We start from the raw sequence: 57671 nt of genomic DNA on the forward strand, positions 1-57671 counted from the left end.
CTGGCAAAGCAAAAAACCACGCTGGTGGCCAAACAGGGCCAACAGAAATCGCTGCTAGGCGAACAACAAACGCAGCAGCAGAAGCTGGAGCAGGCACGCGGCGCACGTAAGAAAACGCTGACCGCGCTGGAAGCCTCGCTGGAAAAAGATCAGCAGCGCCTGGTGGAACTGCGCCAGAACGAAACCCGGATGCGCGACAAGATTGCCCGGGCCGAAAGAGAAGCCCGTGCCCGAGCGGAACGCGAAGCGCGTGAGGCCGCCAAAGTACGCGAGCAGGTTCGCGTCAAAGAACAACAGGCGAAGAAAACCGGCACCAGCTATAAGCCAAGCGAAGCCGACCGCTCACTGATGGCCCGTACCGGCGGCCTTGGCAGACCAGGTGGGCAGGCAATATGGCCGGTACGCGGTCGTACTTTGCATGGCTTTGGTGAACAGCTGCAAGGTGAACTACGCTGGAAAGGCATGGTGATCTCCGCCGCCGAAGGCAGTGAAGTAAAAGCTATCGCCGACGGTCGCGTGCTGCTGGCCGACTGGCTGCAAGGCTATGGCCTGGTTGTCGTCATCGAACACGGTAAGGGTGACATGAGCCTGTATGGCTACAACCAAAGCGCGTTGGTCAACGTAGGGGCGCAGGTACGCGCCGGCCAGCCGATAGCCTTGGTAGGCACCAGCGGAGGCCAGGGAACGCCGTCGCTCTATTTCGAAATTCGTCGCCAGGGTCAGGCCGTTAACCCACTACCGTGGTTGGGAAGATAGATTTGCGCTATAACAAAATCCGTACTGCCGTCTTGATTGGCTGTCTGCTGCAGGTCTGCGCCGCACAGGCAGGGAAACTCTCCATCGTTATCGATGACGTGGGTTATCGCCCGCACGAAGAGGGTGCGGTGCTGCAAATGCCGACGGCCATCTCCGTTGCAGTGCTGCCCAATGCCCCCCATGCCCGTTTAATGGCTACCCGCGCCCACAGTCAGGGCCGGGAAGTGCTGATCCACATGCCGATGGCGCCGCTCAGCAAGCAACCGCTGGAACGCGACACGCTACAGCCTTCCATGAGCAGCGAAGAGATCCAGCGCATTATCCGCAATGCGGTCAATAATGTGCCCTATGCGGTGGGTATGAATAATCACATGGGCAGCGCCATGACCTCCAGCCTGCCGGGTATGCAGAAAGTCATGCAGGCGCTCGACAGCTACCAACTCTATTTCCTCGACAGCATGACCATCGGCAACAGCCAGGCCACCCGAGCCGCGGCCGGTACCCATGTGAAGGTGATCAAGCGTAAGGTGTTCCTGGACGACACGGCCAACGAAGCCGATATCCGTCGCCAGTTCAACCGGGCCGTCGAATTAGCGCGGCGCAACGGTTCCGCTATCGCCATTGGTCATCCGCGCCCGGCGACGGTGAAAGTGCTGCAGCAAATGCTGCCCACGCTGCCGAGCGACATCGTACTGGTGAAACCCAGCTCGCTGCTGAACGAACCACAGGGCGGCGGCAGTGGCGGCAGCTATGTCCCACCACCGATCAAGCCGCAGAAACCGCAGCCGAAGAACCCGTTCAATGGCGGGATCAAACAGTGTAAGGTCAAGTTGCCGAAGGAAAAAGTCAACGCGGGCAAGGTCATGAACGTGATCGGCGAAAGCGTGACCCAGTCGCCAGCCGTGACCTTTATTAAACGTCAGTGGCAGCGCTGGACGGACTCAACGCCAGATAAACCCAAAGCGTAAAATCAGGGCCGGCATTCCGGCCCTTTTTACGGTTAATCCCAGCTCAGAATCACTTTGCCGGACTGGCCGGAGCGCATGGCGTCAAAGCCCTGCTGGAATTGGTCGATCGAGAAACGGTGAGTAATGATAGGCGTCAGATCCAAACCAGACTGGATCAGCGCCGCCATCTTATACCAGGTTTCAAACATCTCGCGACCGTAAATCCCTTTGATAAACAGCCCTTTGAAGATCACCTGATTCCAGTCGATCGACATATCCGACGGTGGAATACCCAGCATGGCAATACGCCCACCGTGGTTCATCGCGTTAAGCAACGAACGAAACGCCGGTGGCGCGCCTGACATTTCCAGCCCTACGTCAAACCCTTCGGTCATGCCCAACTCGGCCATCACGTCGTTCAGGTTTTCTTTGCTGACGTTCACCGCGCGGGTCACGCCCATTTTGCGCGCCAGATCCAGACGGTATTCGTTGACGTCGGTAATCACCACGTGGCGGGCGCCAACGTGCTTGCATACCGCAGCGGCCATGATGCCAATCGGGCCGGCGCCGGAAACCAGCACGTCTTCGCCTACCAAATCAAACGACAGCGCGGTGTGCACCGCATTGCCGAACGGGTCGAAGATTGACGCCAGCTCATCGGAGATATTGTCCGGGATCTTGAAGGCATTGAACGCCGGGATCACCAGATATTCGGCAAAAGAACCAGGACGGTTCACACCCACACCGGTGGTATTGCGGCACAGGTGAGTGCGGCCACCCCGGCAGTTGCGGCAATGGCCGCAGGTGATATGGCCTTCACCGGAAACGCGGTCGCCGACGTTGAACCCTTTGACTTCCTGGCCGATGGCAACCACTTCACCCACGTACTCGTGGCCGACGACCATAGGCACCGGGATGGTTTTCTGTGACCATTCATCCCAGTTATAGATATGAACATCGGTACCGCAGATCGCGGTTTTCCGGATTTTAATCATGATGTCGTTATGGCCCAGCTCCGGCTGAGGCACATCGGTCATCCAAATCCCTTCTTCCGCTTTCAGTTTTGACAATGCTTTCATGGTTTTACCTTATGCAATAACGCCAAGATCTTTACCGATACGAATGAACGCCGCAACGGCACGCTCAATTTGCTCCGGGGTGTGATCGGCGGACATCTGGGTGCGGATGCGCGCCTGGCCTTTCGGCACCACCGGATAGAAGAAACCTGTCACATAGATGCCTTCCTTGAGCAACGCATTGGCGAATTCCTGCGCCAGTTTTGCTTCACCCAACATCACCGGGATGATGGCGTGATCGGCCCCGGCCAGCTCAAAGCCTGCCGCGGTCATTTTTTCGCGGAACAGGCTCGCATTGGCCCACAGACGATCGCGCAATGCATCGCCCTGCTCCAGCAATTCCAATACTTTGATCGACGCAGCGACAATCGCCGGCGCCAACGAGTTGGAGAACAGATAAGGACGCGAACGCTGACGCAGCCACTCCACGACCTCTTTTTTCGCTGCGGTATAACCGCCGGAAGCACCGCCCAGCGCCTTGCCCAGGGTTCCGGTAATGATGTCTACGCGTCCCATCACCTCGCAATACTCGTGGGTACCGCGCCCATTGGCACCAACGAAACCGACCGCGTGGGAATCATCCACCATTACCAACGCCTGGTACTGGTCTGCCAGGTCACACACCCCTTTCAGGTTGGCGATAACGCCGTCCATCGAGAACACGCCATCGGTGGCGATCATGATATGGCGTGCGCCATCAGCCTTGGCCTGCTTCAGCTGTGCGGCCAGTTCAGTCATATCATTGTTGGCGTAACGGTAGCGCTTCGCCTTGCACAAACGCACGCCGTCGATGATCGAAGCATGGTTCAAGGCATCAGAGATAATGGCGTCTTCCGGCCCCAACAGGGTTTCGAACAACCCGCCGTTGGCGTCAAAGCAAGAGGAATACAAGATGGCGTCTTCCATCCCGAGGAAGTCGGCCAGCTTTTTTTCCAGCTGTTTATGGCTGTCCTGGGTGCCGCAAATAAAGCGCACCGACGCCATGCCGAAACCGTGGCTGTCCATACCGGCCTTGGCCGCCGCGATCATCGCCGGGTGGTTAGCCAGGCCCAGGTAGTTGTTGGCGCAGAAATTGATCACATGGCTGCCGTCGGCTACGGCGATATCAGCCTGCTGAGCGGTAGTAATAATGCGCTCTTCTTTGAACAATCCCTCGCTACGGGTGGTCTCAAGCTGTTGTTCCAACTGCTGATAAAAAGACGCGGACATTCGGTTATCTCCAGGATTGGGCTGTTTTCAACATATTTTACTGATTTGTAACCAAACTGACGAGAATCAGCGGGAGAGAATATGAAAATTGCAGCAGATATCACGGCAAAGTACTGCAGTGCTCGACATCACGGGATAATCAGAGCCCGTCCGATGTTTGCAGCGGCATGAAATGCTATTATAAGCGGCATTGAGCGTGGGACACCGTGTCCCACCGGGCAGAATAACAGGGGTAACCCAATGATTATCGTCACTGGTGGCGCCGGCATGATCGGCAGCAATATCATTAAAGCGCTGAATGACACAGGGTATCGCGATATCCTGGTGGTAGATAACCTGAAAGACGGCACCAAATTCGCCAACCTGGTCGATCTCGACATCGCCGACTATATCGACAAGGAAGATTTCATCGCCAATATCGTGGCCGGTGACGATCTGGGTGAAATAGACGCGGTTTTCCACGAAGGCGCCTGCTCGTCCACCACCGAGTGGGACGGCAAGTACATGATGGACAACAACTATCAGTACTCCAAAGATCTGCTTCACTACTGCCTGGATCGCGAAATTCCATTCCTGTACGCCTCTTCTGCAGCCACCTACGGCGGTCGTGAAGAGTTTATCGAAGAGCGCCAGTTTGAAGAGCCGCTGAACGTCTACGGCTACTCGAAATTCCTGTTCGACCAGTACGTGCGTGAAATTCTGCCTGAGGCAGACTCGCAGATCTGCGGCTTCCGTTACTTCAACGTCTACGGCCCGCGCGAAGGCCACAAAGGCAGCATGGCCAGCGTGGCATTCCACCTGAACAGCCAGATCAACCGCGGCGAGAACCCGAAACTGTTCGACGGCAGCCAGGATTTCAAGCGTGACTTCATCTACGTCGGCGACGTGGCGGCAGTCAACCTGTGGTTCTTGAAAAGCGGCGTCTCCGGCATCTTCAACTGCGGCACCGGCCGTGCAGAAACCTTCCAGGCAGTGGCCGACGCAGTGGTCGACTTCCATCAGAAAGGCGCGGTGGAAAACATCCCGTTCCCGGAAAAGCTCAAAGGCCGCTATCAGGCGTTTACCCAGGCCGACCTGACCAAGCTGCGCGCCGCCGGCTATGACGCACCGTTCAAAACGGTCGCCGAAGGCGTGAAAGAGTACATGGCCTGGTTAAACCGCACCGCCTAAGCTGAAGGAACAAACGTAGGGTATGAAAATACTGGTTATCGGCCCTTCATGGGTTGGCGATATGATGATGTCGCAAAGTCTCTACCGCACCCTGAAGGCCGAGCACCCGACGGCAGAAATTGATGTGATGGCACCGGCCTGGTGCCGTCCATTGCTGGCGCGTATGCCGGAGGTCAACCAGGCCCTGTCGATGCCGTTAGGTCACGGCGCGCTGGCGCTCGGTGAGCGCCGTCGTCTGGGGCATGCTCTGCGCGCCAACGGATACGATCGCGCCTACGTGTTGCCGAACTCCTTCAAATCGGCGCTGGTGCCTTTTTTTGCCCAGGTGCCACGGCGCGTCGGTTGGCGCGGGGAAATGCGCTATGGCCTGCTGAATGATATTCGCGTACTGGACAAGGCCGCCTTCCCGCTGATGGTGCAGCGCTATGTCGCGTTAGCCTATGACAAGCAACGTATTCAACGCGCAGAAGATCTGCCGCAGCCGCTACTGTGGCCGCAACTGCAGGTCAGCGACGAAGAAATTGCCGAAACAACTGCCGCCTTCAACCTGACCGATCATCGGCCGATTATCGGCTTTTGCCCCGGCGCCGAGTTCGGTCCGGCCAAACGCTGGCCGCATTATCACTATGCCGCTCTGGCGCAAAAGCTGATCGATCAGGGTTATCAAATCGCCCTGTTCGGTTCCGCCAAGGATAATGAGGCGGGTGAACAGATCCGCGCCGCGCTGGATGACGACGCCCGCGGCTTTTGCATGAATCTGGCTGGGGAAACGCAGCTGGAGCAAGCGGTGATCCTGTTGGCCTCCTGTTCGGCCGTGGTCAGTAACGACTCAGGTTTGATGCACGTTGCGGCGGCGTTGAATAAACCGCTGATAGCCTTGTACGGCCCAAGCAGCCCGGACTTCACGCCGCCGCTGTCCGACAAGGCCAAAGTGATCCGTTTAATTAGCGGTTACCATAAGATACGCAAAGGCGATGCCGATCAGGGTTACCATCAGAGCCTGATCGATATTCAGCCACAGCAGGTGTTGGACGCGCTGACGCCGTTACTTGCCGCCAGCGAGGAATAAGCATGCAGGTGTTGATTGTAAAAACCTCGTCCATGGGGGATGTACTCCACACGCTACCGGCACTCACCGACGCCATGCAGGCCATTCCCGGCATCCGTTTTGATTGGGTGGTTGAGGAAGGCTTCAGCCAAATCCCTACCTGGCATCCGGCAGTAGATCGCGTGATCCCGGTGGCGATACGCCGCTGGCGCAAAAACTGGTTTGGCAGCGAAACCCGTCAGCAACGCTGCGATTTTAAACGCGTGGTGCAGGAGCGAAATTACGACGCGGTGATCGACGCCCAGGGGCTAATCAAAAGCGCCGCGCTGATCACCCGCATCGCCAAAGGCAGCAAACACGGTCAGGACAGCAAAAGCGCCCGTGAGCCCTTCGCCAGCTGGTTCTACAATCACCGCTACGATATCGACAAACAGCAACACGCCGTCGAACGTACGCGCGAGCTGTTCGCCAAAAGCCTGGGCTACGAAAAGCCCGACAGCGTCGGTGATTACGCCATTGCAGCCCGCTTTCTCAGCCATCTGCCGGCCGATGCCGGGCGGTATCTGGTGTTTTTGCATGCCACCACCCGCGATGATAAACACTGGCCGGAAACACACTGGCGCGAGCTGATTGCGTTAACTGAGCCAAGCGGATTGAAGATCAAATTGCCGTGGGGCGCAGAACACGAACGCCAACGCGCACTGCGTTTGGCGGAAGGTTTCCCGCACGTCGAGGTTTTACCCAAGCTCAGTCTGCAGCAGGTGGCCGAAGTGCTGGCCGGTGCGAAATGCGTGGTCTCGGTTGATACCGGCCTTAGCCACCTGACCGCCGCGCTCGACAGGCCGAATATCACGTTGTTTGGTCCCACCGATCCAGGATTGATCGGTGGTTACGGTCAGAATCAACACTCTATGATTTCTCCAGAAAAAAGCATGGCAACGCTCTTCGCCGGCTCAGTCTGGACCGAGTTGCAAAAGGTTATTGGATGAAAAAGCTGCACGTTATCAATTTAGGGAAGATGGGTGGCGTCGAACGCCTGTTCCTGCAGTACATCAACGACACCACCGACGGCAGTAACGAGGTGATTTGCATCAGCAGCGAGGTCGGTGAAGAGATCCGCCGGCAAATGCCTAACCAGAAAGTCACCTTTGCCAACCGGCTGGTAAACGCTTTGCCATTGCGCTGCCCGCAGTTTTTGCGCAAATACCTGCTGAAAAGCAAAATCGAAAAGGCCAATGCCGACGTGGTCATCGTTTGGGACCTGGTGCCCGGTCTGGTCGCCAAACCGAAACGCGGTAAGCTGGTTTACTACGATCATGGCTGTTCATGGCGCTACCCAAAGAATCAAAAGACCTTACGTTTTCTCACCATGCTGGACGGGGTGATCTCGGCCTCATTTGCCTCAAAGCGGGTGATGGAACTGCGCTTTAATTTACCCTGCCCAAATCACGTGGTGATCAATCGACTAAAAACGCCCTCCGGTATCAGCGATAGCCTGAAACCTCTCGGCAAGCCGATCAGAATAGGCACCGCCTCGCGCCTGGTCAGCCTGAAAGGCATCAGCGTGTCGTTGCTGATGATGCAGGAACTGCTGCGCCGCGGGCACGATGTCACCCTGGAAATTGCAGGCAAGGGACCCGACAGGGCAGAATTTGAAGCCTTGGCGGAAAAGCTCGAGCTGGGCGATCGGGTCATCTTCAGCGGTTTTCAGGATAACGTCGCGGACTTTTTCAACCGCACACATATCTATATGAGTACGCCGATCACCGAACCCTTCGGCTTATCCTGTATGGAAGCTTTGTATTTCGGCGTGCCGGTCATATTCCCGCAGGTCGATGGCCAGCCAGAGGTGATTAAAGATCGGCACTGCGGTATTGGCTTAACCCCCTCGGTAACGATTGAAGAACATCAACGGCTAACGGGCATCAAGGTGGATTTCCCTCACGAAGTCTATGATCCGGTCAGCGATACGCTGGTCATGCCTAAACTGTTGTCGCACCTGGAGTGCGCAGATGCAGTGGAAAAGCTGATAGTTCCGGAAACGTATCAAAGCATGAGTCAAAATGCGCAGCGTTACCCGGTCGAACATTTCAGCTACGCTATGTTCAAAACAGAATTCGACGACGCGCTGAAATCATTTATTGCTCAATCTTAATGCGAGCCGGAACCCAGTCCCATGCTACTACTCAAAGAAACCACACCGCATCCTGTCTTCAGTTATCTGATCTATTTGGGATGCGCTATCGCATTTTGTACTATCCCCTTCGCTTCCGACACCGGGCGCAATCTTTTTTATGTCGCCAGCTATATCTCATTTATCGCCGTTTGCTTAAACCTGAAGTATTACTTTAAAAACAAAAGAAACCTTATCGTGCCCGTTCTGTTTTTCTGCGTAGGTATGGGGAGCATTTTCTGGTTGCAGCACTTCAAACAACCGGGCGAGTACATCAATATTTACCGTTCATACATGTCGACGGGCAAGTTACAGATCGCCACCGCCTTTATTCTGCTCATTGCGTTAAATGAACGCCTTTGCATGCAGCGCGCATTTATTGTTATTGCGTTGATGGCAGGTATTGCGGTTAACGGTTATTCCCTCTATCAGGGATTGTGGCTGAATATTGGCCGCGTAGAGATTAACTTCGATCGCGCTACCGTTGCCGCCTATTTGATTACCGCCATCAATCTGGTCATGCTGCAGGCGATTCTGATGCTGCGAACAAAATATCGCATTCCGCTGTATATCATCGGCTTTCTGGTCACCTTCTCCACGCTGGTGCTGACGGGCACTCGGGCGGCGATGCTGGTCTATCCGGTTGCGGTAGGCCTGTCGATACTGGCAACGAAAAACCTGATTTCCCATAAACACAAAATTCTGCTGATAACCTCGGTTCCACTGTTGCTGCTCGCCAGTGGTTTGGTCTTCAAATCACAGATTGAACAGCGGATTGCCGCATTTCAAACCGACCTGCGATTGATCGATCAGCCTCAAACCGAGAACTCAATTATTTCCCGCATTTCGATGCAGATTGCCGCGATTCACACAGGTTCAGAGGCACCGCTGGGTCAATCTGCCGAACAGCGTGGAGAAGAAATTCGCGCCATGGTCTTACACGAGCCGCATTTGGCCGGCGTAATGCCTTATATCAATGTGCATATGCATAACGAGCTGCTGGAAACCTACTCGCTCAAAGGCGTCTGGGGGGCCCTGTTTTTACTGGCGCTCTACATCGGCTTATTTGTTTCCTCATTAAAACCTCATCGCAATGCACTGTTGCTGGGTGTGACCTTCAGCCTGTTTGTGTATGGGCTCAGCGACGTCATATTCTTTAGTACTGAAGGTACGGCAATTTTTTGCCTGGCGATTATTGCCAGCGTGCTTTCAGTGAAAAAAACGTCGGTCGCTCAGGATTAACCTCATGAACTCATCGCCGCCTCTGCTCAGCGTTATCGTGCCATTTTACAACAACGAAAATTTCGTCGTTGCCAGCCTGAGCTCTCTGTTCAACCAGATCGGCGATGATATCGAGGTGGTCATCATTGATGACGGATCGACCGACAATTCCGCCTCGCTGGTACGCCAACTGTTAGCAGAACGCCGACATCCCCATGTGATCTTTATTGCGCAGGAAAATAGCGGTATCGCCCGTACCCGCAACGTTGGCTTGCAGCAGGCTACCGGGCGCTATGTCACCTTCCTCGACGGCGACGACTTGCTGAGCAGCGACTATCTGGCCATTCTGCGGCCGCTGCTGCAGGCAAACGAAGATGACCTGATCGATTTTAATTATCAGAAATTTGCTGACAGTCCGCCGGCACAGCCTGTCGGCGCCACGATCCGCCGCCGCACTTATGACTTTGCTGGCCAGGGCCTGGCCTGTCTCACTCCGTTATTTGCCCACTCAATGTGGCACCTGTGGAGCCGTGTCTATCGGCGCTCATTGTTGGAAGGTGACCGCTTCGAAGACGGTCGCCGCTATGAAGATGTCATTTTTACGCCTTTTCAATATTTCAAAACGCGCAAAATTGCTCATCTCGACCATGTGCTCTATTTCTATCGAGATAACAGTCAGGGGATCACCCGCAATATCAAACCCAAGGATATTGAGGACATGCTTTTTGCGACGGGGAAAATGTTGAGTTTTGTCGAACAGCACCGCGGTGACGAGCCACTGCGCCAACTGGCGGCTCTGATGCTCGGGAACTGTTTTTCAGAAATCAGAGGGATGTCGAAAGCGCTGTACGGTTACTATCACTTTGAGCCGGAGACACGGTGTACCTTCAAACGCCTGGCTGAAGTTTGTAGCAACAGCGGCGTACCGCGAAAAAAAATCCGCCAAATGCGGTACGCACGCGTGGATACCTGGCTGTCAAAAATGCGCTGGCAACTGAAAAAGCGCTAACTCACTCTTTATTCAGCGATAAATGGTCCACCACTTCAGCGTAAATACGCTGCGGCTGGATCACGCCCATCGGGCTTTCAGCCTCCAGCGGCAGGGTATAGCCGGTACGGGAAACCTGAATGATCCGATGCAGCTCCGGATCCTGAATCGGTCCGGTAGAGCGCGAATCCGCGGTGACAAACAGGCTGATGGTTTTTACCTTCAGCGCTACGGCTAAATGCAGTGGGCCGGTATCGCCGGTGACCAGCACATGGAAGCTGTCGATCAAGGTTAGCAACGCCTGCAATCCCGTTTTACCGATGCGGTTATCTACACACTCCCGGGTTTGAGAGCTAACCTGGCTCAGAAACTGCTGCGCTTTCCCTTCGTCGGAAGGCCCGCCAATCAGCACGATGCGCACATTGGCATGCTTGGCCACCAGCTCATCGGCCAACCGGGCAAAATGCGATACCGGCCAACAACGCGATTCGGTAGAAGCGCCCAACTGAAAACCTATCGTACAGTGCTCGCTGCTTTTGACGCCCGGTTGATATGGCGCGGGAATTTCCATGGTGGGATCGTCGCTGCGGCAACCCAAAATGGAAATCAGCTCCAACTTGCGGCGAATAAAATGGCCGTAGTAATGGAAGATATAGTTGGTCAACCAAGGTTCCAGCCCACAAATTCCGGAGCTGTAGTTATCCCGGATAATGTATTTGGCCCCGGATAAAACGGCGCTGATAATGTCGTACGGCAGATGTGAATGCAGGATCAGCGCCAAATCCGGCTGGTGTTCACGCAGCGACTTCAACAGCGGACGCAGGCTTTTGATTTTGCTGTCCCAATACACCACGCGATCGTAGTAGCGACCGTTTTCCACCAGCTCCTGATTCTTCTTGTGAACCACCAGAGTAATATGCGCGTTCGGATAGCGTTCCCGCATCGCCCGCAGCGCAGGCGTGTTAAACATAAAGTCGCCCAGCGCCGTCGTGGAATAGATGACGATATTGTCAAACTGCAGCCGACTGTCGAAAGTCGCCTTATCCTGGAAACGGCCGGACTTTGCGGTGTAACGTCGCAAAAACCAATCCGCGACCTTAATTTTCCATTTTTTCGACATGTCAGTTCACTTTAAGTTGATAATACTCGGCCAGCGTCATGCCAACCGTACGCTGCTGCAACCAGGCGAACAGCTGCTCTAAATCACGGTACAACACTTCAATATCCTGCTCGGTCTTAAAGGTTGGGCTGCCACCAGGCATAAACTCGGAAGAATGGAGCATAAATTCCACGTAGTCATGCCCCTGCGCCAAACAGCGCTCAGCCACTCCCTTCATTTTTTCCAGGTTACCGCCGCTTGGGCGCAGCCAGTTAACCGACGGCGAACGCTGTTTGCCCCGCAGCCGATCGTAACCCTGCTTCAGCGTATTCATCAGCGCAGAATGCTTATACTGAATGCTCATCGGCACTTCCAGCAGCGACGACGCGCCCGGTTTGGCGATATTTTCCGGATCGATAAAATAGGCCTGCGACGGGAAATGGCGATAGTCCGTGCCGCCGTTACCCTGAGGGTTGCCCGGTGAATATTGCCAGTTAACGCGCGGCGTAACCGAGCAATCCACCTGATAACCGTATTCCAGCAGCAAGGCAGCATAGTATTCGTTAAACGCCCAACGTCCGGCGCGATGGCTGAGCATTTTTGTCTGGAAGCTGTCTTCCAGCAGTTTGGTCATGTGATCGACCTTGGCGCGGATTTGTTCGGCCGGGTATTCGATCAGATAGGGTTTGTGCCGCCAGTCATCTTCGGTCAACGGCGTCAGCGGCGGACTGTTCCAGGCATGCAGATGCATCCCCACTTCGCCGGTGCCGCGGGCAATCACATCGCGAGCGAACTCGACATATTCTGCATCCATCGCCATTTCATAGTTGGTGAGGTACACCGGCTTAAAGCCATATTTCTCACACAGCGCCTGAAAGCGCGGTAAAAAGCGCGTGTTATCGGTCGAAATGCGATCGTGGTTTTGCCACAGATTGTCGCCTTCGGTATCAATGGTGATGAGAAATGCCGGTTTGGTCATAAATATCGGGCCTGATATCAACAGAATGCATTATGTTACGCAGGGCGTTTCGCCAGGGCAAACGACTTTAGTGCCTGGTTTTGACAACGTTGAAGGCATTTTGTCACTTCCCAAGGCGATTTTTTCTCTTCACGGCAAGAAAACCGTGCAACAGTAGCCACATGCGATCGGGTCATTTAGAATCAAAGATTGGTTTCCCTGAAAGCGACTCATGATGAACGACGCGCCAGCCCTTGCTCCTGATACCTCGATACAGCGTATTTTGATCGTTAAACTTCGCCACCACGGCGACATGTTGCTGATCACGCCGGTCATCAATACCCTGCAGCAAAACTACCCGCAGGCACAGATCGACGTACTGCTGTATAAAGAAACCCAGGAGATGCTGGCCAGTCATCAGGCCTTGTCGAACGTCTTCGTTATCGATCGCCAATGGAAAAAACAGGGTACGAAAGCGCACCTGAGCCATGAACTGAATCTGATCCGACAGCTCAAGGCCCGGCGTTACGATCTGGTGGTCAACCTGGCCGATCAGTGGCGCAGCGCTATTCTCGCCCGGCTGACCGGTGCTCGTATCCGGCTGGGGTTCGATTTCCCCAAACGCCAGGGCTTCTTATGGCGACACTGCCACACACATTTGGTACCGGTCAACGATCATGCCCGGTTGCATACCGTTGAACAAAACCTGTCGCTGTTACAGCCACTTGGTTTGCCAAGCGTCAGTCAGCAGGTCACCATGAGCTATCCACCGCAGGACTGGCAAGCCTGCGAGCAGTTGTTGCAGCAACAGGGTATCACCGGTGATTATATTGTGGTGCAACCCACTTCCCGCTGGTTCTTCAAATGCTGGAGTGAACAAAAAATGGCTGCCACCATCAGCGCGTTGCAGGCCGACGGTCACTCATTGGTGATCACCTCTGGCCCGGATCCGAAAGAACGCGAAATGGTGGCACGCATTCTGGCGCTCTGTCCGCCACAGGGCGTAGTGTCCCTGGCCGGGCAACTGACGCTGCGGCAACTGGCTGCCTTGATCGACCACGCTAAACTGTTTATCGGCGTAGATTCGGTGCCTATGCACATGGCCGCCGCGCTACAGACCCCTTGCGTCGCGCTATTTGGCCCTTCCAAACTGGTGTTCTGGCGTCCATGGCAGGTCATTGGCCGCGTGATATGGGCCGGTGATTATGGCTCCTTGCCCGATCCGGATGCCATTGATACCGGCACCGATGAACGTTATCTGGACCTTATTCCTACAGACGCGGTGATTGCAGCCGCGCGGAGCACGCTGGCATGAAAGCATTTCGTTTGGCGATCGTTCGCCAAAAATACCGTCCGGACGGTGGAGCTGAGCGTTTTGTCTCACGCGCCCTGGAGGCGCTGGAACAGCAGGACCTCGATCTTAACGTCATCACCCGCGAATGGCAGGGTGATGCCAATCCGAACTGGCACATCCACTTGTGCAATCCGCTGAAATTTGGCCGCATCAGCCGTGAACGCGGCTTTGCCGACGCGGCCAGAAACCTGTGGCAAAAAGAACATTTCGATCTGGTGCAAAGCCATGAGCGCATTCCGGGTTGCGATATTTATCGCGCCGGCGATGGCGTACATCGTCGCTGGCTATTGCAGCGGGCGCGCCTGCTGCCGGAATGGCGCCGCAAGTGGCTGTTCTCCAACCGCTACCATCGCTACGTTATGTGTGCGGAAAGAGCGATGTACGCCGCACCGGAGCTGAAAGCGGTCATCTGCAACGCAGAAATGATCAAACAGGAAATCATCGATGATTTCGGTGTTCCCGCCGATAAAATCACGGTGATCTACAACGCCATTGATAATCAAAAATTTCTGCCCGCCAATGCCGAACAGCGACAGCAGCTACGTCAGCAATATCAGATCCCACAGCAGGCGCACTGCCTGATTTTTGTCGGCTCAGGTTTTGAACGTAAAGGATTGGCCGCCGCCATCCGCGCCGTCGCGGCCACCGACAGCTATCTGCTGGTGGTGGGCAAAGATAAGGCCGAAAAACGCTATCAGGCGTTGGCGCAGTCGCTCGGTTGCAGCGATCGGGTCCGGTTTATGGGAGTGCAGAAACAAACGCTGCCCTTCTACCAGGCCGCCGATGCGCTGTTATTACCGACGTTGTACGACCCGTTCCCCAATGTGATTCTGGAAGCCATGTCCTGTGGCCTGCCGGTGATCACCAGTACCACCTGTGGCGGTGCCGAATTTATCACTCAGGGGCAAAATGGGTTTGTGACCGATGCCCTCGACGTACCGGCGTTAATCGAGGCGATCACCGCGTTGCCACGTCAGGCTCAGGGCTCCACCATGGGTGAAGCCGCAAGATTACGTATCATGTCGGCTACCCCGGCACACCTGTCGGAACAGCTGATTTCCCTTTATAACCGGCTGCTGGATTAACTATGCGTATTCTGATGATTATCGACGGTCTGCCTGGCGGAGGCGCAGAAAAAGTGGTGCTGACGCTGTGCCAGGGCATGCAGCAAATGGGCAATGACGTCAGCCTGATTTCATTGCGCGATGTCTGTAACTACCCGATCCCTAACGGTATTCACTACCAGGTGGTGGCGGACAGCAGCCGTTCGCCATGGCGCAAACTGACCGAACTGTCGCGCCGCGCCGCCGCGTTGGACAAAGCCATCGCCGACAATGAACGGCAAAATGGCGCCTATGATTTGGTGTTCTCCAACCTGCATAAAACCGATCGCATCGTCAGCCGCAGCAAACTGCTCTCGTCAGATCGCCTGTGGTTCTGCATTCACGGCATCCTTTCAACCTCTTATCTGGGCCACCGCAAGGGACTGGATCGCTGGTTGAAACAGCGAAAAATCGCGACGGTTTACCAAGGTAGAAATATCGTTGCGGTATCAAAGGCCGTTGGGGACGATTTACAGCTGAACCTGCCGATCCAGCCAAACAGACTGGAAGTGATCAACAATCCGTTCGATATTGCCAGCATCGAGCAGCAGGCGGCAGAACCCTGCGAGTTGGCGGGCAAAGATTACCTGGTGCACGTTGGGCGTTTTCATGCTCACAAGCGGCACGATCGCCTGCTGAAAGCCTACGCCCAATCGGGTATACAGGCACCTCTGGCGCTGATCGGCACCGGCAGCGAACCCCATATCGCGCAGGTGAAGCAATTGGCTAGCCAACTGGGCATTGCCGAGCGCGTGCTGTTTCTCGGCTTCCAGGCCAATCCCTATCCGTTTATTCGCCACGCATCCCTACTGGTGCTGAGCTCCGACAGCGAGGGCTTTGGCAACGTATTGGTTGAAGCGCTGCTGTGCGGTACGCCGGTGGTCAGCACCCGTTGCCCGGGCGGTCCTGCGGAAATTCTGGAAAAAGCGGGAATGGAGAACGCGCTGGCGGATCTCAATGAAAAATCGCTGGCGGAAAAAATGGCGGAAATGTATGCCACTCCCCCGGAGATTAATCACCAACAGCTGCTGAGCTATGGGCTACAGCCTATTTGTCAGCAATATTTAGCGCTCAAAAAATAATTAAGGCAGGGGAAACCCTGCCTTATTTTTAATTAATTAAACGCCTGTATTTTTTCCCAAACGTCATCAACGGGCACATCAATACAGTCACCCGATTCGGTCTGCAAAATGTGATAGCGGCCGGACCATGGGTGCCAGGATTCTTTATCCGTATCGCCAAAGAACACCACCATATTTTTATTCAATGCGGCGGCCAGATGCATCTGCCCACCATCGCTGCACAACACTCTGTCGCATAAATCAAAGCCGGCCAGCAATTCACGCACCGACGCCGTTGGGTACAGCGCCACACGCTCGTTCTGGCACAGCGCCAACAGCTGCTCTGCACGTTTCTGATCGCCAATATCATCCGGCGTCAGCGTGCCCTGAGGCGACCAAAAAATCAGGACTGCCGTGTTGGGTTCAGCAAGTAAGCGATTGATAATTTCGGCATAGCGCTCGATCGGCCAACGCCGCTTAGGACTGCGGCTACTGATATGAACGGCACAGATCCGTTCAACCGGCGGTAAGCAGGCCTGCAACCGCTGCGCTGCCTGCTGACGTTCTTCCGGTGTCAGAAACACCCGCACCGGCGGGATAGGGATAGGTTGTTCGGTAATGGCCGAGAGGTAGCTGAAGGTATGTTCTACCTGGTGTTTTCCGCTGAAATTCGCCTTGCGGAAAGGGTGATGAATATCAGGCGTGCCTAAATCTGCGCCAATGATATTGCTGACCCCGGCCATTTTTGCCAATCGCAGGCTGTACTTGCAGGGTACCGGATTGGCCAGGATGGCCGCGTCGAATTTTATTTTACGCAGCTGAAGGAAAATCATCAGCCGTTCGAAATAAACCCCCAGCGTGGTTTCATTTTTCGCCTTGTGCTTTGCTTTTTTATAGACAAAGACTTTTTCCAGATGTGGGTTGTTTTTAACGACATCCTGGCTAACTTTATTGATTAACAGATAAAGTTTGGCGTCCGGATAGGCAATTTTCACCCCCTCGATCAACGGAGTGGTACAAACAAGATCGCCAATATTGTCACGGCGAATAATTAAAATATTCTTCATTCCAAGCCTATCAGCGAAATCTCTCGCCTGTTGTCTGAAACTGACACCCAAGGTTACCAAATTAGCGCCTTTCCCTTCCAGTTATGGTACTATTCTGAATAACCCATATAAATGAAATTGATAGAATGTTGCTGCGTTTATATCAGGTACTACTCTACCTTATCCAACCCCTGATCTGGCTCCGCTTACTGTTGCGCAGCCGCAAAGCTCCAGCCTACCGTAAACGCTGGGCAGAACGCTATGGCTTCTGCGCCGGCAAAGTCGTGCCGGGCGGGATCATGCTGCATTCCGTCTCTGTGGGTGAAACGCTGGCCGCCATCCCCTTGGTCCGCGCACTACGCCACCGCTACCCCTATTTACCGATTACTGTGACCACGATGACACCGACAGGTTCAGAACGCGTGCAGTCCGCCTTTGGTAAAGACGTTCATCATGTTTATCTGCCTTACGATCTGCCTGGCTCGATGCGCCGCTTCCTGGATCAGGTGAATCCCAAGCTGGTCATCATCATGGAAACCGAGCTGTGGCCCAACCTGATTAACGCTCTGCACCAGCGCCAAATCCCGCTGGTGATCGCCAACGCCCGCCTCTCTGCCCGCTCAGCCGCCGGCTATAAAAAAATCGGCGGTTTTGTCCGTGATATGCTGCGCCGCATTACGCTGATCGCCGCGCAAAATCAGGAAGATGGCGAGCGCTTTATCGAACTGGGCCTGAAGCGCTCGCAGCTTACCGTCACTGGCAGTCTGAAATTCGATATTTCCGTCACCCCGGAGCTGGCCGCACGCGCGGTCACATTGCGCCGCCAATGGGCGCCGCGTCGCCCGGTGTGGATCGCCACCAGCACCCATGAAGGCGAAGAAAGCATTCTGCTGGCGGCGCACCGCAAACTGCTGGAAAAACATCCTGACCTGCTGCTGATCCTGGTGCCTCGTCATCCGGAGCGGTTTGCGACGGCCAAAGATCTGGTGCAGAAAGCCGGTTTCAGCTACACCCTGCGCAGCAGCGGTGAAATTCCTTCCGGCGGCACTCAGGTGGTGATCGGCGATACTATGGGCGAGCTGATGCTGCTGTACGGCATTGCCGATCTGGCCTTCGTTGGCGGCAGCCTGGTTGAACGCGGCGGGCATAATCCGCTGGAAGCCGCTGCACACGCCATTCCGGTGCTGATGGGGCCCCATACCTTCAACTTCAAGGACATTTGCGCCAAACTGTCGCAAGCCGAGGGGTTGATCACCGTGACCGACGAAGAATCACTGGTCAAAGAAGTGGCCACGCTGCTCACCGATGAAGATTATCGCCGCTATTACGGCCGCCACGCGGTCGAAGTGCTGTATCAAAATCAGGGAGCGCTGCAGCGCCTGCTGCAACTGTTGGAACCGCACCTGCCGCCACGGAGCCATTAAATGAGCGACCGTAAAAGCCTGTCGGTGGTGATTATCGCCAAGAACGAGGCCGGGCTGCTGCCGGATTGCCTGCACTCCGTTGCCTGGGCAGACGAAATCATCATGCTCGATTCTGGCAGCCAGGATGACAGCGTCGCCGTTGCCGAAAGTCTGGGTGCCAAAGTATTCACCCATACCGACTGGCAGGGCTTCGGCAAACAGCGGCAACTGGCTCAAAGTTACGCCAGCCACGACTATATTCTGATGATTGACGCCGACGAACGCGTTACGCCGGAATTGCGCCAGTCGATTGAACAAGCGCTGGTCACGCCGGATGAGAATAAGGTCTACAGCTGCGCACGCCGCAACCTGTTCCTGGGGCGTTTTATGCGCCACAGCGGCTGGTATCCCGATCGCGTCAACCGCCTGTATGCCAATCGGCGTTATCGCTATAACGACAATCTGGTGCACGAGTCGCTCAATACTGACGGGGCGAAAGTGGAGCCCCTTAGCGGCGATCTGCTGCACCTGACCTGCCGTGACTTTTTTGCCTTTCAACGCAAACAACTGCGTTATGCCGAAGAGTGGGCCATTCAACGCCACCAGGCAGGCAAGCGCTGCGGCTATCTGTCGATACTGACCCACACCCTTGGCGCCTTCTGCAAAACCTGGTTGTTGCGTGCCGGTTTTCTGGACGGTAAACAGGGGTTGCTGTTAGCCGTGGTCAACGCGCAATATACCTTCAATAAATATGCCGCACTCTGGGCATTGGGCCGCAACTTTTCAGAGAAGTGAATCATGACCCGTAAAGCCATTTATCCCGGTACTTTCGATCCCATGACTAACGGTCACCTGGACTTGGTGACTCGTGCATCTTTGATGTTCGATCACGTCATCCTGGCCATTGCCGCCAGCCCGAGCAAAAAGCCGCTGTTCACGCTGGATGAGCGCGTAGCCTTGGCCAGCCAGGTGACGTCGCACCTGGATAACGTGGAAGTGCTGGGGTTCAGTGAACTGATGGCGCACTTTGCCGCCCATCAGAATGCCAATATTCTGGTACGCGGCTTGCGTGCGGTATCTGATTTTGAATATGAATTGCAGTTGGCGAACATGAACCGCCATTTAATGCCGACATTAGAAAGCGTGTTCCTGATGCCTTCCGAAGAGTGGTCCTTCATCTCCTCCACCCTGGTGAAGGAAGTTGCACGGCACGGCGGCGATATCTCACCTTTCCTACCGGCCGTAGTCACTCAGGCATTGTTCGAAAAGCTCGCCGAACACTAATCAGCGCTGGCAGCGACGGCAGAAAAATGTGCTGCGCTGCCCGTGTTTGGCAGACTCAATCGGCGTGCCGCATGCGCGACAAGGCTCCCCCGCACGGCCGTACACCTGCAACTCCTGCGCGAAATAACCCGGTTTACCGTCTGACTGCAGGAAATCGCGCAGCGTGGTGCCCCCCTGTTCGATTGAACGCAGCAACACCGCCTTGATGGTCTCCGCCAATAACTCCGCCTCCGCTTTGCTCAGCGAGTCTGCTGGACGGTCTGGCAAGATCCCGGCGGTAAACAGCGATTCACTGGCGTAGATGTTGCCTACCCCGACCACCAGCTTGTTATCCATCAACCAGGGTTTGATCAGCGTGCGCTTGTTGCGTGACTTTTCGTACAGGTAAGCGCCGTTAAAGGCTTCGCTTAGCGGTTCCGGCCCCAGGTGCGCCAGCACGTTGCTGGCAGCCAGATCCTCGCACCATAGCCAGGCTCCAAAACGGCGGGGATCGGTATAGCGCAGGATCATGCCATTGCTGATCACCAAATCGACGTGGTCATGCTTGCCGGCCTCGGTTTCCTCAGCCAACATGCGCAGGCTGCCGGACATACCCAGATGAACGATAATCCAACCGTGGTCCAGCTCAATCAGCAGATACTTGGCACGGCGTTGCACGCTGCGCACCGGTTGGTCGCTCAGCGCCAGAATTTGCTCGGAAACCGGCCAGCGCAGACGGGCATTACGCACCACCGCATATTGAATGCTGTGGCCGACAAGATAAGGCTCAATCCCGCGTCGGCTGGTTTCAACTTCTGGTAATTCAGGCATCTGGCGCTCTCCCGTTGATTTCCTACCTTTATAAAACAAAAAACCCGGCCGAGGCCGGGTTTTTATTAATCCACTAAAATTATTTAATTTTAGCTTCTTTGTACAGTACGTGTTGACGGACAACTGGATCGAATTTCTTCAGTTCCAATTTTTCCGGCTTAGTACGCTTGTTCTTCGTGGTGGTATAGAAGTGACCAGTACCAGCAGAAGAAACCAGCTTGATCTTCTCGCGAACACCTTTAGCCATGATTCAGTTCCTTAATACTTCTCACCACGGGCACGCAGATCGGCCAAGACCGTCTCAATACCCTTCTTATCGATAACACGCATACCTTTAGCAGATACACGCAGAGTTACAAAGCGCTTCTCAGCCTCAACCCAAAAACGGTGTGAGTGCAGGTTCGGCAGAAAACGGCGTTTGGTCGCGTTCATTGCGTGGGAACGGTTGTTACCGCTCACCGGGCGCTTGCCAGTAACTTGGCAGACTCGGGACATGTCTATTCTCCAAAAATCAAATCAGCTCGAGCTTCGTATAGGGTATGGCCGCCTCGTCAGGCTTTTAGAGCCCATCTCAGCAAACTTCACACTGAGGAGACTCTCGTCATCAGGTCAGAAACCACACATCAGGTTAGAAACCTGCTGAGATAGGCTCTTGCGCCAAACCCAAGATTCTCAAAGGTGGCGTAGTATACGCTCTGAAGCGTAAGTGCTCAAGTCCCGAACAGCTAAAGATCCCATAAGGATCGCGAAAAAATCGCTTAAAGCCATCCGCGCTCGGCAAAAGAGACGCATTCACCCCGACCTATAACCAAATGATCGAGCACTCGGATCTCCAATAACAGGCAGGCATTAACCACTTGCTCAGTTATCAAACGGTCGGCGTGGCTGGGTTCAGCCTTACCCGAAGGATGATTATGCGCCAGAATAATGGCGGCCGCATTAGCCTTCAACGCTTCGCGCACAATTTCTCTCGGGTGTACGACGACGCTGCTGATGGTACCAGCAAACATCTCCTGATGGCGAATAACACGGTGCTGATTGTCTAAAAACAATACCAAAAACACTTCCCGCTCATGGTGCGCCAGCAAACTTTGCAGATAATGCTGGGTCATCCTGGGGTTGAGCATGGCATTTTCCTGTGCCAGATGGCTGGAAAAGAAGCGGAACGCCAGCTCCGAAATCGCCTGCAGTTGGGCATAACTGGAATTCCCCAGCCCTTTATGGCTGCAAAAAACCGAATGGTCTGCCGACATCAGGTGATACAGCGAGCCAAACTGCGCCAATAATTGCTCTGCCAGTTGCATAACGTGCACGCCGGGAAAGCCCGTGCGCAGAAAAATGGCCAGCAGTTCCGCGTCGGACAATGCCGCAGCCCCGTAATGCAACAATTTTTCCCGTGGCGCCAATGTGTCCTGCCACAGGGTGATTACCTGACTGCTCATCATCGCCCCCCAAAAACGCCACAGCATGCCACGCAGCGAAGCAGCCCACGACAGGTGTTTGATAACATTGCGAAGTGCTGCGCAAAGCACAATGTAACGCGTTGCAGGCGCAGCGGAATCACTCACCTGTCGGACGGTTATGCTAAAATGGCACATCTTTCGGATTCAATCGGACAATCATGATGACGGGACTTTCCGGCAAACATATTGTGCTTGGCATCAGTGGCGGTATCGCCGCATACAAATGCCCAGAACTGGTACGCCGCCTGCGTGACAGAGGCGCGGAAGTGCGTGTGATAATGACCGGCGCGGCGAAAGCCTTTATCACGCCGCTGACGCTGCAGGCCGTTTCCGGCTACCCGGTCTCGGACGATCTGCTGGATCCCGCCGCCGAAGCGGCCATGGGTCATATTGAGCTCGGTAAATGGGCGGACCTGGTGATTCTGGCCCCGGCCACCGCCGATTTGCTGGCGCGCGTCGCTGCCGGAATGGCCAACGACCTGCTGACCACCGTCTGCCTGGCCACGGCGGCACCGATCGCTGCCGCACCCGCCATGAATCAACAGATGTACCGCGCCGTCGCCACCCAGGCCAATCTGCAGACGCTGCAGGCGCGTGGCATGCTGCTATGGGGGCCTGACAGCGGCAGCCAAGCTTGTGGCGATGTCGGCCCAGGCCGCATGCTCGATCCGCTGGAAATCGTCGAACTGGCGAACAGCCATTTCTCCGCACCGCAAGATCTGAAACATTTAAAGATTATGCTCACCGCCGGCCCCACGCGCGAAGCGCTGGATCCGGTTCGTTTCATCAGCAACCACAGCTCCGGTAAAATGGGCTTTGCCATCGCCGCCGCCGCCGCCGCACGCGGTGCGCAGGTCACGCTGATCGCCGGGCCGGTCACCCTGCCAACGCCGCCGTCGGTCGACCGTGTAGATGTGATCAGCGCATTGGAAATGGAGCAGGCGGTCCAGCAAGGCGCCGGCCAACAGGATATTTTTATTTCCTGTGCCGCCGTGGCCGATTACCGTGCCGAGCAGATTTCTGATGAAAAAATAAAAAAACAGGGTGATGAAATCATCCTCAAAATGGTAAAAAACCCCGATATCGTTGCCAGTGTTGCCGCGATGACCAAAAATCGGCCTTTTGTCGTGGGGTTTGCTGCCGAAACCCAGAATGTGGAAGAATATGCGCGACAAAAACTGGCGCGTAAGAAACTGGATTTAATTTGCGCTAACGATGTATCGCTTGCAGAGCATGGGTTTAACAGTGACACCAATGCCTTGCACCTTTTTTGGCAGAATGGAGAAAAGCGCCTGCCGCTGAGCGACAAGGCACTCCTTGGCCAACGTTTAATAGACGAGATAGTCAGCCGTTATGATGAAAAAAATCGACGTTAAAATCCTCGACCCGCGCATCGGAAAGGATTTCCCTTTACCGACCTACGCCACCCCAGGTTCCGCAGGCCTTGATCTACGCGCCTGCCTGGACAGCGCCGTCGAGTTGGCGCCGGGTGAAACCACGCTGCTGCCAACGGGCCTGGCTATTCATATTGCCGACACCGATCTTGCCGCAGTGATCCTGCCGCGTTCCGGTCTGGGCCATAAACACGGTGTGGTGCTGGGCAATCTGGTCGGCCTGATCGACTCTGATTACCAGGGCCAACTGATGGTTTCCGTCTGGAACCGTGGTCAGAAATCCTTCACTATTGAGCCAGGTGAACGTATCGCGCAGATGGTGTTCGTGCCGGTCGTACAGGCCGAATTCAATCTGGTAGAAGAGTTCGACAGCAGCGAACGCGGTGCCGGTGGCTTTGGCCACTCAGGCCGCCACTAAGCGCTGCCCGAGACCTGACCGACGACAAGGATTGTCGCCTTAAATCTTGCTACCCCGGAGAGAAGGACAGCTCCATGGCAAGATTTGGCCGACTACGATTACAGCGCATACCAGGGCGCACGGAGAATACAGGTCGTTAAGGCCGCTGACCCCAGCATCGCAAAAAAGCTATCACATAAGCCGCACAGAGCTTTCTCTGCAACGGCCGGTGCCCGGGTTTCCGAAAGTCTAAGCAGTTTTAGCAAGGGTCTAATCAGACATGGCAGAAAAAGAAAATATCAAAAGGAATCGGCGCGAGGAAATACTGCAGGCATTAGCCCAGATGCTGGAGTCCAGCGACGGTAGCCAGCGTATTACCACCGCTAAACTTGCCGCTAACGTCGGAGTCTCCGAAGCTGCACTGTACCGGCACTTTCCCAGCAAAACACGGATGTTCGACAGCCTGATCGAGTTTATTGAGGACAGCCTGATAACGCGCATCAACCTGATTTTGCAGGATGAAAAAGAGACCTTTAATCGCCTGCGCCTGATTTTGCTGCTGGTATTGGGGTTCGCCGAACGCAACCCTGGCCTGACGCGAATCATGACCGGCCATGCGTTGATGTTTGAACAGGATCGACTGCAAGGCCGAATCAACCAGCTGTTTGAACGCATTGAAGCGCAATTGCGTCAGGTACTGAAAGAGCGAAAACTGCGGGAAGGCAAAGGCTTTATCGTGGACGAAACGCTGCTGGCAAGCCAGCTGCTGGCGTTCTGCGAGGGGATGCTGTCGCGCTACGTGCGATCTGAATTCCGCTATCGCCCAACCCAAGAGTTCGATGGCCGCTGGCCACTGCTGGCGGCACAGCTGCAATAACCCCGTTATCGGGCGCATTTAACGCGCCCGATAACCTAGATTCTGCGTTAAACCCCGTACTGCTCACGATAGGCGCGCACCGCCGCCAGATGATCCGCCATTTCTGGCTTTTCTTCGAGATAAACAATCAAATCCTTCAGCGTCACGATGGAAATCACCTTGCAGTGATAGTCACGCTCAACTTCCTGAATGGCTGAAATATCCGCACGACCGCGTTCTTGACGATCGAGTGAAATCAGCACGCCGGCCAACGTTGCGCCGCTGGCACCGATGATTTCCATGGATTCACGGATCGCCGTACCGGCAGTGATCACATCATCCACCAGCATTACGCGGCCCTGCAGCGGGCTGCCTACCAGCGTGCCGCCTTCGCCGTGGGTCTTGGCTTCCTTACGGTTAAAGCAGTAAGGCACGTCACGCTCATGGTGCTCTGCCAAAGCCACCGCCGTGGTGGTAGCAATCGGGATACCTTTGTAAGCAGGACCAAACAGCAGATCGAACTCGATACCGGAATCCATCAGAGCTTCGGCATAGAAACGCCCCAGCAGTGCGAGATCGCGCCCGGTATTAAACAGGCCGGCATTAAAGAAATACGGGCTGGTGCGGCCGGATTTCAGGGTGAACTCGCCGAATTTCAATACCTGCTTGTTAAGCGCGAACTCGATAAACTGGCGCTGATAGGCTTTCATTACTGCTTCTCCTCGTCTGGTCGGTTAGATCTGTTAATACTGCCGCCCGATCGCCGGGCGTAAAAAAGGCGACTCTTGAGTCGCCTTAAAAAATCAGTCTGCCAGCGCCGCTTTCTGCGCCTGGAAGATGGTATCGATGCCCCCTCGGGCCAGCGCCAATAGCGCCAACAGCTCATCGTGGCTGAACGGCTCGCCCTCGGCGGTGCCCTGCACCTCGATCATGCGGCCATCTTCCATCATCACCACGTTCATGTCGGTTTCTGCCGCAGAGTCCTCAACGTACTCCAAATCGCACAGCGCTTCGCCGTTAACGATACCGACGGAAACCGCCGCCACCAGCCCTTTCATCGGGTTGGCTTTCAGCTTGCCGTTGGCCACCAGCGCATTTAACGCATCGGCCAGCGCAACGCAGGCGCCGGAAATGGACGCGGTACGGGTACCGCCATCGGCCTGCAGTACGTCACAGTCGAGGGTGATAGTGAACTCACCGAGTTTTTTCAGATCTACCGCTGCACGGAGCGAACGGGCGATCAGGCGCTGGATCTCCAGCGTGCGGCCCCCTTGCTTGCCTTTGGCGGCCTCACGGGCGTTACGGCTGTGGGTGGAACGCGGCAGCATGCCGTACTCAGCGGTGATCCAACCCTGGCCCTGACCTTTCAGGAAGCGCGGCACACCCTCTTCTACCGTGGCGGTGCACAAAACTTTGGTATCGCCAAACTCAACCAGCACTGAGCCTTCTGCGTGTTTGGTATAATGACGGGTCAGTGTCAGTGGGCGAACTTGTTGTGGTGCTCTGCCTGCAGGACGCATGGGCTCTCTCCGGCTTCTTATCAACGATTGGCTGCGCATTATACGGGCTTCGTGACGTAATGCCTATCCTGCCCGCAGGTCCAACGCTATAATCGCTTCATCTTTTCCTATTACGGGTACGCATCAATGATCCGCAGCATGACCGCCTACGCTCGGCGAGAAATCAAGGGTGAATGGGGCAGCGCAGCTTGGGAGCTGCGTTCCGTTAACCAACGCTATCTGGAAACCTACATCCGTTTGCCGGAGCAATTCCGCAGCCTGGAGCCGGTGATCCGCGAACGCATTCGTGGTCGTTTGACCCGCGGCAAAGTGGAGTGCAACCTGCGCTTTGAGCTGGATCCGAGCGCGCAAAGCTCGATGATCCTGAACGAAAAACTGGCCAAGCAGCTGGTTGAAGCGGCCAACTGGGTAAAAATGCAGAGTGACGAAGGAGAAATCGATCCTATCGATGTCCTGCGTTGGCCTGGCGTGATGTCTGCTCAGGAGCAGGATCTGGACGCCATCAGCGCACAGCTGATGCAAGCGCTGGATGGCGCACTGGATGACTTCATTGTTGCTCGCGAAAGCGAAGGCACCGCACTGAAAGCGCTGATCGAACAGCGTCTGGAAGGCGTGAGCGCTGAAGTGGTCAAGGTTCGCGCCCAAATGCCCAACATTCTGCAATGGCAGCGTGAGCGTCTGGTCAGCAAACTGGAAGAAGCCCAGGTACAGCTGGAAAACACCCGCCTGGAGCAGGAGCTGGTGCTGATGGCGCAGCGTATTGACGTTGCCGAAGAGCTGGACCGCCTGGAAGCCCACGTAAAAGAAACGCACAACATCCTGAAGAAGAAAGAAGCCGTGGGCCGTCGCCTCGACTTTATGATGCAGGAGTTCAACCGCGAATCCAACACGCTGGCATCCAAGTCCATCAATGCCGAAGTGACCACTTCAGCCATCGAGCTGAAAGTGTTGATCGAGCAGATGCGCGAACAGATCCAGAACATCGAGTAACCGATTCATTCCTGGCTTAAGCCCGCGTTAGCGGGCTTTTTTATGGCTAGGCTCTGGGCAAACCCGCGGCTTGTTCCTCGGTAATCAACCCCATTTTTTGCAGTTGAACAGCAATCCCCCAGCTTGAACGTTCAAATTCGCGGCTCATCGCCTCCAGCGTCATACCCTCAGCATGGCTTTCCTGCAGCCGCTGTTTCTCTTCTTCGTCCCAGGGGAAATAGGATTTTGCCGGCCGTCCTTCGGAAATATTTTTCTGCCGTTTCTCCTCCGGCGTTAACTTGGTTTTTTTCTGGCGTTCAGCCTCACTCTGAAACTCTTCCGCCAGGGCGAACAAAAGACGAATGGCCTCTGGCGAACTGGCCATCGAGGCGGGTTTCAATAACTCGCCGGTATCAGGATTGACGCCATTCGCCAAAGCACGCAATTGGGTGCTGATATTCATCATCCCTCTCCTCATCCTGAGAAAATAGGCCACCTTGTGTGGTGGAAGGTCCGACAATTATCTTGCTGGGCAATCAAAAAACCAAAGGGTTCACTCAGCGCATTGCACAAACTGCGAGCCAGATTCCGGGCTTATTGCTGGCAGAGACAACAAACTGTTCACAGTTGCGAGGGGCTAAGCAGAAAGCCGCACCTGAAAAGGCGCGGCGTTGGTATGCGGCTTAATACAGCTCTTGGGTTGGCCGCAGAACAATTTCGTTGATATCCACCTCTGCCGGTTGCTCGATGGCATAAGCGATGGCACGGGCTACGGAATCCGCCGGGATGGCCTGTTGATAAAACTCCTCAACGAACTTCACGCTTTCCCGGTCCGAGGTACCAAGCTTCAGTTCGGAATCCACAGCGCCTGGGCAGATAATGGTGGTGCGAATATGTGCCCCCACCTCATAACGCAAACCTTCGGAGATAGCGCGTACCGCAAACTTGGTGCCGCTGTAAACGGCACCGCCCGGGCTAAGTACCTTTAAACCGGCGATGGAGGCGACATTGATAAAGTGACCACTCTGCTGTTGCTCGAACACCGGCAGCGCGGCGGCGATGCCATACAGCACGCCTTTGAGGTTGATATCGATCATCCGTTCCCATTCGTCGACCTGGGTGGCGCTCAGCGGGGCTATCGCCATCAACCCTGCGTTGTTCACCAACACATCAACACGTCCAAATTCCGTTATTGCGGCATCAACCATTGCCTCCACGTCGTTACGGCGAGTGACATCTACCGCTACCGCGAGCGCTTTGCCCCCGGCCGCGATGATTTCATTCGCCAATGTATCAAGACGCGTTTTGCGACGCGCCGCCAACACCAACGTTGCGCCACGAGCGGCGAGATGGCGAGCTGTCGCCTCGCCCAATCCGCTGCTGGCGCCGGTAATAATCACAACCTTGCCTGAAATCTGGTTCATACAGTTCTCCTCAGCAAGAAGGCAACAAAGCCTCCGTTATAGAACCGGATGTCGTGATGTGTCGTGAACCAAAAAATAACCCTGCGATTTATAAGCCATCGCAAAGCCTGAAGTATAGTACAGCCGTAAAAAACCGGGTCACAAGCGGCTCAGGCCGTGAAATTCGCGTTGAATTTATTTATGAAAAACTGCCGATAAGTGAGAGAGGATGACAATCGGCAACTTACCCGGCTTGCCGAAAGTATTTTGTTCTAATTATCACGTAATGTAATGAAAGGCCGGGAGAGCTGTGGCTAAATGTGTTTTTTCCTGCCCGTTTAGCCGTACGGACTCTTTATGCCGCAAATTCTGCAATTTATTTTTGCCCTGGTGGTGATCATCGCCCTGGCGCTGCTGGTCAGTAATGACCGCAAGAAAATCCGCCTTCGTTATATTATTCAGCTTTTAGTCATTGAAGGGGCACTCGCCTATTTCTTCCTGCATTCAGAAAGCGGTCTGAGCGTCATCAAGCACGTTGCCGGTTTCTTTGAAACGCTGCTGACCTACGCCGCACAGGGTTCCGACTTTGTGTTTGGCGGCATGAGCAAAGACGGGCTGGCGTTTATCTTCCTGGGCGTTTTATGCCCGATTATCTTTATTTCCGCGCTGATCGGTATTTTGCAGCATTTCCGCATTTTGCCGCTGATTATCCGTCTGGTCGGCACCCTGCTGTCCAAGGTTAACGGCATGGGCAAACTGGAATCTTTCAACGCCGTCAGCACGCTGGTGCTCGGCCAGTCTGAAAACTTTATCGCCTATAAGGGCATCATCGGCGATATCTCGCCGCGTCGCATGTACACCATGGCAGCTACCGCCATGTCGACGGTATCCATGTCCATCGTCGGTGCCTACATGTCGATGATCGATGCGCAATACGTGGTTGCCGCGCTGATCCTCAATATGTTCAGTACCTTTATCATATTGTCGATCATCAACCCTTATCAGTTAGACGATGAGCCCGAACTGAAACTGAGCAAGCTGCATGAAGACCAGAGCTTCTTTGAAATGCTGGGCGAGTACATTCTGGCGGGCTTCAAAATTGCGATGATTATCGCAGCCATGCTGATTGGTTTCATCGCGCTGATTTCAGCGGTAAACGCCCTGTTCTCCGCCGTGTTCGGCATCAGCTTCCAGCAAATCCTGGGCTATGTATTCTATCCGCTGGCCTGGCTGATCGGCATCCCGGCACCGGATGCGCTACGAGCGGGCAGCATTATGGCGACCAAACTGGTAGCCAATGAGTTTGTGGCAATGATCGAACTGAAGAAAATCGCTACGGAGCTGTCGCCGCGCGGCCTGGGCATTCTGTCGATATTCCTGGTGTCTTTCGCCAACTTTGCCTCGATCGGCATCGTCGCCGGGGCAATCAAAGGGCTCAACGAACAACAAGGTAATGTGGTTTCTCGTTTTGGTTTGAAGCTGGTCTATGGTTCCACGCTGGTGAGCCTGCTTTCGGCAGCCATCGCCGGACTGGTACTGTAAACGCTATCCCGGCCTGCGGGCCGGGAGCTTATCAGAACGCGACGCACACCGGCGCATCAACCCGCATCACGGAATCCTGTGCAAACTGTTGTTTATAGCTGCTGCGCAGTGCCTCAATATGGGTTTCACTTTCCTTGCCCGGTGCATGAATCAGCATCAACGCTTTGCTGTTTTCGCGTGCCAGCTTGCCGTCATTACCCAACCACTGTCCTTTGGCATCAAATACCGACAGCCCGTCTTTAAAACGCGGCGTCACTTGCCGATCCACAAAGCTCTGCCACTCGGCAGCACCGATCGCCGGCCCCGAAGGGCGATTAAGGCCAAAATAAAGCGTAGTTTGGATCATAGGATCGCCAACCTGACAGGTCGCCGGTTTTTGCGGCCCGGAGTTCTGAACCGGCGCAACGCAACCGCTCAACAGAATGGTCACAGCGACAGCCGTCGCCAGCAGGGAAGTGGGTTTCATTTTATCTTCATGTTCCTCAGTGAACGCCATCATCAGCCAGAGATCCCCCACCGCCAAGCGGCTTCGGGATCGAATCCAGAAAGCATAGTCAGCAATAGAAACCAATGCGAAATATCTAATGCTTTCTTGAATAAAATAAGGTTACAAAAGGCAATGGGTAAGCAAATAAAACAAAAAATGGATTAACTAAAGTAATCCGAATTGCCATCGGTTAGAAAAACTCAGTGGTGCTATGTCCTCGTGGCTATTACCCTTCCACCATGACACTCATTGCCGCCCACCCTGTGAATATCTTATGTTATTGAGCATTCTTTATATCATCGGTATTACTGCCGAAGCCATGACTGGCGCATTGGCTGCCGGCCGCCGCCAAATGGACATGTTTGGCGTCATTATCATTGCCTCTGCCACGGCGATCGGTGGCGGTTCGGTACGCGACATGTTGCTCGGGCATTTCCCCCTGGGGTGGGTCAAACATCCTGAATATATCGTTATCGTGGCTATTGCCGCAATCGTCACCACCTGGCTGGCGCCCTTGATGCGTCACCTGCGGCGTCTTTTTCTGGTGTTGGACGCCGTTGGGCTGATTGTATTTTCAATCATCGGTGCGCAGGTCGCGCTGGACATGGGCCACGGCGCCATCATTGCCGCGATTGCCGCCGTGATCACCGGCGTGTTCGGCGGCGTACTGCGCGATATGCTCTGCAACCGAATTCCGTTGGTATTCCAGAAAGAAATTTATGCCGGCATCTCCTTCGCCGCCGCCTGGCTGTACATCGGTCTGCAACACTTAAGCCTGCCACATAATATGGTGGTGATCATCACCTTGGTGGCCGGCCTCAGCGCCCGACTGATTGCTCTGCGCTTTCGGCTGGGTCTGCCGGTGTTTAACTATCAGCATCCGGACCACTAACAGGGGTCGCCGTAGCGGCAAAGGCAATCCCGTTGTTGATGGGCTCCAAGAGGAACATCACATCAAGGCGCGTTGGCAAAACCCGCAATCCCTTGTGAGCTCAGGGTGCTAACCAGCGCCAAAAATGGCGGATGTTGGAGAAATGCTGCAATCTGCCGGGCCCTCTTCGCACCAATACCAGCAATTTGCCGCCACGCCACCGGGGACATTTGCTGGACCTGATGCCAGTTTGTCAACGCCATCACTTGCTGCGGGGAGAGCGGTATACCTAAAGCGAGCAGCCAACGCGCGAACGGTTGCTGTCGCGCCTGCTGAAATTGCTGGTGAATGCTTTGCCCTCGCTTGCCGCCGATGCCGGGGGCAGCCATCAGTTGCTCCGGCGTCAGCAGCAACCAATCCAGCAAATGCTGCACTAACCCCTGATCAATCAGCGTCTGCCAGGTCGATTCACTGACGCTGTGCAAACTTAACCCCTGCGAGCCGCTCAACCACACCAACCGGGCAAGAAACTGCTGACGGCAATTCGGCCGCCAGCTGAAACAACTCAACGCGTGATAACGTTCAGCAGACGGCGCGCTGGGCAGCGACCTGTCCGTTCCACGCCAGACCACGTTATTGAGATGTGGAATGCCGTGTCCCATCAGGCTGATGGTTACCTGATCTCCAGGCACCACCGCCCACTGCCGCCAACGTGGCAGCGAGCCGAGGTTAACTCTTGTCACCCATTTATCGTCCATCCTGACCGGTTCAAGCCGCAGTACCACAGCAATTTTTCCGGTGCGACCAATATTGAAATCAATGCCATTGACCCTCGCCACCTGCTGCGCGGGCGGATACTTCCAGGCAACGGCCCAATCACCGGGTCTGGCTTGCCAGTAACGCCCCTGGGGTGAGTGCGCCTGATGGATCACTACACCATCAGTGACGAATGGCAAAGCGGCTTGATACCAGCGCTCTCGCCATTGCTGCACCTCCGCCAAGGATTTCACCGGCTGCGAAAAATCCTGGGCAAGAGGAAAACCCATGTCAGCAAGCTGGCGTAAACGCTGCGTCATCTCCTGCGGCCCGTTCGGCCAAGCCCAGACAAACAGGCCGATCTGCTGGAGTAGCGGCGAAGGCTTCTTTTTCATCAGCGCGCCGGCGACCTTGGCACGGGCGTTAATGCCGCCGCTGACCTTTTGTTGATGACCGGTCACCATCAGAAACAGCTCTCCCTGCAGAATCAACGTTGCCGGGGCACCCTTAATACTGACCGGCACCGCAGGAATAGTCCGCACTTTTTCCAGCCAGTTTTCGCCCTTCAGCCCGTTCCCTCGGCTGATCGCCGACGTCAGTTTTCCGTCGTGGTAAACCAGCGTGATGGCTACTCCGTCCACTTTGGGTTGAACCCAGAGATCGCTGCGGCCCTTTAGCCATTGGGCCACGGCGACAGGATCCGGCAATTTCCGCAACCCGGTATGCGCCACCGGATGCGGCACCTTGCCTTCAGGTAAAAGTGGGACTGAGCCCTCACCCGAAGCTGCCCCGGCACAACGCTGCCATAACCGCAGCTTTTCGCGCAGGCCGTCGTAGACATCATCCTCAATTAAACTGCTGCCCTGCTGGTAATAAGCTACGTCCCAGCGTTCAAGCTGGTTTTTTAAGGCGGTTATCTCCAGTTGCAGCCGCACCGGGCGCCACGCTGGGCAGGCTTGCGCCCAAACAGCCTCACTGCACAGCAAACCGACCAGCAGCATCATCCCTATCCTCATGAAACTTTTGCGCATCGCTCACCTCCCTGATAACCGGCAGTAAAGCCGGAAGAGGAAAGCACGACAATGGTCCATGAGGCGTTCTGCGCAGCGGCTCGATAAAGTCCGCTCACATTGCAGAAAACCATCAAAATTTAGCGATATGCTGCGCAAACATCCCCATTTAAGGTTTTTTCAGCATAAAGCGGCGGGCAAAATGCGAGCTAACGCTGCATCCGGTGCGTTAGCCGTGTATACTGTGCGGAGAAAATACACATCCGCTGTTATTGGCATATCAACGAATATCATCATGGCTCAAGGCACGCTTTATATTGTCTCTGCCCCTAGCGGCGCAGGGAAATCAAGTCTGATTCAGGCTTTGTTAAAGACGCAACCGCTGTACGACACGCAGGTTTCGGTTTCGCACACCACGCGCGACAGCCGCCCGGGTGAACAGCATGGCGATCATTATTTCTTCGTCTCAAAAGAAGAATTCTGCCGAATGATCGAGCAGGATGCGTTTCTTGAGCACGCCGAAGTGTTCGGCAACTATTACGGTACCTCACGCGCTGCCATTGAGCAGGTGTTGTCGACCGGGGTAGACGTTTTCCTGGATATCGACTGGCAGGGCGCGCAGCAAATTCGTGCCAAAATGCCCCAGGCGCGCAGCATCTTTATTTTGCCGCCGTCGAAGGAAGAACTTGGCCGCCGCCTGCGTGGGCGCGGGCAAGACTCTGACGAAGTGATTGCCAAACGCATGGCGCAAGCCGTGGCGGAAATGACGCACTACGCGGAGTATGACTATTTAATCGTGAACGATGATTTCGATCTGGCCCTGTCCGATCTGAAAACCATAATTCGCGCCGAACGCCTGCGTTTAGGCCGCCAATTACTGCGGCATGACGCTTTAATCAGCAAACTATTGGCAGACTGAAGACAGTTTCAGTATTATGCCCAGTCTTTTCGTCACCTGTGGAGTAGCACAAATATGGCACGCGTAACTGTTCAAGACGCTGTAGAGAAAATTGGTAACCGTTTTGACCTGGTGTTGGTCGCTGCTCGTCGGGCACGTCAAATCCAGACTGGCGGTAAAGATGCACTTGTTCCGGAAGAAAACGACAAGTACACCGTTATCGCGCTGCGCGAAATCGAAGAAGGCCTGATCACCAGCCAGATCCTCGATGTTCGCGATCGTCAGGAACAGCAAGAGCAGGAAGCCGCAGAAATTCAAGCGGTTACCGCGATTGCTGAAGGTCGTCGTTAATTAATTAGACTGCGAGCCTGCCTTGTACCTGTTTGAAAGCCTGAATCTGCTGATTCAACGTTACCTGCCTGAGGAGCAGATTAAGCGCCTCAAACAGGCATACCTCGTTGCACGTGATGCTCACGAGGGACAGACACGCTCCAGCGGTGAGCCCTACATTACTCACCCGGTTGCCGTGGCCTGCATTCTGGCGGAAATGCGTCTCGATCATGAGACGCTGATGGCAGCCCTGCTGCACGACGTCATCGAAGACACCCCGGCCACCTATCAGGATATGGAACAGCTGTTCGGCAAAAGCGTCGCCGAATTGGTTGAGGGCGTATCCAAGCTCGACAAGCTGAAATTCCAGGATAAAAAAGAAGCCCAGGCGGAAAACTTCCGCAAGATGATCATGGCGATGGTGCAGGATATCCGCGTCGTGTTGATCAAGCTGGCTGACCGCACGCACAACATGCGTACCTTAGGTTCGCTGCGCCCCGACAAACGGCGGCGTATTGCGCGTGAAACCCTGGAAATCTACAGCCCACTGGCCCATCGTCTGGGTATTCACCACCTGAAAACCGAGCTGGAAGAGCTGGGTTTTGAGGCGTTGTACCCAAACCGTTATCGCGTAATCAAAGAAGTGGTGAAAGCCGCGCGCGGTAATCGTAAAGAGATGATCCAGAAGATTCTCGCCGAAATCGAAGGGCGATTGACCGAAGCCGGCATCCCCTGCCGCGTCAGCGGGCGAGAAAAACACCTGTATTCCATTTACCTCAAGATGCACCTGAAAGAACAGCGCTTCCATTCGATTATGGATATCTATGCGTTCCGGGTGATCGTGAAAGAGGTGGACACCTGCTACCGCGTGCTGGGTCAGGCTCACAGCCTGTATAAACCGCGCCCGGGCAGGGTCAAAGACTATATCGCCATTCCCAAGGCCAACGGCTATCAATCGCTGCACACTTCACTTATCGGCCCGCATGGCGTCCCGGTAGAGGTGCAGATCCGTACCGAAGATATGGATCAGATGGCCGAAATGGGGGTCGCCGCGCACTGGGCTTATAAAGAAAAAGAACAGGGCGAAACCGGCACCACCGCGCAAATCCGAGCCCAGCGCTGGATGCAGAGCCTGCTGGAGCTGCAACAGAGCGCCGGCAGCTCGTTTGAATTTATTGAGAGCGTCAAATCCGATCTGTTCCCGGATGAGATTTACGTTTTCACCCCGGAAGGCCGCATCGTCGAACTGCCTGCGGGCGCCACCCCGGTCGATTTCGCCTACGCAGTGCATACCGATATCGGCCACGCCTGCGTTGGCGCACGGGTTGATCGTCAGCCATACCCGCTGTCGCAGTCACTGACCAGCGGCCAAACGGTCGAAATCATCACCGCTCCGGGCGCACGGCCAAACGCCGCCTGGCTGAACTTTGTCGTCAGCTCCAAAGCGCGCGCTAAAATTCGCCAGATGTTGAAAAACCTCAAGCGCGATGATTCAGTTGGCCTCGGCCGCCGTTTGTTGAATCATGCGTTGGGCGGCAGTCGCAAACTGGCCGAGATCCCACCGGAAAATATCCAACACGAGTTGGATCGTATGAAGCTGGCGACGCTGGACGATCTGCTGGCTGAAATCGGCCTGGGCAACGCCATGAGCGTCGTGGTCGCGAAAAACCTGCAGGGTGACCAGTCCAATCTGGGCACCTCTTCCGGCGTTCGTAACCTGGCGATCAAGGGCGCAGACGGCGTGCTGATCACCTTTGCCAAATGCTGCCGACCTATTCCGGGTGACCCGATTATCGCCCACGTCAGCCCAGGCAAAGGCCTGGTGATCCACCATGAATCCTGTCGCAATATCCGCGGCTACCAGAAAGAGCCTGAAAAGTTCATGGCGGTAGAATGGGATAAAGACATCGAGCAGGAATTCATTGCCGAGATCAAAGTGGACATGTTCAACCATCAGGGGGCGCTGGCCAACCTGACGGCAGCCATCAATGCGGCTGAGTCCAATATTCAAAGCCTGAATACCGAAGAGAAAGACGGCCGGGTTTATAGCGCCTTTATCCGCTTGACCACCCGCGATCGCATCCATCTGGCAAATATTATGCGTAAAATCCGTATCATGCCGGATGTCATTAAAGTTAACCGTAACCGAAATTAGCGCTTATGAGCCCTGAACGCTATGCGCGGATTTGTGAAATGCTGGCCACCCGGCAGCCGGATTTAACCGTCTGCCTGGAACAGGTTCACAAACCGCATAACGTCTCCGCCATTATCCGCACCGCCGACGCCGTCGGCGTGCATCAGGTGCATGCCGTATGGCCAACCACGCGCATGCGAACCCTGGTTTCCTCCGCCGCCGGCAGCAACAGCTGGGTCAATGTTCAAACCCATCGCACCATCGGCGACGCCGTGACTCACCTGAAAGGCCAGGGCATGCAGATCCTGGCGACTAACCTTTCCGCCCGGGCGGTAGATTTTCGCGAAGTGGATTACACTCGCCCTACCTGCGTCCTGCTGGGCCAGGAAAAAACCGGCATTACCGAAGAAGCGCTGGCGCTTGCCGATCAGGACATCGTCATTCCGATGATCGGCATGGTGCAGTCGCTCAATGTGTCGGTTGCCTCAGCCTTGATCCTGTACGAAGCGCAACGCCAGCGGCAAAATGCCGGTCTATACCGCCGTGAGCACAGTATGCTCGACGCAGAAGAGCAACAGCGTCTGCTGTTTGAAGGCGGCTATCCGGTGCTGGCCAACGTGGCCAAACGTAAAAAACTGCCGCGTCCTCATATTGATCAACAGGGCCAGGTGGTCGCCGATGCCGAATGGTGGGCGGCCATGCAGGCAACGGTACGCAAATGAAAGGCCGTCTGCTGGATGCTGTCCCACTCACCACGCTTTCCGGGGTGGGCGCCAGCCAGGCGGGCAAACTGGCCAAGATTGGCCTGGAAACCATTCAAGATCTGTTGCTGCACCTGCCGCTGCGTTATGAAGACCGCACCCGCCTCTATCCGATAAACGATCTGCAGCCTGGTATTTTTGCCACGGTGGAAGGCGAAGTACTGCGTACCGACATCAGTTTTGGACGCAGGCGCATGCTGACCTGCCAGATCAGCGACGGTACCGGCCTGCTCACCCTGCGTTTCTTCAATTTCAACGCAGCGATGAAAAACAGCCTGGCCACCGGCCGTCGCGTGACCGCCTACGGGGAAGTCAAACGCGGTAACCACGGCGCCGAAATTATTCACCCTGAATATCGCATTCAAGGGGAAAGCAGCGAAGTTGAGCTGCAAGAGTCATTGACACCGGTCTATCCCACCACTGAGGGCATCCGCCAGGCCACGCTGCGCAAGCTGACCGATCAAGCGCTGGAGTTGCTGGATACCTGCGCTATTGCCGAACTGCTGCCGCCGGAACTGAGCGGCGGGCTGATAAGCCTGCCGCAGGCGCTGCATACCCTGCACCGCCCGCCGCCGGATATCCAATTGGCAGATTTGGAACAGGGCAAGCACCCGGCGCAAAAACGTCTGATCCTGGAAGAGCTGTTGGCGCATAACCTCAGCATGCTGGCGGTCCGAGCCGGTGCGCAGAGCTATCAGGCCCTGCCGTTAATGCCCGACGACCGGCTTAAAAAGCAATTCCTCGCCCAGTTGCCCTTTGCCCCCACCGGCGCGCAAGATCGCGTAGTGGCTGATATCGAAGCCGATATGCAAAAAGGCTTCCCGATGATGCGCCTGGTGCAAGGCGACGTCGGCTCCGGCAAAACCCTGGTTGCAGCGCTGGCGGCACTGCGCGCTATCGCTCACGGCAAGCAGGTGGCATTAATGGCCCCGACGGAACTGCTGGCCGAACAGCACGCCAATAATTTCCGCCAGTGGTTTGAGCCGCTGGGGCTGGAGGTTGGCTGGTTGGCCGGCAAGCAAAAAGGCAAGGCGCGTATCGCACAGCAAGAGGCGATTGCCAGCGGGCAGGTCTCCATGGTGGTCGGTACCCACGCCATCTTCCAGGAACAGGTGCAATTTTCCGGTCTGGCGCTGGTGATCATCGATGAACAGCACCGTTTTGGCGTACACCAGCGGCTGGCACTGTGGGAGAAAGGCGAGGAGCAAGGCTTCCATGCCCATCAGTTGATCATGACCGCCACGCCAATCCCCCGCACGCTGGCAATGACGGCCTATGCCGATCTCGACACTTCGGTGATCGACGAACTGCCGCCGGGCAGAACGCCGGTCACTACCGTCGCCATTCCAGACACCCGACGCGCCGATATTATTCAGCGGGTAAAAAGCGCCTGCATGGAAGAAGGCCGACAGGCGTACTGGGTTTGTACGCTGATCGAAGAATCCGAACTGCTGGAAGCTCAGGCAGCGGAAGCCACCTGGGAAGAATTGAAAATCGCACTCCCGGAGCTGAAAGTGGCGCTGGTGCACGGACGCATGAAAGCTCAAGAGAAGCAGGCGGTAATGCAGGCCTTCAAACAGGGCGAACTGCAGCTGTTAGTGGCGACCACGGTCATCGAGGTTGGCGTCGACGTGCCCAATGCCAGCCTGATGATTATCGAAAACCCGGAGCGCCTGGGGCTGGCGCAGTTGCACCAGTTGCGGGGTCGTGTAGGCCGCGGCGCCGTGGCGTCTCACTGCGTATTGTTGTACAAAACGCCGTTGAGCAAAACGGCACAAAAGCGTCTGCAGGTGCTGCGTGACAGCAATGACGGCTTCGTTATTGCCCAACGCGATCTGGAAATCCGTGGTCCCGGCGAACTGTTGGGCACGCGCCAAACCGGCAGCGCAGAGTTCAAAGTGGCGGATTTGCTGCGCGATCAGGCGATGATCCCGGAAGTACAACGCGTCGCTCGCCATATCCACCAGCAGTACCCGGAGCATGCCCAAGCCCTGATTGAGCGCTGGCTACCGGAGAAAGCACGTTACTCCAACGCCTGATTTTCAGGCAGAGAAAAGGCGCCAAATAGGCGCCTTTTTCGTTATTAAGACCGGTTAATCAGCCAATAGCCGGAAACACCGGTAACAACAGATACAGCTTAATCACAATCGCATTGGCGATATCGATAAAGAACGCCCCCACCATAGGCACCACCAGAAACGCCAGGTGCGAGGGACCGAAGCGATCGGTAATCGCCTGCATATTGGCGATCGCCGTAGGCGTGGCTCCCATGCCGAAACCGCAGTGGCCCGCAGCCAGCACCGCTGCATCGTAATTTTTACCCATCACCCGATAGGTAACGAAGATTGCGTACAGCGCCATCACCAGCGTCTGTACGGCCAGGATCGCCAGCATTGGCAGCGCCAGAGAAGCCAGCTCCCACAAACGCAGGCTCATCAGCGCCATCGCCAGAAACAGCGACAGGCTAACGTTGCCCAACACCGATACCGCTCGCTCAAATACGGTATAGAACCCGGTGAAGGCCAGGGTGTTGCTGAGGATCACCCCAACGAACAGCACGCAAACAAAGTTGGGTAATTCAAATACCGTGCCGCTCAGCAAGCCGGCGATAAACTGCCCCAGGCTCAGACAGATGGCGATCATGGCGATAGTTTCAATCATGATCAGCGAGGTGATCAAACGGCCGCTCTCCGGTTTTTCAAAGCCGCTTGGCTGGATGCTGTCATCCGGCGAGCCTTCCGGGGTGGAAGAGTGCTTCACCAGATAACGCGCCACCGGACCGCCAATCAGGCCGCCCAGAACCAGGCCGAAGGTGGCACAGGCCATCGCCACTTCCGTGGCATTTTCAAAGCCGTAGCGTTCGATAAACAGCTTGCTCCAGGCCGCCCCGGTGCCGTGGCCGCCGGACAGGGTAATGGAGCCGGCGATCAGGCCCATCAGCGGGTCCAGACCCAGCATTTTCGCCATGCCGATGCCGATGGCGTTCTGCACCAGCAGCAGGCCCAGCACCACAAACAGGAATACCATTAATGCCTTGCCACCCGCGCGCAACCGCGACAGGTTGGCGTTCAAACCGATGGTGGCGAAGAAGGCCAACATTAACGGGTCTTTCAGCGACATATCGAAGCTGATTTCCCAGTTAACGAACTTTTTCAGGGCTAACAACAGGAGCGCCACCAGTAAACCACCGGCGACAGGAGCGGGAATGGTGTATTTCCTCAACAGGGGGATGCTGGTGACGCATTTGCCCCCAAGGAGCAGAACCAATGTTGCTGCGACTAACGTGCCATAAGTATCAAGATGAAACATCCAGTTACTCCATGTAAGGGAAAAGATCCAATTAATAAATAATAAGTTAGAGAAAACCGCTTAGTTTTTAAAACTTGATGAGTGCAGGATTAGAAGTAAAAAACGCTGATAACACAAGAAAAAATGAACGAAAATGCGACATAAGTGACGATACTGCTAACAAAGCATTAACGCGCAACCGTTTGCTTTTATGGGCCAAATCATTAAAATGCCTGCTTTGCCGTTTCTGGAAATGCCACACCATGACCCAGCCATCCGCCGAGCTCGATGCTGCGCAAAAAGCATCCGCCACTCCCCGCAACAGTGAACTGATTTATCGTCTGGAAGATCGCCCGCCGCTGCCGCAAACGCTGTTTGCCGCCGGTCAGCACCTGCTGGCAATGTTCGTTGCGGTGATCACCCCGGCTCTGCTGATCTGCCAGGCGCTCGGTCTGCCGGCGCAGGACACTCAGCACATTATCAGTATGTCGCTGTTCGCCTCCGGCCTGGCCTCTATTTTACAAATAAAAACCTGGGGGCCCGTCGGCTCGGGCTTGCTGTCGATTCAGGGCACCAGCTTTAACTTTGTTTCGCCGCTGATTATGGGCGGGCTGGCGCTGAAAAACGGCGGCGCGGACGTCCCCACAATGATGGCTGCGTTGTTCGGTACGCTGATGGTCGCCTCCTGCACCGAGATCCTGCTGTCACGCGTGTTGCATTTGGCACGGCGAATCATCACTCCGCTGGTTTCCGGCATTGTGGTGATGATTATCGGCTTGTCGCTGATCCAGGTCGGACTGACCTCCATCGGCGGTGGCTATGCCGCGATGAACGGGGGCAGCTTCGGCGCGCCCAAAAATCTGCTGCTGGCCGGTGCGGTTCTACTGGTCATTATCCTGCTTAACCGTCAGCGCAATCCCTATCTGCGCGTTGCGTCGTTGGTGATTGCCATGGCGGTGGGCTATCTGCTGGCCTGGGCCATGGGCATGCTGCCAGAAAGCCAGCCGACTCCCGAAACGGCAGCAATCATCATTCCGACCCCGCTGTATTACGGCCTGGGCTTTGACTGGAATTTGCTGTTGCCGCTGATGCTGATCTTTATGGTCACCTCGCTGGAAACTATCGGCGATATCACCGCGACCTCTGACGTGTCGGAACAACCGGTCAGTGGCCCACTGTATATGAAACGCCTTAAGGGCGGCGTACTGGCCAACGGCCTGAACTCCATGCTGTCGGCGGTGTTCAATACCTTCCCCAACTCCTGCTTCGGTCAGAACAATGGCGTGATCCAACTGACCGGCGTCGCCAGCCGCTACGTCGGCTTCGTGGTGGCGCTGATGCTGATCGCGCTGGGGTTGTTCCCGGCGGTGGCCGGCTTCGTGCAGCACATTCCTGAACCGGTGTTGGGCGGCGCCACCCTGGTGATGTTCGGCACCATTGCAGCCTCCGGGGTTCGCATCGTGTCTCGTGAACGCCTGAACCGTCGTGCAATCATGATTATGGCGCTGTCGTTGGCCGTGGGCATGGGCGTATCCCAGCAGCCGCTGATCTTGCAGTTCGCACCAGACTGGCTGAAAACATTGCTCTCCTCAGGCATTGCTGCCGGCGGCATCACCGCCATCGCGCTGAACCTGCTGTTCCCGCAGGAGCATGAGAAACAATAATCCGTCACGCCTCCTGTCACAAACGGCCGCTTGCGGCCGTTTTTTATTGCCTATCAGACCATTGCACTTGAGATGCCAGCCCAATTGCGGCATAAACAGGGTATCTTTTTTGACCGACGCGGATGTAGACGATGAAATTTATCGGAAAACTGTTGCTGACGTTGTTGCTGCTGGTCGTGCTTGCCATTGCACTGCTGTACGTCATAGGACAAACCCGTTGGGCCGCGGGCTGGGTCAGCCGCTGGGTCAGCGATAACAGCGACTACCGTCTGTCGGTGGCGGCCATCTCGCATTCATGGAACCAACCGGGCCAAATCAGTCTGGAAGACGTTCAGTTAACCAAAAAAAATCAGCCGCAAGCGCTGGTGACCAAACGGCTGGATCTCGGCCTCAGCCTGCGCCAAATTACCGAACCTCGCTATTTCCACAGCGTCACGCTGCGTGACGGCACGCTGAATCTGCAACAGCAAGACGCGGCAATGCCGATACAGGCCGACGTGCTGCAACTGAGCAATATGACGCTGCAATCCAACGATGAAACCTGGCAGCTCAACGCGCAACAGGTCAACGCCGGCATCACGCCATGGCAACCCAAAGCCGGCCATCCGCTAGGTGATAACAATCAGTTCCAGTTCAGCGCCGGCTCGATGACGCTCAACGGTATTCCTGCCTCTCAGGTGCTGGTCCAGGGCGAGCTGAAACAAAATCAGCTGTTGCTCAGCAATTTCGGCGCCGACCTGGCGCAGGGGGATTTGACCGGCGTAGCCACTCGCGCCGCCGACGGCAGTTGGCAGGTAGAGCGCCTGAGACTCAGCGGCGTGCGCATGCAGACACCGCTGACACTGGAGCAGTTCTGGCAACGTTTTACCGCTCTGCCCCCCGTTACGCTCAAACGTTTTGATCTGATCGATGCCCGGCTGGAAGGCAAGGAGTGGGCATTCAACGATCTCGACCTGTCGCTGCAAAACGTCACCTTCCAGAAGGGCGACTGGAACAGCCAGGACGGTTCGCTGAACTTCAACGCCAGCGACCTGATCAATGGCAGTTTCCATCTGATTGATCCGATCATGAGTATGCGACTGTCGCCGGCCGGCATCGCCATTCAGCAATTCACCACCCGCTGGGAGGGCGGGTTATTGCGTACCTCCGGCAACTGGCTGCGCGCCAACAACCGCTTGCAGTTGGATGAGGTGGCAGTGGCCGCGCTGGAATATACATTGCCTATCGACTGGCGCGGATTGTGGTTGCAGCCGCTGCCGAACTGGCTGGCGGAGGTGTACGTCAACAAGCTGACCACCAACCGTAATCTGATCATCGATATCAACCCAGACTTCCCGTTCCAGATCACCGCACTGGACGGCTATGGCAGTAACCTGCTGCTGGCGCGCGACCACCAGTGGGGTATCTGGTCCGGCACGCTGAATTTGAACGGCAGTGAAGCTACCTTCAACAAGATTGACGTTCGCCGCCCATCGCTGGCGCTGAACGCCAATGACGGGCAAATCAACGTCACCGAACTCAGTGCCTTTATGCCCCAAGGGCTGTTGGATGCCAAAGCCATCGTCGAACAGCTGCCGGGCAAGCCTTTTACGCTGTCGCTGAACGGGCGTTCGGTACCGGTGAACACCCTGCAACAGTGGGGATGGCAAGCGGTTCCGCTGGAAGGAGACGGTAACCTGCAATTGCAGTTGAAAGGTTTGTTGAACAGCGATGGGCCATTTAAGGCTTCATTGCAGGGCAGCTTGCAGGCCACTGCCGCCGATGGCCAGACGGTCAATCAGCAACTGCCTTAATCCTGGATGGGCCCTCTCCGCATAGAGAGGGCCTGGATATTAACTGTCTATCGCCTCACAGCCGCCCTGATCCAGGGGCACTTCCGGCTCGGCCGGCAACACCATGTAAGTGCCTTCAAATACCGCACCTTTGTCGTCGTCACCAAACAGATGGACTTCCGCCTGCACGCGAGCGCGGCGGCCACGGGCCAAACGGGCCAGATCGCCGCTTAGCGAGCTGAGATCCGCTACTGCGCGGGGCCGGCCAGTGATGGGTTTGCTGTAACGGATATGGGCATCCGCCAGAATGATGGTGCCGCCCAGATGTCTTTCACGCAGCAACAACCAGATCAGGCCCCAGGCGGTCAGCGTGGCCAGAGAGAACAGGCTGCCGGCAAACAACGTATGGTGCGGGTTCTGGTTGCCAATCTCCGGCATGGTGGTGACAAAGCGCTGGCCGGTATATTGGCTGATGCGCACTCCCATCTTCTCGCTGAGCGGAATGTGATCGTACCAGGCCTGCTGCAGCTGGCCGCACCAGTCGGGGCGATGCAGGATATCGTCCAGCGTCGCCACCGGCTTGATCATCAGGAAATGGCGAATCGGCGTGGTTTGCGGCGCCGTGATCTCACCCTGATTCACGAAACCGAGTTTGGCGAAGAAATCCACAGCGTCTTCACGGGCGCTACAGACTACGCGCTTCACGCCTTCCTGACGCGCCACGGACTCCAGCGTCATGGCTACCAGCGTCCCCAGGCCTTTATCCTGCACCGTCGGGTCTACCGCCAGAAAACGAATCGCGGCTTCGTTATCGGCATTGATGTACAGCCGCCCAATGGCAACAATTTTACCACTCTCGTCCACCACCATCTGGTGGTGTGCCATGGCGTCGTAGGCATCCTTTTCCGACCCCACCGGCTGGTGCAACGGCTTGCGCAGCATTTCCCAGCGGAACTGGTAATACTCTTTCAGTTCTTGCTCTGTTACCGGTACTCGTAGGTGATACATAGACGCCTTCTCTCTCAGAATTCTTAGACTTGAAGCCAAAACGTCACCGGCCCGTCGTTCACCAGCGCGACTTTCATGTCGGCCGCAAACTCACCGGTTTGGGTTTCGATACCGCGTTCGCGGCACTGGCCAACAAAATATTGGTATAACCGATCGGCCTCCTGCGGTACCGCACCGCGAGAGAAACTTGGACGCATACCTTTTTGCGTGTCGGCCACCAGCGTGAACTGCGAGACCACCAGCAAACTGCCTCCTGCCTGTTGGACGTTGAGATTCATTTTGTCGTTCTCATCGCCAAAGATGCGGTAGCCCAGCACGCGCTCACACAGGCGCACGGCCTTTTGCTCGTTATCGTCCTGCTCCACGCCCAATAACACTAACAAACCGGGACCTATGTTGCCTACCGTCTGGCCTTCCACCGTGACGCTGGCATTTAATACCCGTTGAATTAACGCAATCATAACTGCCCTTCTGATGACTGTTCTTGTTGTGCCTTTTGCTGTCGGTAGTCGCGGTATTCCCCAATGGTAACCGTGATTTCCGCGCCGAGTAACACGATACACCAGCTCCAGTAGACCCAAAGGAATAAAATGGGGATCACGGCCAAGACGCCGTAAATCAGCTGATAAGAAGGGAACATGGTGACATAAAGCGCAAACCCCTTCTTACCCAGCTCAAACAGCAAACCGGCCACCAGCGCACCAATCAACGCATCCTTGGGCGGCACCCGTACCGTCGGCACGATGCAATACAGCAGCCAGAACGATATCCACGACAGGATCAGCGGGAAGATCCGCAGCACCTGATCCACCAGGCTGTTGACGCCGGTCTGCGCCAGCCAGTTAAGTGACAACAGATAGGAACTGATCGCCATGCTGGCGCCCACCAGCAGCGGCCCCAGAGTCAGCACCATCCAGTAAACGGCGAATGAAAACACGATCGGTCGCTGATTCTTGCTGCGCCAGATGGTGTTGAGCACGCTGTCCACCGACGAGATCAGCAACAGCGCAGTGACTATCAGGCCGCAGGTCCCGACGGCGGTCATCTTGTTGGAGTTGGCGACAAACTGCTCCAGATAACTTTGGATCACGTTGCCGGCGGCCGGCATGAAATTGGAAAATATGAAGCTTTTCAGCTGAACGCTGATGTCGGAGAACATCGGGAACGCGGCAAACAACGCGAACACTACGGTCACCAGGGGCACCAGTGACAGCAGTGAGACATAGGCCAGATGGCCCGCCAACATGGTCAGGCCATCGCTGTCGACACGTTTAATCAGCAGTCGTAAAAAGGTGACGCTGGGTTTGATCGAAGCGGGCAGCTTCTTGCGGCGGAAAAACGACATGGCCACTCCTTGATGTCAGTTTGTACGCCTTAAGCTTAACCCTTTGCGGTCATTGGGCAAAATAAGCCGGTACTACGTCGCGGTCGGTCACGTGAACAGTTTTGATGCCGAGCGCCTGTGCGGCGGCGACGTTATCCGGGTGATCGTCAAAGAACACCGCGTCGTCCGGCGAGGTATTTTCTGCATCCAGTACGTGCAGATAAATGTTGGCGTCCGGCTTGCGCATGCCAAGATCCTGCGACAAATAAAGATGATCGGCGGCTTCGGCCACCTGCGGATAGTGCTGCGGCCAGTAATTGCAGTGCAAACGGTTGGTGTTCGATAACACCACCACCCGGTGACCTTCACTGCGCAGGCGCTTCATGATGTCGATCACTTCTGGGCGCAGGGCGACAAACACCGCCTGCCAACCGGTAGCGAACTGCTCGAAACTGAGGGCAATCCCCATTTCGGCGCTCAGCCGTTCGGCAAAGTCTTCATCGCTGATTTCACCGCGCTCGTGCTGCTGAAACAACTCGCCCATGGCAAAACGTTCGGACAAGACCGCCAGTGGCGTACCGCTCAAACTGCTCCATACACCCAGTACACGTTTGAAATCGATATCGACGATCACATTACCTAAATCAAAGATATACAGCATAGTCCTCTCCTGATGGGCCGGTGAGATTTTACTGTAGCGGGAAAAGCAGGGGCTGAATAGAGAGCGGATGGAAAAGCGTATAGCACGCGGCAGAAATGGGAAAAGACAGAGGAAAAAACTCAGGGCGCTGGCGCGCCCTAAGTGTTGCAGACCCAATCAGCGGTTAAGCTTCTTTAGGACCACGGCTTGCACGCTTACGATCGTTTTCCGTCAGGTGACGCTTACGGATACGGATCGAGGTTGGCGTAACTTCTACCAGTTCGTCATCATCGATGAATTCCAGAGCTTGCTCCAGAGTCATTTTGATAGCCGGAACCAGGGTAGTGGCTTCGTCAGTACCGGAAGCACGCATGTTGGTCAGCTTCTTACCGGTCAGGCAGTTGACGGTCAGGTCGTTGGAACGTGAGTGAATACCGATGATCTGGCCTTCATACACTTCCGCACCGTGACCCAGGAACAGCTTGCCGCGATCTTGCAGACCGAACAGGGCGAACGCTACCGCTTTACCCTGACCGTTGGAGATCAGCACGCCGTTCTGGCGCTGGCCAACTTCACCCGGACGCACGTCGTCGTAGTGGCTGAAGGTGGAGTACAGCAGACCGGTACCGGAGGTCATGGTCATGAACTCGTTACGGAAGCCAATCAAGCCGCGGCTTGGGATCACGTAGTCGAGACGCACACGGCCTTTACCGTCTGGATCCATGTTTTTCAGGTCAGCTTTACGCTCACCCATGGCTTGCATGACGGAACCCTGGTGCTGTTCTTCGATGTCCAAGGTCACGTTTTCGAACGGCTCTTGTTTACGACCATCGATTTCACGGAAGATTACTTTCGGACGGGATACCGCCAGTTCGAAACCTTCACGACGCATGTTTTCGATCAGAACCGACAGGTGAAGTTCACCACGGCCAGATACGCGGAATGCATCAGCATCTTCAGTTTCTTCAACGCGCAGTGCCACGTTGTGCACCAGTTCCTTGTTCAGACGCTCAAGGATTTGACGCGAAGTCACAAACTTACCTTCTTTACCGCAGAATGGTGAGGTGTTGACGTTGAAGAACATGGTTACGGTTGGCTCATCTACAGACAGCGCCGGCAGTGCTTCCACTGCAGAGGTGTCACAGATGGTGTCGGAAATGTTCAGCTCGCCCAGACCGGTGATAGCGATGATGTCGCCCGCTTCAGCCAGGGTAGATTCGATACGCTCCAGACCCATGTGGCCCAGCACTTTGCCCACTTTACCGTTGCGAGTTTTACCTTCGCTATCGATGATGGTGACCTGCTGGTTTGGCTTCACTTTACCGCGCTTGATACGGCCGATACCGATCACGCCCAGGTAGTTGTTGTAGTCCAACTGGGAGATTTGCATCTGGAATGGCGCTTCGAGCTCAACCTGCGGTGCAGACACGTGGTCTACGATCGCTTGATACAGCGGGGTCATGTCTTCCGCCATTTCGTTGTGGTCAGTACCCGCGATCCCCATCAATGCAGAAGCATAGATGATTGGGAAGTCGAGCTGCTCGTCGGTCGCGTCGAGGTTAACGAACAGGTCGAAGACCTGATCAACAACCCAATCAGGACGTGCGCCCGGACGGTCAACCTTGTTGATTACCACGATCGGCTTCAGACCATTAGCGAAGGCTTTTTTGGTCACGAAGCGGGTTTGCGGCATTGGGCCATCCATTGCATCCACAACCAGCAGCACCGAGTCAACCATTGACATCACACGCTCAACCTCACCGCCGAAGTCGGCGTGTCCTGGGGTATCCACGATGTTGATGCGGTAGTCTTTCCAATTAATGGCGGTGTTTTTTGCGAGGATGGTAATCCCACGCTCTTTCTCCAAATCGTTGGAGTCCATTACGCGTTCGGTGGCTTCTACACGCTCTCCGAAAGTACCGGATTGTTGCAGCAGCTTATCAACCAGGGTGGTCTTACCATGGTCAACGTGGGCAATAATGGCGATGTTACGCAAATTTTCGATCACAGCTTTGCCTCAGGCATTAGAAATAGCGCGCTATTGTACACGTATTAAGCGAGGGACTAAACAAGATCACAACAGTCTCTTATAAACAACTGTGTACAGGTCAGTATGTGATCCCTTTCACGGTGCAAAAAGCAGCATCCGGTGCACTTTTGCACCATTACAGTGCCCCACCCCGCATTGATTGCACCATTTAAGTGCAAAACGTCACTGATGGTGCATACTGATTCTGTGCAAAACCCGCACAGAAAGGCGATTAAAGCGCTTTGGCAAAGTTGGCACAGTTTTCGCTTTAGTCTTTTCAAGGCAAAAAAAGCCAGTTCCACAGATTCGTTCCACGACGACGACAATGATAAATCCGGGAGAGTTAAGTATGTCCGCTGAACACGTTTTGACGATGCTGAATGAGCATGAAGTGAAATTCGTAGACCTGCGTTTCACTGACACCAAGGGTAAAGAACAACACGTCACCATCCCGGCTCATCAGGTAAATGCCGACTTCTTCGAAGAAGGTAAAATGTTTGACGGTTCCTCGATCGGCGGTTGGAAAGGCATCAACGAATCTGACATGGTGCTGATGCCAGACGCCAGCACTGCGGTACTGGATCCGTTCTTCGAAGAATCCACCCTGATCATTCGCTGCGACATCCTCGAGCCAGGCACCATGCAAGGCTACGATCGTGACCCACGCTCTATCTCCAAGCGTGCAGAAGATTTCCTGCGCTCTTCCGGCATCGCGGACACCGTCCTGTTCGGGCCAGAGCCAGAATTCTTCCTGTTCGACGACATTCGTTTCGGCAGCAGCATCCGCGGTTCCCACGTGGCCATCGACGATATCGAAGGCGCATGGAACTCCGGCACCCAATACGATGGCGGCAACAAAGGCCACCGTCCGGCAGTCAAAGGCGGTTACTTCCCGGTTCCTCCGGTCGATTCCTCACAGGACATCCGTTCTACCATGTGTCTGACCATGGAAGAAATGGGCCTGGTCGTTGAAGCGCACCACCACGAAGTGGCAACCGCAGGTCAGAACGAAGTGGCAACCCGCTTCAACACCATGACCAAGAAAGCCGACGAAATCCAAATCTACAAATACGTGGTCCACAACGTGGCTCACGCATTTGGCAAAACCGCGACCTTCATGCCGAAGCCAATGTTCGGTGATAACGGTTCCGGCATGCACTGCCACATGTCGCTGTCCAAGAACGGGACTAACCTGTTCGCCGGCGACAAATACGGCGGCCTGTCTGAGACTGCCCTGTTCTACATCGGCGGTATCATCAAGCACGCTAAAGCGATCAACGCCCTGGCCAACCCGACCACCAACTCTTACAAGCGTCTGGTCCCAGGCTACGAAGCTCCGGTCATGCTGGCTTATTCTGCCCGTAACCGTTCCGCTTCCATCCGTATCCCAGTGGTTGCCAGCCCGAAAGCGCGCCGTATCGAAGCCCGTTTCCCGGATCCAGCGGCTAACCCGTACCTGTGCTTCGCGGCCCTGCTGATGGCAGGCCTGGACGGTGTGATCAACAAAATCCACCCTGGCGATGCCATGGACAAAAACCTGTATGACCTGCCACCGGAAGAAGAAGCTGAAATTCCAAAAGTTGCAGGTTCCCTGGATGAAGCGCTGGCAGCACTGAGCGAAGACCGCGAGTTCCTGACCCGTGGCGGCGTATTCACCGACGACGCTATCGATGCTTACATCGATCTGCGCAAAGAAGAGATGGACCGCGTTCGCATGACGCCACACCCGGTTGAATTCGAACTGTACTACAGCGTTTAAGCTTTACCGCGCCGTCTGCGGACGGCGCCCAGATTTAGTTGTCTTTTTTTGTTGCCGTGGAAACTTTCAGCCCATCTTCGGATGGGTTTTTTTCTCCACCGTATTTTCTGCAAAACTATTCCATACCACGTGCATAACGGATGGAGTAGGATAGATGCACTAAAAAGGTGCAGGAGTCTGCTGTATGGCAACTGGCAAGCTGCCCGATGCTGGGCAGATCCTCAATTCTCTCATCAACAGCATCCTGCTGTTGGATGATGATCTGGCGATTCATTACGCCAATCCGGCAGCACAACAACTGCTGGCGCAAAGTTCTCGTAAACTTTTCGGTACACCCTTGCCCGATTTGCTCGGTTATTTCTCACTGAACGTCGATCTGATGCGTGAGAGCCTGCATGCCGGTCAGGGCTTTACCGATAACGAAGTGACCCTGGTGGTTGACGGGCGTGCGCATATCCTCTCCCTGACCGCACAGGCACTGCCTGATGGCTATATCCTGATCGAGCTGGCGCCCATGGATAACCAACGCCGCTTGAGCCAGGAACAACTTCAGCACGCCCAGCAAGTTGCGGCCCGCGATCTGGTCCGTGGCCTGGCGCATGAAATTAAAAACCCGCTTGGCGGACTGCGCGGCGCGGCACAGCTGCTGGCCAAGGCACTGCCCGATCCGTCGCTGACTGAATACACCAAGGTGATCATTGAGCAGGCCGACCGCTTGCGCAACCTGGTCGATCGCCTGCTCGGCCCGCAGCGGCCGGGCCAGCACATAACCCAAAGCATTCATCAGGTGGCAGAGCGAGTGTGCCAACTGGTGTCGCTGGAGAAGCCGGATAACGTGACGCTGGTGCGGGACTACGACCCGAGCCTGCCAGAGATGGCGCACGACCCGGATCAAATCGAACAGGTATTGCTGAACATTACCCGCAATGCACTGCAGGCGCTGGGAGAAACAGGCGGCACCATCACGCTGCGCACTCGCACCGCTTTCCAGATTACCCTGCACGGCACCCGCTACCGGTTAGCGGCACGTATCGACGTAGAAGATGACGGCCCCGGCGTGCCGGCGCAGTTGCAAGACACGCTGTTTTACCCGATGGTCAGCGGCCGCGAAGGCGGAACCGGCCTGGGATTATCCATCGCCCGTAATCTTATCGATCAGCATTGCGGAAAAATTGAATTTAACAGTTGGCCAGGACATACCGAATTCTCGGTTTACCTGCCTATTCGCCAGTGAGGTTTTCTATGCAACGAGGGATAGTCTGGATCGTCGATGACGATAGCTCCATCCGCTGGGTGCTTGAACGCGCGCTCACTGGAGCCGGTGTGAGCTGCGTGACCTTCGACAGTGGCAATGCGGTGCTCGAAGCCCTGGCCACGCAAACTCCTGACGTGTTGCTGTCTGACATCCGCATGCCGGGTATGGATGGCCTTGCGTTGCTCAAGCAGATCAAACAGCGTCATCCGATGCTTCCGGTCATCATAATGACGGCGCATTCGGATCTCGACGCCGCCGTCAGCGCCTACCAGCAAGGGGCATTCGATTACCTGCCGAAACCCTTTGATATTGATGAAGCCGTGGCGCTGGTTGAACGCGCCATCAGCCATTATCAGGAACAGCAGCAGCCTGCGCGCAGCCAACCAGCCAACGATCCGGTGGCAGACATCATCGGTGAAGCCCCGGCGATGCAGGACGTGTTCCGCATCATCGGCCGCCTGTCGCGTTCGTCGATCAGCGTACTGATCAACGGCGAATCAGGTACCGGTAAAGAGCTGGTTGCCCATGCCCTGCACCGTCACAGCCCGCGCGCCAAATCGCCCTTTATTGCGCTGAATATGGCGGCGATCCCCAAAGACCTGATCGAGTCCGAACTGTTCGGGCATGAAAAAGGGGCCTTTACCGGCGCCAATCAGATCCGTCAGGGTCGCTTTGAGCAGGCCGACGGCGGGACCTTGTTCCTGGATGAAATCGGCGATATGCCGCTGGATGTGCAAACCCGCCTGCTGCGGGTGCTGGCAGATGGCCAGTTCTATCGGGTCGGTGGTTATGCCCCGGTGAAGGTGGACGTGCGCATCATCGCCGCCACCCACCAGAACCTGGAACTGCGGGTACAGGAAGGTAAATTCCGTGAGGATTTGTTCCATCGCCTGAACGTGATCCGCGTGCACCTTCCGCCGCTGCGTGAACGTCGTGAGGATATTCCGCGTCTGGCGCGTTACTTCCTGCAGGTGGCGGCAAAGGAGCTGGGTGTGGAAGCGAAGAACCTGCATCCGGAGACTGAAACTGCACTGACGCGCCTGCCATGGCCCGGTAACGTTCGCCAGTTGGAGAACACCTGCCGCTGGTTAACCGTGATGGCCGCCGGGCAGGAGGTGCTGATTCAGGATCTGCCGAGTGAGCTGTTTGAAACCTCTGCGCCAGAAACGCCCGGGCATAGCCTGCCGGACAGTTGGGCCACTCTGCTGGCACAGTGGGCAGACCGCGCGCTGCGTTCCGGTCATCAAAACCTGCTGTCGGAAGCGCAACCGGAGATGGAACGCACCTTGCTCACCACCGCACTGCGTCATACCCAAGGGCATAAGCAGGAAGCTGCCCGTTTGCTGGGCTGGGGGCGCAATACGTTAACGCGTAAGCTGAAAGAATTGGGAATGGAATAGTTTGCGGCATTGATGATAGAAAATACAATCAAGCGCACAAAAAAACGGCTATTTCAGGCTTTACAGCCGATGGGGCCGCAGTATGATCGGGGCGCACACCCTGGAGGCTTCCATGCTGGATTCGTTAATCGCATTCATTTCTCAAGGCGCAGAACTGGGTTCTGCCGCCAGCCACACGCCGCAGGCAGCCGTTGCTGCGGTACTGTGCGCCGCCCTGATTAATTTCTTCAGTTAAAACAACGGCCGCGAAAGCGGCCGTTGTTTTACTCATCAAATAACCCGAGAGAATTGCTGGGTGCGGGCCTGTTGACGCAGGTAGATATCAAAACACATGCAAATATTGCGGATCAGTAACCGGCCGCGCGGCGTAACCTGAATGCCCTGCTCGTCACGCTCCACCAGTCCATCACGTTCAAACGGCGCCAGCAATTGTAAATCCTCGGCAAAATAATCGGCAAAGTCGATGCCGAACTGATGTTCTATGGCCTGATAGTCCAGTTTGAAGTTGCAGATCAGCGTTTTGATCACCTCACGCCGCAAGCAGTCGTCTTCAGTCATCGCCAGGCCACGCCACAGTGCATGACCTTGTGCTTCGACGCTACTGTAATAAACCTTCAGCTCTTTCTGGTTCTGCGCATAGCTGTCCCCCAGCATGCTGATGGCGGAGACGCCCAGTCCCAGCAAATCACTATCGCCCTGGGTGGTGTACCCCTGGAAGTTACGGTGAAGTTTCCCTTCGCGCTGCGCCACCGCCAACTCATCGTCCGGTCGTGCGAAATGATCCATACCGATAAACTGATAACCCGATTCGGTCAGGGAAGCTATGGTGTGCTGCAAGATATCCAGTTTCTGCTGCGCGCTCGGCAGATCTGCGTCTTTGATTTTGCGCTGGGCAGCAAACAGATTCGGCATATGGGCATAGTTAAATACGCTCAGGCGATCCGGGTTTAACGCGGCCACCCGCTGCAGGGTGTAAGCAAAGCTCTCTGGTGTTTGCTTTGGCAAGCCGTAGATCAGGTCGATATTGGTGGAATTAAAACCAAGCGCTTTAGCGCGGGCAATCAGGGCAAAGATAAAGGCTTCATCCTGCTCGCGGTTCACCAGCCGCTGCACCTCTTTATTGAAGTCCTGCACCCCCATGCTCAGGCGATTAAAACCTTCGCTGCGTAAATGATCGAGCACATCCAGCTCAATCTCACGCGGATCGACTTCGATCGACATTTCGGCATCGGGGAGGAAATCAAAGTGTTGGCGCAGCATCGCTACCAGCTGGCTGATTTGTGTCTTGCTCAGATAGGTTGGCGTACCGCCGCCCCAGTGCATCTGGCCGACCTTACGCCCGGCAAACAAAGGCGCGCGCTGAGCGATTTCCTTTGCCAGCACCGCCAGATATTCATCAGCCTTGTGCGTTTGACGCGTCACCAGCTTGTTGCAACCACAGAAATAGCAGAGCTTGTGGCAGAAAGGGATATGCACGTACAGCGACAAAGGGCGCTCAGGATAACGCGTCGCGGCGCGTTGAAACGCCGCTTCGTCGTAGCTCTGGTTGAACTCCAGCGCTGTGGGGTATGAGGTGTAACGCGGCCCTGAATAGTTATATTTCTGGATCAGGGCCAGATCCCAGACAATTGCCTGCTCTGACATGCTCACTCCTTCCGATATTTTTTTCTACCGGGCCGGGAAATGGGCAGTGGTCTACGCTGTCTGGCCGCGGAAGCGCTGCGAAAACGCGTTTTGCGTTTGGACAGCCGCCATAGTTTACCGAATAACCACAGCAGATAACACATCAAGAGTAGGGCTATTGACGGGATCAGCCACATGACGCGTTAAATTACGTCTTTCGGGTTACCGCCTTTCAGCAGTTTCAGGATATCTTCCTTTTTCTCTTCTTCTTCGTCGTCTTCATCGTCGCCCAGCTCAATGCCCAGTTGCTCCATCAGGGCATCGATACGATCCAGAGTCTGATCAACATAAGCCTGATCTTCTGCGCTCAGCGTCTCGCCGTCGTCAATACGATCCAGCAGTGCGTCCAGACGCTCATCATTTTCCAGCTTCGCCAACTCTTCTTCCGGCGACAGACGCGGTTTGGCTTCGGCCTTAGGTTTAGGCTGCGGCTTGGCTTTTGGCTTGGCTTCAGCCACCAATGCTACCGGCACTTTACTGCCAATGCGCGGGTCTTTGGTCTGTGCGCCGGCCTTGTTCTTTTGATTGGCAGACTCCACCTGGGTGCGAGAACCGGAAGCAAGGCCACGGCGCTTTTTCAGACGTTTGCGCTCACGGGCTTCCTGATCGAGCTCCACACGGCTTTTCTTTTTGGTTTTCGACGTCGCCGCGCTGCTGCGTGGGGCGCGAGGTGCTTTTGATGGCTGGTTCATAGCGTATGCTCTTAGGTATGTAGATTCAGTATAGAGATAGATGCTATACGATTGCGGCGGAATCTAGCAGAAAGCGAACAAAGAAAAAAGGCGGCAGGTTAAACCCGCCGCCTTTTTGCACCCTCTTTCGAAGGATATTCCTGCTACGCATTCCGTGCGCACACTCAACATCCTGGTTTTTCCTTCTGCTATAACCGCATTCCCTGCCGCACTACTTCCTTCATCCTGAAGGGAAAATCGTCCATGGAGAGATCCGTTCGCGTTCACTCTTCCTGAGTTTGCTTCCTGCTGGCATCCCAATTGCGGTAACTTCACCTTCCTTGTGCTATTTGCAAATTCTATGCAAATAGATCCATTCCTTTGGTTATTCATCCTGACACTCATTAGCACGTCCCGTGCTCTCCTTGAGATTTATCACCCTTCCCGGATGTTCCTTAATCCTGCACAGTCCTGTGCTGCAAGTTACTTTACGCTATCAGGGGTCAGGCTCAAGGCACCTGCCGTGTAATGAGCTGATAAAAATACGCATCGGAGAATTAACCTAATGTTTTATAATAAAAAGAATAAAAACAACTTTCGAATAAAAGCGACATTACCCCCTATTCGAATGGCAAATGTCTCACAAGCCCGCCCCACATAAATTGCCACACCCCACTGGCCCGGCGCTTAAAAACAGAGAAACACACCATTTTTAGCGCTGATGCAGTTATAATCGCCAACCAGTTAGCCATCCTCACGGAGACGAAAAATTTTGACCAGCAAGAATTACAATTATCATGTGACCCATTTCGTCACCAGTGCGCCCGATATTCGCCATCTGCCGGGGGATGAAGGTATTGAAGTTGCGTTCGCCGGTCGTTCTAATGCCGGTAAGTCCAGTGCGTTAAATACCCTGACCAATCAAAAAGGCCTGGCACGTACCAGTAAAACGCCGGGGCGCACCCAGCTCATCAACCTGTTTGAAGTGGAAGAAGGCATTCGCCTGGTCGACCTGCCGGGTTATGGTTACGCCGAAGTGCCTGAAGAGATGAAACGCAAATGGCAGCGAGCGCTGGGTGAATACCTGCAAATGCGCAACTGCCTGAAAGGCCTGGTGGTGCTGATGGACATCCGCCATCCGTTGAAAGATCTCGACCAGCAGATGATCCAATGGGCTGTCGATGTCGGCACGCCAGTTCTGGTTCTGCTGACCAAAGCGGACAAACTGGCATCTGGCGCGCGTAAAGCGCAACTGAATATGGTGCGTGAAGCGGTAGTGCCGTTTATGGGCGATATCCAGGTGGAAGCCTTCTCTTCACCGAAAAAAATCGGCGTCGACAAACTGAGCCAAAAACTGAATACCTGGTTTAACGAGATCCCACCGGAAGTGCTGCCGGAAGATGACGACACTGCCGGCGAATAAAATGCCGCAGGTGCCGTGATAGCCGATGTGGAAACGCATCGGCTTTTTTACGCCTGCCATTCGAGATGCAGGCTCTTTTCGTTATCTAATTACAATTCTGATAGAAATCCATCATAAATTCTTATGGTGGTTTGGCATTGAGAATGCCGATGAGCAAGCCATATCGGGAGATAAACCGAAGGAAAGAGGTCGCGGGGGAATAAGAAGAACCTATGGTTTGGCTTTGTTTTTACAATAAAAAACGCCCCAGTCAATACT

At 55.3% G+C, this 57671-nt stretch carries 56 protein-coding genes (1 of these 56 running past the window's edge); 33 read left to right on the forward strand and 23 right to left on the reverse strand.

From position 1 onward, the window contains the following. Nucleotides 1-756, forward strand: partial view of a murein hydrolase activator EnvC gene (envC, locus tag LQ945_RS12850; RefSeq protein WP_044554906.1) — the 3' portion only. It extends 579 nt beyond the left edge of the window; only the last 756 of its 1335 coding nucleotides appear in the window; its start codon lies off the left edge, out of view; its stop codon occupies nt 754-756. 2 nt (nt 757-758) lie between these two features. Next, nucleotides 759-1724, forward strand: coding sequence for a divergent polysaccharide deacetylase family protein (locus LQ945_RS12855; protein ID WP_262241266.1), 966 nt, complete (start codon nt 759-761; stop codon nt 1722-1724). A 32-nt stretch (nt 1725-1756) separates the two neighbouring features. Here the strand turns inward: LQ945_RS12855 and tdh are convergent, their stop codons facing one another. Both tdh and kbl read right to left on the reverse strand, forming a co-directional pair. Then, a complete protein-coding gene (tdh, locus tag LQ945_RS12860; protein ID WP_044554904.1) occupies nt 1757-2782 on the reverse strand; it encodes an L-threonine 3-dehydrogenase in 1026 nt (341 codons plus the stop codon). A gap of 9 nt (nt 2783-2791) precedes the next feature. After that, a complete protein-coding gene (gene kbl, locus LQ945_RS12865) occupies nt 2792-3988 on the reverse strand; it encodes a glycine C-acetyltransferase (protein ID WP_044554903.1) in 1197 nt (398 codons plus the stop codon). Nucleotides 3989-4228: 240 nt separating this feature from the next. Between kbl and rfaD the strand changes: the two genes are divergently transcribed. From rfaD to LQ945_RS12895, 6 genes are read left to right on the forward strand one after another with little or no spacing between them, the layout of a single operon-like run. Then, nucleotides 4229-5158, forward strand: coding sequence for an ADP-glyceromanno-heptose 6-epimerase (gene rfaD, locus LQ945_RS12870; protein ID WP_182823564.1), 930 nt, complete (start codon nt 4229-4231; stop codon nt 5156-5158). A gap of 22 nt (nt 5159-5180) precedes the next feature. Next, nucleotides 5181-6227 carry an ADP-heptose--LPS heptosyltransferase RfaF gene (rfaF, locus tag LQ945_RS12875; RefSeq protein WP_020837591.1) on the forward strand — a complete coding sequence of 349 codons (1047 nt, stop codon included), beginning with the start codon at nt 5181-5183 and terminating at the stop codon, nt 6225-6227. Nucleotides 6228-6229: 2 nt separating this feature from the next. After that, nucleotides 6230-7195: a lipopolysaccharide heptosyltransferase RfaC gene (gene rfaC / locus LQ945_RS12880; RefSeq protein ID WP_270100911.1), complete on the forward strand. Its 966-nt coding sequence runs from the start codon at nt 6230-6232 to the stop codon at nt 7193-7195. Then, nucleotides 7192-8361: a glycosyltransferase gene (locus LQ945_RS12885; protein ID WP_270100912.1), complete on the forward strand. Its 1170-nt coding sequence runs from the start codon at nt 7192-7194 to the stop codon at nt 8359-8361. The genes rfaC and LQ945_RS12885 overlap by 4 nt, the downstream gene beginning before the upstream one ends. A gap of 21 nt (nt 8362-8382) precedes the next feature. Then, nucleotides 8383-9621 carry an O-antigen ligase family protein gene (locus LQ945_RS12890; RefSeq protein WP_270100913.1) on the forward strand — a complete coding sequence of 413 codons (1239 nt, stop codon included), beginning with the start codon at nt 8383-8385 and terminating at the stop codon, nt 9619-9621. A gap of 4 nt (nt 9622-9625) precedes the next feature. Next, nucleotides 9626-10609, forward strand: a complete 984-nt coding sequence (locus LQ945_RS12895; RefSeq protein WP_270100914.1) for a glycosyltransferase family 2 protein — start codon at nt 9626-9628, stop codon at nt 10607-10609. Between the two features lies 1 nt (nt 10610). Here LQ945_RS12895 and LQ945_RS12900 read toward each other — a convergent pair whose 3' ends face one another. After that, on the reverse strand, nt 10611-11708 hold the full coding sequence (locus LQ945_RS12900; protein ID WP_270100915.1) for a glycosyltransferase family 9 protein: 1098 nt from the start codon (nt 11706-11708) through the stop codon (nt 10611-10613). A gap of 1 nt (nt 11709) precedes the next feature. After that, nucleotides 11710-12666 carry a polysaccharide deacetylase family protein gene (locus tag LQ945_RS12905; protein ID WP_269936079.1) on the reverse strand — a complete coding sequence of 319 codons (957 nt, stop codon included), beginning with the start codon at nt 12664-12666 and terminating at the stop codon, nt 11710-11712. Between the two features lie 211 nt (nt 12667-12877). On the opposite strand from LQ945_RS12905, the gene rfaQ reads away from it, so the two are divergent. The 3 genes from rfaQ to LQ945_RS12920 are packed head-to-tail and all read left to right on the forward strand — an operon-like array spanning nt 12878 to nt 16184. After that, entirely contained in the window at nt 12878-13960 is a 1083-nt protein-coding gene (gene rfaQ, locus LQ945_RS12910) for a putative lipopolysaccharide heptosyltransferase III (protein ID WP_270100916.1), read from the forward strand. Continuing rightward, entirely contained in the window at nt 13957-15084 is a 1128-nt protein-coding gene (locus tag LQ945_RS12915; RefSeq protein ID WP_269936078.1) for a glycosyltransferase family 4 protein, read from the forward strand. The genes rfaQ and LQ945_RS12915 overlap by 4 nt, the downstream gene beginning before the upstream one ends. A 2-nt stretch (nt 15085-15086) precedes the next feature. Beyond that, a complete protein-coding gene (locus LQ945_RS12920) occupies nt 15087-16184 on the forward strand; it encodes a glycosyltransferase (protein WP_270100917.1) in 1098 nt (365 codons plus the stop codon). A gap of 32 nt (nt 16185-16216) precedes the next feature. Here the strand turns inward: LQ945_RS12920 and LQ945_RS12925 are convergent, their stop codons facing one another. Next, nucleotides 16217-17230, reverse strand: coding sequence for a glycosyltransferase family 9 protein (locus LQ945_RS12925; RefSeq protein ID WP_044554891.1), 1014 nt, complete (start codon nt 17228-17230; stop codon nt 16217-16219). 125 nt (nt 17231-17355) lie between these two features. Here LQ945_RS12925 and waaA point away from each other — a divergent pair, with 125 nt between their 5' ends. From waaA to coaD, 3 genes are read left to right on the forward strand one after another with little or no spacing between them, the layout of a single operon-like run. Continuing rightward, nucleotides 17356-18633 carry a lipid IV(A) 3-deoxy-D-manno-octulosonic acid transferase gene (waaA, locus tag LQ945_RS12930; RefSeq protein ID WP_048762411.1) on the forward strand — a complete coding sequence of 426 codons (1278 nt, stop codon included), beginning with the start codon at nt 17356-17358 and terminating at the stop codon, nt 18631-18633. After that, complete coding sequence (locus LQ945_RS12935; protein WP_270100918.1) at nt 18634-19407, forward strand: glycosyltransferase family 2 protein; 774 nt, start codon at nt 18634-18636, stop codon at nt 19405-19407. 3 nt (nt 19408-19410) lie between these two features. Further along, nucleotides 19411-19896 carry a pantetheine-phosphate adenylyltransferase gene (gene coaD / locus LQ945_RS12940; protein WP_020837609.1) on the forward strand — a complete coding sequence of 162 codons (486 nt, stop codon included), beginning with the start codon at nt 19411-19413 and terminating at the stop codon, nt 19894-19896. Here coaD and mutM read toward each other — a convergent pair whose 3' ends face one another. The 4 genes from mutM to radC form a co-directional block, all read right to left on the reverse strand. Next, the gene (gene mutM, locus LQ945_RS12945; RefSeq protein WP_270100919.1) at nt 19897-20706 is read right to left on the reverse strand and encodes a bifunctional DNA-formamidopyrimidine glycosylase/DNA-(apurinic or apyrimidinic site) lyase; all 810 of its coding nucleotides are present in this window, start codon (nt 20704-20706) and stop codon (nt 19897-19899) included. Between the two features lie 79 nt (nt 20707-20785). Further along, nucleotides 20786-20953, reverse strand: a complete 168-nt coding sequence (rpmG, locus tag LQ945_RS12950; protein ID WP_002208990.1) for a 50S ribosomal protein L33 — start codon at nt 20951-20953, stop codon at nt 20786-20788. 11 nt (nt 20954-20964) lie between these two features. Next, complete coding sequence (gene rpmB / locus LQ945_RS12955) at nt 20965-21201, reverse strand: 50S ribosomal protein L28 (protein WP_004931195.1); 237 nt, start codon at nt 21199-21201, stop codon at nt 20965-20967. Between the two features lie 263 nt (nt 21202-21464). Next, nucleotides 21465-22148 (reverse strand): RadC family protein, encoded by a 684-nt coding sequence (gene radC / locus LQ945_RS12960; protein ID WP_270102986.1) that lies wholly within the window; start codon nt 22146-22148, stop codon nt 21465-21467. Nucleotides 22149-22327: 179 nt separating this feature from the next. Between radC and coaBC the strand changes: the two genes are divergently transcribed. The 3 genes from coaBC to slmA all read left to right on the forward strand — a co-directional run bounded on the left by coaBC (nt 22328) and on the right by slmA (nt 24837). Continuing rightward, nucleotides 22328-23545, forward strand: coding sequence for a bifunctional phosphopantothenoylcysteine decarboxylase/phosphopantothenate--cysteine ligase CoaBC (gene coaBC / locus LQ945_RS12965; protein ID WP_270100920.1), 1218 nt, complete (start codon nt 22328-22330; stop codon nt 23543-23545). After that, complete coding sequence (gene dut / locus LQ945_RS12970) at nt 23523-23981, forward strand: dUTP diphosphatase (protein WP_046374864.1); 459 nt, start codon at nt 23523-23525, stop codon at nt 23979-23981. The genes coaBC and dut overlap by 23 nt, the downstream gene beginning before the upstream one ends. 259 nt (nt 23982-24240) lie before the next feature. Next, nucleotides 24241-24837 (forward strand): nucleoid occlusion factor SlmA, encoded by a 597-nt coding sequence (slmA, locus tag LQ945_RS12975; protein WP_020837638.1) that lies wholly within the window; start codon nt 24241-24243, stop codon nt 24835-24837. Nucleotides 24838-24884: 47 nt separating this feature from the next. On the opposite strand, the gene pyrE is transcribed toward slmA, so the two are convergent. Next, nucleotides 24885-25526 carry an orotate phosphoribosyltransferase gene (gene pyrE / locus LQ945_RS12980; RefSeq protein ID WP_020837639.1) on the reverse strand — a complete coding sequence of 214 codons (642 nt, stop codon included), beginning with the start codon at nt 25524-25526 and terminating at the stop codon, nt 24885-24887. 93 nt (nt 25527-25619) lie between these two features. Further along, nucleotides 25620-26336: a ribonuclease PH gene (gene rph, locus LQ945_RS12985; RefSeq protein WP_012147518.1), complete on the reverse strand. Its 717-nt coding sequence runs from the start codon at nt 26334-26336 to the stop codon at nt 25620-25622. Nucleotides 26337-26462: 126 nt separating this feature from the next. On the opposite strand from rph, the gene LQ945_RS12990 reads away from it, so the two are divergent. Then, entirely contained in the window at nt 26463-27326 is an 864-nt protein-coding gene (locus LQ945_RS12990; protein ID WP_044554883.1) for a YicC/YloC family endoribonuclease, read from the forward strand. Between the two features lie 46 nt (nt 27327-27372). On the opposite strand, the gene LQ945_RS12995 is transcribed toward LQ945_RS12990, so the two are convergent. Further along, complete coding sequence (locus LQ945_RS12995; protein ID WP_369982367.1) at nt 27373-27768, reverse strand: hypothetical protein; 396 nt, start codon at nt 27766-27768, stop codon at nt 27373-27375. A gap of 220 nt (nt 27769-27988) precedes the next feature. Beyond that, entirely contained in the window at nt 27989-28729 is a 741-nt protein-coding gene (locus LQ945_RS13000; RefSeq protein ID WP_044554881.1) for an SDR family oxidoreductase, read from the reverse strand. 336 nt (nt 28730-29065) lie between these two features. On the opposite strand from LQ945_RS13000, the gene LQ945_RS13005 reads away from it, so the two are divergent. Next, on the forward strand, nt 29066-30250 hold the full coding sequence (locus LQ945_RS13005; protein WP_270100921.1) for a NupC/NupG family nucleoside CNT transporter: 1185 nt from the start codon (nt 29066-29068) through the stop codon (nt 30248-30250). A gap of 31 nt (nt 30251-30281) precedes the next feature. Here the strand turns inward: LQ945_RS13005 and LQ945_RS13010 are convergent, their stop codons facing one another. After that, entirely contained in the window at nt 30282-30716 is a 435-nt protein-coding gene (locus LQ945_RS13010; RefSeq protein ID WP_269936068.1) for a DUF3574 domain-containing protein, read from the reverse strand. A gap of 295 nt (nt 30717-31011) precedes the next feature. Here LQ945_RS13010 and LQ945_RS13015 point away from each other — a divergent pair, with 295 nt between their 5' ends. Then, nucleotides 31012-31629, forward strand: coding sequence for a trimeric intracellular cation channel family protein (locus tag LQ945_RS13015; protein WP_044554879.1), 618 nt, complete (start codon nt 31012-31014; stop codon nt 31627-31629). Between the two features lie 62 nt (nt 31630-31691). Here LQ945_RS13015 and ligB read toward each other — a convergent pair whose 3' ends face one another. Further along, nucleotides 31692-33395: an NAD-dependent DNA ligase LigB gene (gene ligB, locus LQ945_RS13020; protein WP_270100922.1), complete on the reverse strand. Its 1704-nt coding sequence runs from the start codon at nt 33393-33395 to the stop codon at nt 31692-31694. Between the two features lie 274 nt (nt 33396-33669). Here ligB and gmk point away from each other — a divergent pair, with 274 nt between their 5' ends. From gmk to recG, 5 genes are read left to right on the forward strand one after another with little or no spacing between them, the layout of a single operon-like run. Next, nucleotides 33670-34293: a guanylate kinase gene (gene gmk / locus LQ945_RS13025; protein ID WP_041415115.1), complete on the forward strand. Its 624-nt coding sequence runs from the start codon at nt 33670-33672 to the stop codon at nt 34291-34293. 54 nt (nt 34294-34347) lie between these two features. After that, on the forward strand, nt 34348-34623 hold the full coding sequence (gene rpoZ, locus LQ945_RS13030; RefSeq protein ID WP_004953385.1) for a DNA-directed RNA polymerase subunit omega: 276 nt from the start codon (nt 34348-34350) through the stop codon (nt 34621-34623). A 22-nt stretch (nt 34624-34645) separates the two neighbouring features. Next, nucleotides 34646-36757, forward strand: a complete 2112-nt coding sequence (gene spoT, locus LQ945_RS13035; protein WP_020837653.1) for a bifunctional GTP diphosphokinase/guanosine-3',5'-bis pyrophosphate 3'-pyrophosphohydrolase — start codon at nt 34646-34648, stop codon at nt 36755-36757. Nucleotides 36758-36762: 5 nt separating this feature from the next. Beyond that, nucleotides 36763-37458, forward strand: coding sequence for a tRNA (guanosine(18)-2'-O)-methyltransferase TrmH (gene trmH, locus LQ945_RS13040; protein ID WP_269936065.1), 696 nt, complete (start codon nt 36763-36765; stop codon nt 37456-37458). Continuing rightward, entirely contained in the window at nt 37455-39536 is a 2082-nt protein-coding gene (gene recG, locus LQ945_RS13045; protein ID WP_270100923.1) for an ATP-dependent DNA helicase RecG, read from the forward strand. Before trmH ends, recG begins: the two co-directional genes overlap by 4 nt. Nucleotides 39537-39594: 58 nt before the next feature. Here the strand turns inward: recG and gltS are convergent, their stop codons facing one another. Next, nucleotides 39595-40806 (reverse strand): sodium/glutamate symporter, encoded by a 1212-nt coding sequence (gltS, locus tag LQ945_RS13050; protein WP_270100924.1) that lies wholly within the window; start codon nt 40804-40806, stop codon nt 39595-39597. A 242-nt stretch (nt 40807-41048) separates the two neighbouring features. Here gltS and LQ945_RS13055 point away from each other — a divergent pair, with 242 nt between their 5' ends. Then, nucleotides 41049-42449 carry a nucleobase:cation symporter-2 family protein gene (locus LQ945_RS13055; RefSeq protein WP_044554877.1) on the forward strand — a complete coding sequence of 467 codons (1401 nt, stop codon included), beginning with the start codon at nt 41049-41051 and terminating at the stop codon, nt 42447-42449. Between the two features lie 131 nt (nt 42450-42580). Beyond that, nucleotides 42581-44242 (forward strand): AsmA family protein, encoded by a 1662-nt coding sequence (locus LQ945_RS13060; RefSeq protein ID WP_270100925.1) that lies wholly within the window; start codon nt 42581-42583, stop codon nt 44240-44242. A gap of 39 nt (nt 44243-44281) precedes the next feature. Here LQ945_RS13060 and fabY read toward each other — a convergent pair whose 3' ends face one another. From fabY to typA, 5 genes are all read right to left on the reverse strand, one after another. Then, nucleotides 44282-45229, reverse strand: coding sequence for a fatty acid biosynthesis protein FabY (fabY, locus tag LQ945_RS13065; RefSeq protein ID WP_044554875.1), 948 nt, complete (start codon nt 45227-45229; stop codon nt 44282-44284). A 23-nt stretch (nt 45230-45252) separates the two neighbouring features. Next, nucleotides 45253-45690: a D-aminoacyl-tRNA deacylase gene (gene dtd / locus LQ945_RS13070; protein WP_012147545.1), complete on the reverse strand. Its 438-nt coding sequence runs from the start codon at nt 45688-45690 to the stop codon at nt 45253-45255. After that, the gene (locus LQ945_RS13075) at nt 45687-46574 is read right to left on the reverse strand and encodes a virulence factor BrkB family protein (protein WP_262241231.1); all 888 of its coding nucleotides are present in this window, start codon (nt 46572-46574) and stop codon (nt 45687-45689) included. The genes dtd and LQ945_RS13075 overlap by 4 nt, the downstream gene beginning before the upstream one ends. 49 nt (nt 46575-46623) lie before the next feature. Next, a complete protein-coding gene (gene yihX / locus LQ945_RS13080; RefSeq protein WP_044554873.1) occupies nt 46624-47214 on the reverse strand; it encodes a glucose-1-phosphatase in 591 nt (196 codons plus the stop codon). A 163-nt stretch (nt 47215-47377) separates the two neighbouring features. Next, nucleotides 47378-49201, reverse strand: coding sequence for a ribosome-dependent GTPase TypA (gene typA / locus LQ945_RS13085; RefSeq protein WP_020837665.1), 1824 nt, complete (start codon nt 49199-49201; stop codon nt 47378-47380). Nucleotides 49202-49571: 370 nt separating this feature from the next. On the opposite strand from typA, the gene glnA reads away from it, so the two are divergent. The 4 genes from glnA to LQ945_RS13105 all read left to right on the forward strand — a co-directional run bounded on the left by glnA (nt 49572) and on the right by LQ945_RS13105 (nt 53871). Beyond that, entirely contained in the window at nt 49572-50981 is a 1410-nt protein-coding gene (gene glnA, locus LQ945_RS13090) for a glutamate--ammonia ligase (protein ID WP_020837667.1), read from the forward strand. Nucleotides 50982-51165: 184 nt separating this feature from the next. Next, nucleotides 51166-52215 carry a nitrogen regulation protein NR(II) gene (gene glnL, locus LQ945_RS13095; RefSeq protein ID WP_270100926.1) on the forward strand — a complete coding sequence of 350 codons (1050 nt, stop codon included), beginning with the start codon at nt 51166-51168 and terminating at the stop codon, nt 52213-52215. Nucleotides 52216-52223: 8 nt separating this feature from the next. Then, nucleotides 52224-53636 carry a nitrogen regulation protein NR(I) gene (gene glnG / locus LQ945_RS13100; RefSeq protein WP_044554871.1) on the forward strand — a complete coding sequence of 471 codons (1413 nt, stop codon included), beginning with the start codon at nt 52224-52226 and terminating at the stop codon, nt 53634-53636. A 112-nt stretch (nt 53637-53748) separates the two neighbouring features. Beyond that, nucleotides 53749-53871 (forward strand): YshB family small membrane protein, encoded by a 123-nt coding sequence (locus tag LQ945_RS13105; protein ID WP_139285489.1) that lies wholly within the window; start codon nt 53749-53751, stop codon nt 53869-53871. 35 nt (nt 53872-53906) lie between these two features. On the opposite strand, the gene hemN is transcribed toward LQ945_RS13105, so the two are convergent. Next, on the reverse strand, nt 53907-55280 hold the full coding sequence (gene hemN, locus LQ945_RS13110) for an oxygen-independent coproporphyrinogen III oxidase (RefSeq protein ID WP_270100927.1): 1374 nt from the start codon (nt 55278-55280) through the stop codon (nt 53907-53909). Nucleotides 55281-55462: 182 nt separating this feature from the next. After that, complete coding sequence (gene yihI, locus LQ945_RS13115; RefSeq protein ID WP_262241229.1) at nt 55463-56011, reverse strand: Der GTPase-activating protein YihI; 549 nt, start codon at nt 56009-56011, stop codon at nt 55463-55465. A gap of 751 nt (nt 56012-56762) precedes the next feature. Here yihI and yihA point away from each other — a divergent pair. Continuing rightward, complete coding sequence (gene yihA / locus LQ945_RS13120) at nt 56763-57413, forward strand: ribosome biogenesis GTP-binding protein YihA/YsxC (protein ID WP_262241228.1); 651 nt, start codon at nt 56763-56765, stop codon at nt 57411-57413. 25 nt (nt 57414-57438) lie between these two features. Further along, entirely contained in the window at nt 57439-57651 is a 213-nt protein-coding gene (locus LQ945_RS13125) for a hypothetical protein (RefSeq protein WP_270100928.1), read from the forward strand. Nucleotides 57652-57671: the final 20 nt, after the last annotated feature.

Origin of the sequence: Serratia liquefaciens (assembly GCF_027594825.1) — a bacterium.
GTDB lineage: Bacteria > Pseudomonadota > Gammaproteobacteria > Enterobacterales > Enterobacteriaceae > Serratia > Serratia liquefaciens_A.

Bases quoted from the DNA above. Each gene is read 5' to 3' on its own strand.
- ligB (WP_270100922.1), bottom strand. From the start codon at position 33,395: ATGCGCAAAAGTTTCATGAGGATAGGGATGATGCTGCTGGTCGGTTTG.
- rph (WP_012147518.1), bottom strand. From the start codon at position 26,336: ATGCGTCCTGCAGGCAGAGCACCACAACAAGTTCGCCCACTGACACTG.
- LQ945_RS13125 (WP_270100928.1), top strand. From the start codon at position 57,439: ATGTGGAAACGCATCGGCTTTTTTACGCCTGCCATTCGAGATGCAGGC.
- LQ945_RS12990 (WP_044554883.1), top strand. From the start codon at position 26,463: ATGATCCGCAGCATGACCGCCTACGCTCGGCGAGAAATCAAGGGTGAA.
- rfaQ (WP_270100916.1), top strand. From the start codon at position 12,878: ATGATGAACGACGCGCCAGCCCTTGCTCCTGATACCTCGATACAGCGT.
- recG (WP_270100923.1), top strand. From the start codon at position 37,455: ATGAAAGGCCGTCTGCTGGATGCTGTCCCACTCACCACGCTTTCCGGG.
- rfaD (WP_182823564.1), top strand. From the start codon at position 4,229: ATGATTATCGTCACTGGTGGCGCCGGCATGATCGGCAGCAATATCATT.
- dtd (WP_012147545.1), bottom strand. From the start codon at position 45,690: ATGATTGCGTTAATTCAACGGGTATTAAATGCCAGCGTCACGGTGGAA.
- radC (WP_270102986.1), bottom strand. From the start codon at position 22,148: ATGAGCAGTCAGGTAATCACCCTGTGGCAGGACACATTGGCGCCACGG.
- gmk (WP_041415115.1), top strand. From the start codon at position 33,670: ATGGCTCAAGGCACGCTTTATATTGTCTCTGCCCCTAGCGGCGCAGGG.
- rfaC (WP_270100911.1), top strand. From the start codon at position 6,230: ATGCAGGTGTTGATTGTAAAAACCTCGTCCATGGGGGATGTACTCCAC.
- mutM (WP_270100919.1), bottom strand. From the start codon at position 20,706: ATGCCTGAATTACCAGAAGTTGAAACCAGCCGACGCGGGATTGAGCCT.
- glnL (WP_270100926.1), top strand. From the start codon at position 51,166: ATGGCAACTGGCAAGCTGCCCGATGCTGGGCAGATCCTCAATTCTCTC.
- LQ945_RS13000 (WP_044554881.1), bottom strand. From the start codon at position 28,729: ATGAACCAGATTTCAGGCAAGGTTGTGATTATTACCGGCGCCAGCAGC.
- waaA (WP_048762411.1), top strand. From the start codon at position 17,356: ATGTTGCTGCGTTTATATCAGGTACTACTCTACCTTATCCAACCCCTG.
- glnG (WP_044554871.1), top strand. From the start codon at position 52,224: ATGCAACGAGGGATAGTCTGGATCGTCGATGACGATAGCTCCATCCGC.
- yihX (WP_044554873.1), bottom strand. From the start codon at position 47,214: ATGCTGTATATCTTTGATTTAGGTAATGTGATCGTCGATATCGATTTC.
- LQ945_RS12995 (WP_369982367.1), bottom strand. From the start codon at position 27,768: ATGAATATCAGCACCCAATTGCGTGCTTTGGCGAATGGCGTCAATCCT.
- LQ945_RS13010 (WP_269936068.1), bottom strand. From the start codon at position 30,716: ATGAAACCCACTTCCCTGCTGGCGACGGCTGTCGCTGTGACCATTCTG.
- rpmG (WP_002208990.1), bottom strand. From the start codon at position 20,953: ATGGCTAAAGGTGTTCGCGAGAAGATCAAGCTGGTTTCTTCTGCTGGT.
- coaD (WP_020837609.1), top strand. From the start codon at position 19,411: ATGACCCGTAAAGCCATTTATCCCGGTACTTTCGATCCCATGACTAAC.
- LQ945_RS12905 (WP_269936079.1), bottom strand. From the start codon at position 12,666: ATGACCAAACCGGCATTTCTCATCACCATTGATACCGAAGGCGACAAT.
- LQ945_RS12935 (WP_270100918.1), top strand. From the start codon at position 18,634: ATGAGCGACCGTAAAAGCCTGTCGGTGGTGATTATCGCCAAGAACGAG.
- glnA (WP_020837667.1), top strand. From the start codon at position 49,572: ATGTCCGCTGAACACGTTTTGACGATGCTGAATGAGCATGAAGTGAAA.
- LQ945_RS13055 (WP_044554877.1), top strand. From the start codon at position 41,049: ATGACCCAGCCATCCGCCGAGCTCGATGCTGCGCAAAAAGCATCCGCC.
- LQ945_RS13060 (WP_270100925.1), top strand. From the start codon at position 42,581: ATGAAATTTATCGGAAAACTGTTGCTGACGTTGTTGCTGCTGGTCGTG.
- yihI (WP_262241229.1), bottom strand. From the start codon at position 56,011: ATGAACCAGCCATCAAAAGCACCTCGCGCCCCACGCAGCAGCGCGGCG.
- slmA (WP_020837638.1), top strand. From the start codon at position 24,241: ATGGCAGAAAAAGAAAATATCAAAAGGAATCGGCGCGAGGAAATACTG.
- LQ945_RS12920 (WP_270100917.1), top strand. From the start codon at position 15,087: ATGCGTATTCTGATGATTATCGACGGTCTGCCTGGCGGAGGCGCAGAA.
- trmH (WP_269936065.1), top strand. From the start codon at position 36,763: ATGAGCCCTGAACGCTATGCGCGGATTTGTGAAATGCTGGCCACCCGG.
- LQ945_RS13005 (WP_270100921.1), top strand. From the start codon at position 29,066: ATGCCGCAAATTCTGCAATTTATTTTTGCCCTGGTGGTGATCATCGCC.
- LQ945_RS12885 (WP_270100912.1), top strand. From the start codon at position 7,192: ATGAAAAAGCTGCACGTTATCAATTTAGGGAAGATGGGTGGCGTCGAA.
- LQ945_RS13105 (WP_139285489.1), top strand. From the start codon at position 53,749: ATGCTGGATTCGTTAATCGCATTCATTTCTCAAGGCGCAGAACTGGGT.
- LQ945_RS12915 (WP_269936078.1), top strand. From the start codon at position 13,957: ATGAAAGCATTTCGTTTGGCGATCGTTCGCCAAAAATACCGTCCGGAC.
- LQ945_RS13075 (WP_262241231.1), bottom strand. From the start codon at position 46,574: ATGTCGTTTTTCCGCCGCAAGAAGCTGCCCGCTTCGATCAAACCCAGC.
- rpoZ (WP_004953385.1), top strand. From the start codon at position 34,348: ATGGCACGCGTAACTGTTCAAGACGCTGTAGAGAAAATTGGTAACCGT.
- fabY (WP_044554875.1), bottom strand. From the start codon at position 45,229: ATGTATCACCTACGAGTACCGGTAACAGAGCAAGAACTGAAAGAGTAT.
- rpmB (WP_004931195.1), bottom strand. From the start codon at position 21,201: ATGTCCCGAGTCTGCCAAGTTACTGGCAAGCGCCCGGTGAGCGGTAAC.
- tdh (WP_044554904.1), bottom strand. From the start codon at position 2,782: ATGAAAGCATTGTCAAAACTGAAAGCGGAAGAAGGGATTTGGATGACC.
- LQ945_RS12900 (WP_270100915.1), bottom strand. From the start codon at position 11,708: ATGTCGAAAAAATGGAAAATTAAGGTCGCGGATTGGTTTTTGCGACGT.
- dut (WP_046374864.1), top strand. From the start codon at position 23,523: ATGATGAAAAAAATCGACGTTAAAATCCTCGACCCGCGCATCGGAAAG.
- LQ945_RS12925 (WP_044554891.1), bottom strand. From the start codon at position 17,230: ATGAAGAATATTTTAATTATTCGCCGTGACAATATTGGCGATCTTGTT.
- hemN (WP_270100927.1), bottom strand. From the start codon at position 55,280: ATGTCAGAGCAGGCAATTGTCTGGGATCTGGCCCTGATCCAGAAATAT.
- pyrE (WP_020837639.1), bottom strand. From the start codon at position 25,526: ATGAAAGCCTATCAGCGCCAGTTTATCGAGTTCGCGCTTAACAAGCAG.
- rfaF (WP_020837591.1), top strand. From the start codon at position 5,181: ATGAAAATACTGGTTATCGGCCCTTCATGGGTTGGCGATATGATGATG.
- gltS (WP_270100924.1), bottom strand. From the start codon at position 40,806: ATGTTTCATCTTGATACTTATGGCACGTTAGTCGCAGCAACATTGGTT.
- coaBC (WP_270100920.1), top strand. From the start codon at position 22,328: ATGATGACGGGACTTTCCGGCAAACATATTGTGCTTGGCATCAGTGGC.
- LQ945_RS12890 (WP_270100913.1), top strand. From the start codon at position 8,383: ATGCTACTACTCAAAGAAACCACACCGCATCCTGTCTTCAGTTATCTG.
- LQ945_RS13015 (WP_044554879.1), top strand. From the start codon at position 31,012: ATGTTATTGAGCATTCTTTATATCATCGGTATTACTGCCGAAGCCATG.
- LQ945_RS12895 (WP_270100914.1), top strand. From the start codon at position 9,626: ATGAACTCATCGCCGCCTCTGCTCAGCGTTATCGTGCCATTTTACAAC.
- kbl (WP_044554903.1), bottom strand. From the start codon at position 3,988: ATGTCCGCGTCTTTTTATCAGCAGTTGGAACAACAGCTTGAGACCACC.